The following is a 57671-nucleotide window of genomic DNA, read 5'->3' on the forward strand; positions in this document are numbered from 1 at the left end:
GGCTATCAACTCCAGCCGTTGAGCGGGATACATTACGAAAGTGAATTTGGGACCTACACGAGAGGTACCTTCAGTAGGAAGCTGATTACTGCCTTGAGTTTAATAGGGTTATTTCTTTTGGTGATTGCCTGTATTAATTTTATCAATCTTGCTACCGCCCAATCGGCAACCCGTTCAAAAGAAGTAGGTATCCGGAAGGTATTAGGCAGTAGCAAAAAGCAGCTGGTGATGCAGTTTTTGAGCGAAACTTTTCTCATTACACTTGCTTCGGTTATGCTGGCCATTATTTTTGCATTCCTCGCATTGCCCTTGTTTAATAATCTCCTGCAAACGCCATTGGCAGTAAAGCCCAATTTTCAGCTGATGCTATTCTTATTGGGTATACTCGTTGCCGTTACCCTATTATCCGGTGTTTATCCCGCCATTGTTTTATCAGGGTATAATCCCATTACCGCCCTGAAAAGTAAATTTGCCAGCACTAAGGCTGGCGGACTTTCCGTGAGGCGGGCGCTCGTTGTTTTCCAGTTTGCCACTGCACAAGCCCTGATTATAGGAACATTGGTAGTGGTAAGCCAAATGAACTTTTTCCGGAATGCCCCCCTGGGTTTTGATAAAGATGCCGTCGTAATAGTGCCTATGGCCAACGATACCGCACGCCTGACTAAAACAGATGCATTGAAAATGGAGCTGGAACAGCTGCCCGGAATAAAGAGTGTAAGTCTCAGCGCATTTAGCCCGATCGATAAAGCGGGGTGGGACAGTGATTTTAAATTTGATAACGCCGTCAAAAAATCAGGTTTCAAAACGGAGTTTAAATGGGCAGATGCAGACTACTTTAAAACGTATAACATCCAGTTTGTTGCAGGGACGCCGTATGCCCGGGCCGACACCGTAAATGGGTTTGTAGTAAATGAACTGATGGTGAAAAAATTAGGCTTTAAAAATCCGGAAGATGTTATCGGAAAGAAAATAAGCTTTTTTGATGGGAACATGGTAGCGCCTATTGTGGGAGTGGTAAAAGATTTTAATGGCAGCACCCTGGAAAGGGAAAGAACCCCTATAGCGCTTGCTTCTTACAAAATGGTATGTGGTTCAATGAACATAAAAATAGCACCGCAACGTGCGCAGGAAACGCTGGCAGCCATAGAAAGAATTTGGTCAAAAGCCTATCCTGATTTTATTTTTGAGTACCAGTTCCTCGACGATAAGATTGCCAGCTTTTACAAACGGGAAAGCCAGCTCTCTCAACTATATAAGATATTTGCAGGCATCGCCATATTCATTTCCTGCCTTGGCTTATATGGCTTCGTGTCCTTCATGGCAGTGCGGCGTACCAAAGAAGTTGGCATCAGGAAGGTATTGGGGGCGTCGGTCCTCAACATCGTTTATTTAATTTCAAAAGAATTTACCCTCCTTATTGGTATTGCATTTTTAATTGCCACTCCTTTGGCTTATTATTTTATGCACCGTTGGCTGCAAAACTTTGCCTACAGGATAGACATTGGCGTTGGGATATTTTTATCCACCATTCTTATTGCGGAAGTTATCGCATGGCTTACCGTTGGCTACCAGGCAATAAAAGCAGCAGTAGCTAACCCGGTGAAGAGCCTGAGAGCGGAATGATGATGGGTAGGCATCAATATTTTTATTTATTGCATAACAGTTTTTATTTTCCAGGCGATATACAGTAATTTGCGCCACCAACTACGGACAATGTCATGGCGCTGATAAACATCAACGGAATCAAACTGAATATTGCTGTCAAAGGAACAGGTAGCCCTGTAATCCTCATCCACGGCGTGGGTGGCGAGTACGGACACCTGTCGTCCCTGATCGACCGGCTTTCTCGACAGTTTAAAACGATTGCCTTCGACTGTCGCGGGCATGGACAGTCGGACAAACCAGCCAACTATACCCTGGGAGATCATGTGAAGGATGTTATTGGAATAATGGACTATTTTGAATTGCCGGTTGCTTCTTTACTGGGGGTTTCTATGGGCTCTTATATTGCCCAGGGAGTGGGCATTGCTGCCGGGGAGAGAATTGATAAGCTGATTCTGACGGTGCCTAAATCCAACGGCCATACTTCGTCTGTACACCGGCTGATGGCGGAACATGCCGCTGCACTGCAGGGGTTGAATTTACATGATATCTTTTCCTACCTGTTACCGTATTTTACGTATAATGCGGAAGCGATGAGAGCGCATATGGAGATATTTGACACCCGGTTATCTCCAGAGGAATTTGCGGTTGCCAACAAAGCATTAGCAGGCTTTGATTTTAGAGAAGAGCTGTACAAAGTGGCGGCGAAAACATTGGTGATCAGCGGGAAATATGATGGACTCAATTCGCCGGAAGAGGGGCGAGAATGCGCCAGGCTGATTCCCAGGGCTGATTTTGTCGAAATGCCATATTCCGGTCACGCACCTATGTACGAGGAGCCCGAAGCTTACATGAAAGCAGTGGAAACATTCCTATTGAAGGAGCCCCTGCCTTAATTTCCCTTTCTCGTAAATATTTTTCCCAAATACGAGAACAACCCAGCAGGTACAAAGATAGCTTTACCAGAAATTTCGTACTGACATATGACGCAATTGCTGTTTTGTTTCTTTATGCTGCTATCGGACTGTTTTTAATTAACATGTTTTTCCTTTTTTGCTTAACGCCAATGAATGCATTTATCATTAGTATCCCAGCGAGCGTTACTACCAAACCCGGTAATATAAAAGGAACCAATAGGTAATAAAATGAGAGCGTTGATAAATTTATCCGGGAATTAATGAGGCAATTTTCCCGTACTCTTTGCATAGCGGTAATATTTCCTTTATTGTCTGCGGTAAAAAGTATGCCGTCATTTGACGATTTAAGTAGTGGGAGATTGTTTTCTATGCAGCGAAGTTTACAGATGTTCATATACTGCTGTCGTCCTACCTCGGTATAGCCAAAGAAGCTTTCGCTGGATAACATCAACAGCGCGCTAGCCTCTTTATTGAGATGGCTGGCAACAAAGATACTGTTGACCGCCTCATAGCAGATACAGATAAAATAGGAGCAATTATCTATTTTAAACAAATCGGGGTTATCGGTATCACTGGAGAACCTATACGATTTTACTTTTAAAAAGGAAAGATAAGGCGGTAGAAATTCATCAACGGGAACAAATATCTTCTTTTGTTTTACATTAATAATATCTGAATGATTGATCAGTAACGCCGCGTTATATTGGTTATAAGCCAACGGTAGTCCCATTCTTTCTTCTGTATGTAAACCTCCGGGGCTGGGCATATTTAGTAGCGCCCCAGCAATAATATGCTGTGTATGCCACCTGAAAAGATTTTGCTTAAGCCGGGCATAAAGATTGGTGTTGGTAAATTTGTTCGACCAGATGTCTTCACATATAATGGTTTCCGGTAGTATTGTAATATCAGCATTAAATGATGGTGGATTGCTGAAGAGTGTATCAATTTTTGCTATCTTTTGGATATCATTGAGCGTATCAATCCCAGTGAAGGAGGTGCCAACAACAGTAACATGTTTGGTGGTGGTTTTTGTTGCTGGATCTTTGGTAGCCAGTATCACCCAGGAAATGCCAATAGGTATAATAAGCATCATTAAGCAGCTGGCTATTTGTTGTACGCTTCGAGCTCCCCGGGCCAATGCGTAAATAGTATAATTACATATAAGTATCCATGCCGAACCTCCCAGTACGCCGAGATAAGCATACCACATTACCCAATGAGGGTTTTTACCAAACACATTGCCTATAGTTAGCCAGGTCCAGGAGAAATCCCAGATATGGTGGAGGTATTCGAACAATATCCACCATAATAACAATGATAGCGCTTTCCCCCGTTTGATATGGCCATATCTGACAAAAAGATGCCAGCAGGTAACTGGCAGCAGAAATAAGAAGGAATTGATCAGTAATGTTCCGATGCCTTCAAATATCCTGACCTCGCAAAGCCAGTAACTTACTGTTATGTTCCAGCTCAGGTTTAGCATGTAAAGCTGAAGGTAATATAGAAAGTTTACCTTCGGTTGGAAAACAGTGTGAAAGTACGGAATGAAACAGAAAACCGCGCAGAGCGGATGGATATACCAGGAGGCATAAATTAATAAGGTGAAGAGGAGCCACCGCATTATATAGCCGTGACTCCTCCTGGTTTTATGATATAACCATCTGAAAAAACTTTTACTTGTACCGGATACCCCTGCGAGAATTGCCATACATGCTATTTCGGTTCTATAATGATATAGGAATCATAGTAACGCAATAATATGTCTGCTGACGTACCTGCATAAACGGCATATTTTTCCAGCCCATCGGCGCTGCTCAGCGTTGTATAATTAGCGCGGCCTACTGTTACTATTACCAGTGCAGCCGGGTGTTTAGTGGGCGCAGCCGGAGGAAGTACTTTTTCGACGTCTGACCTGGTTAACCTGTAATAGCCGTTATCCGGTACGCGGATACCTCGATAGTGCTTCCTGTTTTCTGCCGGGGTACCAGGATCAGGAACCAATGTAGTGCTGCGTTGGAGATCATCGTCGTACTCCAGTATTATAACAACTCCTTTGTCGTTGGCCGGATCTGCTGTCCAGTAAATATCGAATCCCATTTGCCCTCCCAGCCCGGGCATCCAGAAGTAATAAGCGTTAGCATCCTGTTTACTGGTCATATTATCTAACTTTAGTCCAATTTGCTTAGGGAAATAGAGAGATCCGCTCACTGTTCTCGAACTATTGACAGTTGCGGATTTGGCCAGGGGTTTATTAGCATATACAGGATCAATAGAAATAGATTGTGTAGTTCCTGCAACACTGCTGTAAAATTTTTTAAGATAGTCCGCGCGACCAGGCTCCACCGCTGTTGCAACACTCATGTCGTAGAAGAAATTGCGTGCGGGATTGGGAGGAAATTTCAGCATGCCAAAAGTAATCTCTCCTCCAGGGATAATGTTATTGTTGGCATCATAAAAAGCACCATCAAACTGGGCATAAGGATCCGTATTTGCCTGACGAGGCAAGTTGTTGTTAATGATTTTAGTCTCTTTAAATCCAAAAACACCATTAACTGGTGACTCAATAAAGTTGTAGAACGCCATAATATCGCTTGGATCAGAGGTGGTCATTACTGCAGCTGATTTCCGCGCATCTATTTTATTGAGTTGATTATTTTTGTCTGCCGGGTTTTTATTGCAGCCCAGGAATAGTAACACGATTGCGCTATATAAATAAATATTTTTTCTCATCGGAAAGTTGATTTGGGTTAAAAGGAAGATGTTTATCTGCAGGCTGCGTTTAACAGGTACTGGAGGTATGCCTCTTTAAATGGTTGTCCTTTCTGTAGTACTGCTGAATAGCGAAAGTAAGGACGGCTGGGATTGGAAGCATTATTGGAGCAAAAGTTACAATCTTCATAAAAATCTATTGTCAGCTTCGAGGAGGTTTCTTTGGGAACTTTGATGTTTAAGAAGCTCGCCTTGCTTTTCCAAACGGTTGTATAGACGCTGGCATCATAGTTTTGGGACGGCGCATTAGGCTCTACTGTTATTTTACAGAAGTATGTAGTAGTCAATGATGTCAATTTATCAGCGCCGTCTTTTATTGTTGGGTCCGCACCGACGTTGGGAAGAGTACAAGTCCTGCCAGGATAGGTAGCAAAGGCAAGCGTCAATTTGCAGTTAACCGGTGTTAACTGGGGAGGTGTGAGCGCTTTACGATTACTTTTATCACTTCCAGGGCGTGGGTTACTGTTGGATAATGAAAACGTCAAGGCAAAAAGCAGCGTGAGGCTGATCATTTTTCTTTTCATAAACAAACGGGTTTGGGTTAAAATAAGTCAATACTATTATTTACGGGTTATTCATCAGACGGTGCTACAACACAGCCGGAGCAGTACAGAAATTTTAACTTTTACTTCTCTTGATAAAACAACTAGAGCACAAAAGTAGGACGGCCTAAGCCATTCGGCATAGTATAAAATCGACAATTTTATGCTTTAATAATGCTATCTAGCTAGATAAGGTTTGTATAGGTATGGATATCTTACTATCTTGATAGTATCCCTTTGCTCACTTCCTGGCCCGCTTTATAAACCACAGCAATTTTGCGTGTATTCCTGATATCCTTTGAAGGATCGGCATCCAGCAACAACAGGTCGGCCACTTTCCCTTTTTCGATAGTGCCGGTATGCTGGCTTATGTTCAGTGCAGTGGCGGCATTCCTGGTAGCAGCGGTGATAGCTTGTAGGGGCGTTAATCCCGCCTGCACCATCAGTTCCATTTCCAGGTGCTCCGAAAACCCTTGTGCGCGCACCGGCTGTGCGCCGGAATCAGTGCCAAGCGCAACAGGGATACCAGCGTCGGCCACCTTTTTCACGTTTTTCATTGCAGTTTCAAAGGCATGCACGTTGCGTTGATAAGAGGGGGAATGTTTAATGTTATCCTGGTACTGATCGGAAGTGATCATCTCATAAACACCCGGCTCCAGGGAGGCTTTAAAAAAAGGATCATTGATCCATTCCGGCTTACGGGCATATATATACGCATATTCATCAAGTGAGAGGGTAGGGATATATATGATGCTGCGGCGTTTCATCTGTTGCAATGTGGATGCGTCTATTTCTTTGTCGCGCACGCTATGTGCCATGATGTCGAGCCCGTTATTAACCAGGCTTTGCGCATCTGACAGATAGTAAAGGTGGGAGGCTACCCGGATATCATGCTGATGGGCAAGTGCAATGATGGTTTTGTAAACGCTGCTATCCATTTTAGGGGTGCTGCCGCCGAAATCGTCGACCCACATTTTGATAACTGTAGGTTGAATGGGCGCCAGGCTGTCAACTTCCATGGCCGCCTGTTCCGCTGTTGCAGGGTGATAGATAAATGGCATCGCAGGTCCGCCTGTGGGCGCTGCAAAGCCATATCCTGCTGAGTAGAGCCGGGCGCCGGGCAACAGGCCGCTGACGGAAGAATCACGAAAGCCTGATTGAAAGAGCATGGGTTGGTCAGAACCCATGACGAGTATGCTGGTAACGCCGTAGTCCATATACTTTTTCAGCTGGGCTAAAATGTTCTTACGGGTATATGGATTTTTTGCCGTGCCGCCAATCATTCCCACATGTACGTGACTGCTGATAATACCTGGCATAACAGTTTTGCCGGTACAATTAACTGCCCTTGCGCCAGGCGCTTCGAGGTGAGCGCCAATGCCGGCAATAATTCCATCCCTGATGAGAATGTCCGCGTGCGCTACGGGTGCACCGCCATTTCCATCAATCAGTGTGAGGTCTTTCAGCAGTAGGGCATCTGGCGAATTAAAACCAGGGACAGGTGTGAACAGTAAAAGAAATAAGAGTACGTTTTTCATAATTTTAATATTATGTGAAAAACAGGTCGCTACCAGCGGGTTACTCCGCAAAGGTACTAATTCCTTATTGCTACTCACCAGGTTGATCCTTGTTGCTTTGAGTAAATATTTTGGAGTGTATAGATGTTTAACCATTGTTCGGTGTCCTATTATTATGAACTGATGAAAATAGTACGCGGTTAAATGCCCGTTGAGTGATGTAGAGTAGTAAGTTTGTTAGAAGTGCCCACTGAATTAATATTGCATGGGATTTTTGTAGAGAGGTGATTTTACTGAGGTTTTCCGGGATGCCGCTCAATATTATGGGAAATTTAATTTTTCCTTTTTTCTTGATAAGACTTTTTGCCGTTTCAAAATTATTCATTTACTTTACTGACGAATACATTTCTATCACGAACTGGAAAGTATTTTCAATAAACAGGAATGCGTTGTTTCCACCACAACTGTATTTACTTTGAACCCTATTAATTGCTTATTTTATCAATCCCATGAACGTTTAAAAACTAATAGGAGATACAAGCATCAGGGTTTGTACGTTTACGTATAAAAGCTGTTGCCAGTAGGCCCTCAAAACCCGTTTAGAAAACCCAGGTTAAGCTGCAAAAGCTTGACTTACAAGCTATGTATGTCGGAAAGAGAGCGTTTCCACAAAGCATTTAAGAAAGAAACTGTGCATCTGGTTTCCCGACCGGTGTAACTATGGTTGCACGGGACTGGCATACATACTATTTATATTTGAGAAGCGGAACCGGAAATCGTGCTGCCATAGCTATCGCTACCCTACAATTGTCACACCAGGGAGTAAAAGTTGCATATATACTATGCTGTAGAAAGCTGTTTACACAAACAGGCTTACTGTAGGCATATAGATGCTTTTTTCATCTGGATTTCCCTTTCATATGAACGAATGACTGTCGCACCTGCAAGGAGATCTTTTCTTCCCAGCAGTGTAGAAGGAATATTGTGTCAGCCAACGTAGAGTATGAACGCAACGAAGCGTAAGATGAATAAAATAATAACGGATAGATGAATGGAAAACAACTATGTAAAAGTATATGGATTTAGCCCGGACCTGTAGACACCAGAAGCATTATAACCCTTTTTTATTAAGAGAAAACACAGATTTTATGTAGCCATGATTTTGTTATCCTGACGTACCATTTTAATAATTCATTCGAAAACCTAAGATGAGATGATGTTATCTTCCCTCCAAAAAATTAGTGCCCTGATCGGCAATACCCCTGTTGTAGAGCTTAATATGCCCGGTGTTTCCCTGTTTACCAAACTGGAATACAGGAACTATTCAGGCAGCATTAAAGACAGGGCTGCTTTTAGTATTCTCTCCAACGCCATCCGCAGCGGCAGAGTAAACAGTGATACACTCATTGTTGAATCGAGCTCCGGTAATTTTGCGATCGCGCTGGCACGCATCTGTAAAGACCTCGGACTACGCTTTATCCCGGTAATCGATCCCAATATTAACCGGGAGAATGAAGCAATGTTACGCTTATTTACAGACCGGGTAGTAAAGGTAGAAAAAGAAGACAACACCGGTGGATACCTCCTCACCCGGATTGAAACCGTAAAGGAATTGTGTGCCCAACATCCTAACAGTTTCTGGACAAACCAGTACGACAACCCCGACAATTTCAAAGGATACTACAATACCCTTGGAAAGGAGATCTGTGATAGGTTTGAGCACCTCGATTATATGTTTATTGCAGTTAGTTCCTGCGGTACCATCAGTGGCATCTCACAGAAAGTAAAGGAGAAATTTCCAGACATCACTATCGTAGCGGTAGATATAGAAGGGTCCGTCATCTTCAATATCCCTCCGCAGAAAAGATATGTTTCCGGCCTCGGTTCCAGCAAAGTGCCTTCTATATTGGAACACGCCATCATCGATGAAATCATGATCGTATCCCACGAAGAACTGGTAGCCGGTTGCCACGAGCTGGTGAGAGACCAGAATATCTTCGCAGGAGCCTCTTCAGGCGCAGTATATGCTGCCATCAAGAACTACTTTGCTTCACATGCCATCCAGGGTACACCGGTGACGCTTTTCTGCTGCGCCGACCGGGGAGATTCCTATATCAATAATGTATACGACAAAAAATGGGTGAATAACATGATGGAAAAGCTATCTACCATAAAAGCATAATAAACATGTACTATTTAAGTAAATCCGATCTGTTGCACTTGGGAGTTAACTGGGAAGAAATGATCGAAAAGATCAAAGAAACCGTTTATACACTCAAAGATGGCGATTTCGCCCAGCCCATCAAGCCCTACCTGAGATACCGGGACGTCACTAACCGTATCATCGCCATGCCGGCATTTGTAGGAGGTAAAGTATCTTTTTCCGGCATAAAATGGATTGCCAGTTTCCCTGATAATATCAGGAAAAATATTCCACGCGCCAATTCTGTTACTATACTGAATGACGCCGATACCGGCGTACCTGCCTGCATTATCAATACCAGCCATGTCAGCGCAGTACGTACTGCCGCAGTAACCGGGCTGGTAGTAAAGGAGTATCTCCAGCGCAACCGCCAGGAAAAATTGAACGTAGGCATTATCGGATTCGGACCTATCGGTCAGCAACACCTGGACATGATCAGCACTTTGCTGGGAAGCAGGTTGCACCAGGTAAATATCTACGACCTTAAGCAACCCGATAGATCGCTGATCCCTGCTGCCTTACAGGAAAAAGTGAATATCGTGCATACCTGGGAAGAAGCATTTGATCAGGCCGATATCCTGATGACCTGTACGGTATCTAAAAAGCCATACATCAATAGAGTTCCTAAGAAAGGTTCCCTGCAATTAAATATTTCCCTGAGAGATTATGTGCCGGAATTTATCAACTACGCAAACCATATCGTAGTGGATGACTGGGAAGAGGTATGCAGGGAAAATACAGATATCGAAGTAATGCATAAAACAAAGGGACTGACAAAATCCGGCACACTGTCACTGGTAGACATTATCTGTGAAGATAAGTTACAAAACGCCGTGGAAGAAGAAGTGGTCATGTTTAATCCTATGGGAATGGCCGTATTCGACATTGCTACCGCTGCCTATTTTTATGAGAAAGCAAAAGCAGCTGGTATCGGTACGGTGCTCGCCGATTAAAATCAATACCAGAACATAGTTCTTTTTGTTAAAGAATCTGGATGCTTACCGGAAGATGCTTTTTGTCGCCGATAGCCACCGGTATGGGTGGAACTTACCTGGCTGCCGAAACAATATTATCTCAGGTAACATTCATGAAACACACGTGTTTCCGCCAGGGGAATGCTGATGCTTATGTCGTGATAAGACCAGTTGTACTCTGGAGGAAACACTTTTATGCCCAACATATTGTTCAAATGAAACTTAGCAGTTATGAGTGGTAATAAATTTTACTTAAAACCTAACGTTGTAATAGAGCCCTTATTTGATAGATGGTATGCCTGGAGCCACCTGATATCACCTGCCACCGCCGCCATGAATGTAGTAGGCAGGCACCTTGATATCATGGATTCCTTTATCGTGGAACCGGCTATTCATGCAGAAGCAGTACTGAACCCAAAAATGAAAGGCGGTCCTTTCATGGATATACCTGTTCACCGCGTGGAAGAAGTAAAAGCATTGTACGATAAAACCGTGCAGCAACAAAGCAAGGCACTGCAATTTTCCAAAGCGGTGAAAGAACTGGACCGTATGCTGGAAGCGGAAGGAAAGGGCATGGGCATGGAAACGCTGTATGAAAAAGTGCCTCCCATTCTTAAAGGATACGTGGAACTGTTTTACGACCGGAACAATCATGCAGACTTCCGCTTTTTTGAAGCGTTGTTATATAAAAGCCAGTTCTATAATAAATCGTCCCAAAGCATTGCCTTATGGGTGACAGAGAACGACCATCGTCCCTTTTGCTTGAGTACGCCAAGGCTGGATGAACCCGGAGTACTGCATCTCGATATACCATTTGATCATACCGGTATTGACGAGCTGGCAAAAATGAAACGAAATCCGCAGGACCTGGAGTATATCAAAACCTTATTGGGTATTTCCCCTGCGCAGGAAGCGCTCTTTAATACCTTTTTCACCACGACGCCACCTCCGGTGTATAAAAAATATACGGGAGATAAAATCCGTATGCGCTACTTCGGGCACGCCTGCATCCTCGTGGAAACCAAAGATGTAAGCATCCTGGTTGATCCGCTGATTAGCTACTATGGCTATGATAGCGACATAGAACATTTTTCTGATGCGGATCTTCCGGATGTGATTGACTACGTGCTGATCACCCACAATCACCAGGATCATATCCTGTTTGAAACATTGCTACCGCTCCGTCATAAAATTAAGCACCTGATTGTACCCCGCACCAATACCGGCCAGCTGGAGAATCCCGATCTGCGCCTGATGTTCAGCAACATAGGGTTCGACCAGGTAGAAGCCATTGAAGAGATGGAGACGATTGAGTTTACCAACACCACGATTACCGGGTTGCCCTTTACCGGGGAGCACAGCGATCTGAATATATTATCGAAGGCCTGCTACCTGGTGCAGATCAGTGGCTTTAAGCTGTTATTCCTGGCGGATTCCAGGATTAGTGAGCCTGCCCTCTACAAACATATTCATAACAGCATTGGTGATGTGGATGTAATGTTCCTGGGCATGGAATGCGATGGAGCGCCATTAACCTGGTTATACGGCCCGCTGATGACGAAAAAGATTACACGTGAGCAGGACAGCAGCCGGAGACTGGCAGGTTCTGATTGTATGAAAGGAATGTCGCTGGTAGAGATCTTTAATCCGAAAGAAGTATACGTGTATGCAATGGGAATGGAGCCCTGGCTGGAGTTTATCAGCAGTATTAAATATACCGATGCGTCCAATCCTATCATCCAGTCCAATAAATTGGTTAAAAACTGCGAAGAGAAAGGAATGATTGCGGAGCGCCTGTTTGGAGAAAAGGAATTACTGTATGAACGGAAATATGCTGCCACAGAATAAGCACTATTAGCCCCTGGCCACTATTGAATATAAGTAGAGAGATGGAATCTCCATCTCTCTACCCGGTAAACTATTGTTATTAGCGAACCAATAACTGCGTAAAAAATGAAAAATGAGCTGTCCCTGAAGACCCTGCCTGAGCTGCTGATCAACCAAAAAGACCAACGTAATGTAGGTGTCAGCTTTATAATAGCAGCCACCAGGACGATTTTTCTATCCTATCATCAATTGTATCATGATGCCTTATCCCTGCTCGGATACTTACAGCATAAAGGCTTGAAACCCGGCGATGAACTGGTGTTACAGATAGAAGATGGCCAGCGTTTTATCCAGTATTTCTGGGCCTGCGTTTTAGGAGGGATTATACCTGTGCCGGTGTCTATTACGCACTATAGCGAGAATGCCCGGAAACTGTATAAAATCAGGGCATACCTGAAAAACCCTTATTTAATTACTACCCCTGCGCATTATGAAAAATTATGCAAGCAGGACTACAGCGATGGCGCTGCCGACAAAACTTTTTACGACCAGGTGTTATTCCTGGATGAAGATAAAGACGGCCTGCCAACCGGCATCATGGCCAACGTTACCCCGGACGATATTGCCTTTCTCCAGTTTTCATCTGGTTCTACTGGTAACCCCAAAGGGGTGGAGATCAGGCACCGCAACCTGATTGCGAATACTTTCCCAACGTTGGATGCGTATCAATGCACCAAAGACGATATATTTTTAAGCTGGATGCCGCTTACACACGATCTCGGGTTAATTGGCTTCCACCTTAATCCACTGGCAGCCGGTGTACAGCAGTATATCATGCCTACAGACCTGTTTATCAGGCATCCGTTGCTATGGCTGCAAAAAGCGTCCGATTACCGTATTACTATTACCTGTTCTCCCAACTTTGGGTATAAATATTATTTAAATCATTTTGAAGAAGAGAAGGGGGAAAAGCTGGACTTGTCTACGGTGCGAATTATATTGAATGGCGCCGAACCTATTTCTGCTAACCTGGCCAGGGTTTTCAACGACCGGATGGCAAAATATAACCTCGATCCAATGGCTATGCGCGCGGTATATGGTCTCGCGGAAGCTACGTTGGAAGTCACTTTCCCCAGGGCGCATGTTCCCTTCAAAAGTGTATTTGTAAAAAGAGCGTCGCTCACCATCGGTAAGAGCATTACCGGCAAATCGCTCCAGGAGAAGGGTGGAGCAGATACCCTGGAAGTTGTGGCGGTAGGCACGCTGATAGATGGTCTTGAGTTACGGATTGTCAATGAAAAAGGCGCCACGCTGAAGCCCGGGCACGCCGGTATTATCTGGGTGAAAGGCGAATGTGTAGCCAGCCGCTACTACAATAACGAAGCTGCCAGCAATAATACCTTCAAAGATGGATGGCTCAATACCGGTGATACCGGCTTTGTGCTCGACGATGTTTTGTATATCATGGGCCGGGTAAAGGACATCATCTTCGTAAACGGCGGAAACGTATATCCACATGATATTGAGCACACCCTGGAAACCCTCGACGAAATCGACACTGGTAAAGTGGTGGCCTGTGGTATCCCCGATGAGGTCAGCGGATCAGAATCTATTGTTGTTTTTGTTGTACATAAAACGTCGGCAGAAAAATTCCTGCCCATAATATCACTGGTGAAGAGAACGGTGGCATCGAGGCTGGGACTGGAAGTGAAGCAGGTAATCCCTGTGAGAAAGATCTTCAAAACAACCAGCGGAAAAGTAAGAAGACATTTATTTGTAGAAGAATATATCAAAGGCGCCTATAATGAAGCGATCGTGGAAGTGGCTGCTGCAGAACTGGCGGCCGCGCCGAATGAAGTGATGGTGGGGCCTGCAACAGCAACTATCACCAATGCACATACGCTATCGCTGCTAAAAGAATGGCTGGAATCCTGGCTGAAACAGCATTTGCATACAACGCCGGCGGAATTGTTGGCCCAAAGAACTTTTGCAGAATACGGACTTACCTCCATATTATCGGTGCAACTGGCAATGGACCTGGAAACTTTCCTGCAAACGCCGGTCGAGAATACAGTGGTATTCAATTATCCAACTGTACAGGGCCTGGCCGCCCATTTTGCAGGAATGACACTGCCATTGCCGGAAAAGGAAAGTACGCCAGCAGCATCAGGTCTGGCCGGTGATCAGCTGGCAGTTATCGGCATGGGCTGCCGTTTTCCGGGTAATGTGAACTCGCCGGAAGCGATGTGGGCATTATTGAAATCGGCCCGGGATGCGGTGAGCGAAGTGCCGGAAAACAGATGGAACACGGCAGCGTATTTCGACCTGCAGGAAGATGCTCCCGGAAAGATGTATACTCGTCATGGTGGTTTCATTGAACAGGTGGATCAATTTGATCCGTTGTTTTTCGGCATTTCCCCCAGGGAGGCCGCAGCGATGGATCCGCAGCAACGGCTGCTGCTGGAAGTTTGCTGGGAAGCGCTGGAGCACGCCGGCATTGCGCCGTTTTCGTTGAGAGGCTCCGACAGCGGCATTTTTGTGGGCATGAGCACAGATGACTACCAGCAGGTAATTCGCGACAACAGCGATGTTACTTACTATGAAGATGTATTTACCGGTTTAGGTATAGAAAGAAGTATTGCCGCCGGCAGGATTGCTTACCTGTTGGATTTTCACGGTCCGGCATTGCAACTGGATACCGCGTGTTCCTCTTCTTTGCTGAGTGTTTACCAGGCCGCTCAGAGCCTGTTGCGCAAAGAGTGCTCCCTGGCGCTGGCCGGTGGCGTGAACCTCATGTTATCGCCAGATACTACCGTTAAGCTATGCCGCATGAAAGCATTGTCGCCCACCGGGCAATGCAAAACTTTTGATGATAGCGCGGATGGATATGTGAGGGGAGAAGGAGCAGGCATGGTGGTTTTAAAGCGGCTGGAGGATGCCCTGGCTGCTGGCGACAATATTCTTGCCGTTATAAGGGGAGGTGCAGTGAATCACGACGGACAAAGTAATGGGCTGACGGCTCCAAATGGTATTGCCCAGCAACAGCTGATAGAAAAGGCATTGAAAAATGCTGCCGTGGAGGCAAATAGTATACACTACGTAGAAACACATGGAACAGGTACCCGCCTCGGCGATCCGGTAGAAGTACTGGCGCTGAATGCTGTTTATGGCCGCTTCCGTAACACGGAACAGCCTTTGCTGCTGGGTGCACTGAAATCAAATATAGGACACCTGGAGGCGGCAGCGGGTATTGCCGGTTTTATTAAAACCGTACTAAGCCTGCAACACCGTCAAATCCCTGCCAGTCTCCATTTTAACACCCCTAATCGGTTCGTTCCCTGGAAAGATATGCCGGTAAGGGTAGCAGATACCCTTACGCCCTGGCCATCTGCCGCATCGCCCAGGAGGGCCGCTGTCAGCGCTTTTGGTTTGAGTGGCACAAACGTGCACCTGGTATTGGAAGAAGCGCCGGCGGTAACGACGCGGGAAGAAATGCAGCTGCCAGCTTATCCTTTGCTGTTGTCGGCCAGAACACCGGCGGCATTGAAAGCAATGGTATCCCGGTATATTTCATTCCTGCCGGAAAGCCCTGCTTCGATCGGTACTATTGCCCGGACCATGGCATTGAGCCGCGACACATATGCCTGCCGGCTCGCCTGGCAGGCGGTTTCCAAAGAGGATGCTGCCCGGCAGTTGCAGGGATATATTGCCGGCAAAGGACAACACAGTATAGTTACCGGGGATACTTTACATGCTCCCGGAAAAATTGCCTGGCTGTTTACCGGTCAGGGCGCCCAATACTGGAATATGGGCAGGGAGCTGTATGATACCAATGAGGTATTCAGGCGGGTGTTAGATGATTGTGATGTTTTCCTGAAAAAGAGCTGGCCATTTTCATTAACGGATCTGCTCTACAGAAAGCATACAGAAGAAGCTGACACCTTATTGCGCCAAACCGTTTTTACGCAACCGGCCTTATTCGCCATAGAATGTGCGCTGGCAGAGGTGTGGCGGTCATGGGGTATTATGCCGGATATCGTGATGGGACACAGCGCTGGTGAATATGCCGCTGCTTATGCCGCCGGGGTATTCAGCCTGTATGATGGCCTGGCGCTGATCACGGCAAGGGCGGCGTTGATGAACGCCGTTAAAGAGGAAGGCAGTATGGCAGTAGTATTTGCGGACGCTGTTAAAGTAGCCGCCGCTATTCAGCCCTATGGCAACGACTTATCGATTGCTGCCATTAACGGACCGGAACTGATAGTCATCTCAGGGAAAAAAGAAGCAGTACAGGCGGTGACAAAATTCCTGAAGCAAGCCGGTGTAGGGAGCCGCGAAATGCAGGTGTCACATGCTTTCCATTCCGCCCTGATGGAGCCGGTATTGAAACCGTTCCATAAAATTGCGGCCGGCGTGCAATATCATTTGCCAGTTGTTCCGCTGGTATCGAACGTCACCGGTGCTATTGCAGGAAAAGAGATTACGGATGCTGCTTACTGGAGTAAGCATATCCTGGCCCCGGTACTGTTTTCTCAAGGTATTGAAACGATAAAAGCCGCGGGCGAATATACCCTGATGGAGCTGGGACCTCAGCCCAGTTTGCTATCTATGGCGCAGCTGACCCTGAAATATGATGAGGATCGTTTGTTGCCGGTGATGAGGGAAGGGCGTTCGTCCTGGACTACCATGCTTAATGCCCTGATAGCACTGCATGTAAAAGGAGTGGCGGTTAACTGGCCCGCATTCCATGCCGCCGGTGCACCTCATAAAGCGATTTTGCCAGCCTATCCCTTCCAACGCCAGCGCTACTGGATAGAAAAAAATACCCGCCGGCAGCAAGAAAATTTGTCTAACGGAAAGGAAGTAAATACCCCGTCTACCCCTAATAACACCCACATGAGTCACAATAACCATTTACTCCCCAATAGTGCCGGGTATATCGCCGGTTACCTGGCAGAAAATCTCAGCAGGCTATTGAAAATGTCTTCTCCGGAAGAACTGAACATCCATACGCCCTTCCTGTCGCAGGGCGCGGATTCGTTGATCATGGCCAGCCTGGTAAGAAAAATAGAGAATGAATACGGGTTGAGTTTTTCTATGCGCCTGATCTTTGAAGAACTTACTTCTATTCAATTGATGGCGGAGTATATTGCTGAACATGCAACGGTATTTGTTACTGCAAACAGCGCGCCGGTAGCTGTACCCCCTGTACCAGCGGCTACAGCGGCAGCTGCCCCGTTGCCTTCCCCATCGCCCTTACCAGCTATCACACCGCAGGCACCGGCGCCGGGCGTTTATCATGTGATCCAGGATACTTTCCAATTGATGCAGCAACAACTCAATGTTATTGCGCAACAATTTCAGTGGATGTCGCAAGGCATACAGCCGGTGATCAGCCATAGCAACGGTCATGCTGCAAACGGGCATCCTGGTGCGCCGTCGCCCGCAGTAAATGCGGGCAGCGCGGCGCCACCCGCGACTGCCACTCCCAAAAAAGGCGTCTCTATTTTCCCGAAAATAGAAACTAAACCAGGACAAAAATATTCGCCGGCGCAACAGGCCTACCTGGATGCTTTTATAGAGAAGTATACCGCCAAAACCAAAACCTCTAAGGCGCTCACAGAGAAATATCGCCCCGTACTGGCGGATAACCGCGTATCGGCGGGCTTCCGCTTTGCCACCAAAGAAATGGTGTATCCTATTGTAGCCGCGTCTTCCCTGGGATCAAAAATGACCGATGTGGATGGCAATGAATACGTGGACCTCACCATGGGTTTTGGGGTTAACTTATTAGGCCATCGTCCCGAAATAGTAACGGCAGCTATTCATAAACAATTGGAGAAAGGCTATCAGCTGGGCCCTCAAACCTATCTTGCCGGAGAGGTAGCCACCCGCATTGCGGCGCTTACCGGTATGGAGAGGGTAAGCTTCCATAACTCCGGTACGGAAGCAGTAATGTCGGCCATGCGGTTGGCCCGTACCACTACCGGCAAAAAGAAGATCGCCATCTTCCTCGGTTCCTATCATGGTTATTTTGATGGCACACTGGCGATGGTGGAAGATATTGAACATGATCATAACGGCATTCCTATTGCGCCGGGCGTTATCCCCAACATGGTTGCCGATGTGCTGGTATTTGATTACCTCAATCCCAATGTAGTAGAACAGATCCGTGCACATGCACACGAGCTGGCTGCCGTACTGGTAGAGCCTATCCAGAGCAGGCGACCAGGCTATCAGCCAAAAGCATTACTACACGAGCTGCGTGCCATGACTGAACAGGAAAAGATCATCCTGATCTTCGATGAAATGATTACCGGTTTCCGTATTCATCCGGGCGGTGTACAGGCACATTTTGGTATCCGTGCCGACATGGCTACCTATGGTAAAATTGCCGGTGGTGGCATGCCGATAGGTATCATTGCCGGTAAAGACTGGTGTATGCAGGCTTTTGACGGCGGACTATGGAACTATAAAGACGATTCTTATCCCAAAGCAGAAACTACTTTCCTGGCCGGTACTTTCTGTAAACATCCGCTAAGCATGGTGGCTTCACTAGCCGTTTTAGGTGAACTGGAAAGACAGGGACCCGCGCTGCAGGAAAAACTGAACGCCCGCACCAGCCGCCTGATCAGCAATATCACCCGGTTGTTCGACGAAAACCAGGTGCCCATCAAAGTGAACAACTTTGGCTCCCTGTTTTATTTCTCTATTTCCGGTAACATGGACTTGTTCTTCTATCACCTGCTGGAAAAAGGAGTATACATATGGGAAGGCAAAACCTGTTTTCTCTCCGCGGCGCATACTGATGAAGATATTGACTTTATTGAAAAATGTTTCAGAGACTGTATCACGGAATTACAACAAGCAGGGTTTTTACCGAAGGTAACCCCGGTAAAGAAAAATGTGGTACCTGTGGCAGATGCGCTCTTAAATGTTTTGCCAACAGTGATTGAAAAACAAGACCGGCCCGCCCGCATCCCCTTATCGTTCAGCCAGGAACGTTTATGGTTCATCGATCAACTGGAAGGCAGTGTACAATATAACCTGCCGGCAATTGTAAGGTTGAAGGGGAGACTGGATAAAAATGCACTCGCCTACGCATTACAAAGCATTGTAGACCGCCATGAAATATTAAGAACTAATATTGACGAGGAGGAAGGGCATGCCTATCAACGGGTGCAGGAGGTAGTAAACTGGCAAATGGTGGAAGTAGAAGATCCGCTGTACCAGCACAATGCCGCGGCCTTACAAACCTATATTGCGGGTTTGGTGAACACGCCATTCAATTTGTCGGACGATCATATGCTAAGGGCTCACCTGATCCGGGTTTCAGACAACGAAAATGTGCTGGTGCTCACCATACATCATATTGTTTTTGATGATTCCTCTGCACATATCTTTTTCCAGGAACTGATTGAAATATATAATGCATATCTGGGCGGCCGCCAGCCTGTGTTGCCCGCATTGAAAATTCAGTATGCGGACTACGCTATATGGCAGCGGCGTTTTTTACAGGGCCCCCTGGTAGCACAGAAATTAGCCTACTGGAAAAAGAAGCTGGACGGCGTTACGTTACTACAGTTGCCCACGGACTTTGAACGCCCGGTTGTTAAGAGTACCCGGGGGGCGGTAATTACCATGCACCTTAGCAAGGAACTATCTGCGCAGGTAAAGCAACTGGGCCGGCAGCAGGGCGTTACGCTGTTTACCACCTTACTCGCCGCCTTAAAAGTATTGATGTACCGTTACAGCGGGCAGGAAGATATTTGCATCGGCTGCGCTACTGCCGGCAGGGCGCAAATGGAGCTGGAACCATTGCTGGGCTTCTTTGTCAATACGCTCGCACTCCGCAGCAATCTCAGTGGAGGCCCTTCTTTTGCCGCTGTGTTGAAAGAAGTACAAAACACCTTGTTTGATGCCCACGATAACCAGGAAGTACCTTTTGAAAAAGTAGTAAAAGAGGTAATGGGAGAGCGGGATATCAGGAAGAATCCTTTATTCCAGGTAATGTTTACCCTGCAGAATATTCCGCTGATGTCGGAACTACGATTGGGTGAAGCAACTATCGCCCCTGAACCGGTGATCCGCAGTACCAGCCTGTTTGATATCTTCTGGACCGTGGAAGAAAGACCTGAAGGCATTGCCCTGGAAGTAGAATATTGCATCGACTTATTCCAGGAAGCTACTATTGAGCGAATGATGCATCATTACATGGCCCTGCTGCAGGCAGCCGTACAAAATCCGGCTACTGCCATTGGCAAATTGAACATGCTGAGTGACGCAGAAACCCATCAGCTGCTGGTTACCTTCAACGACACCGCAGTGCCATACCCCGTCAATAAAACGATTACGGCGCTGTTTGAAGAACAGGTGGTACTATCGCCCGATGCCATTGCATTATCATTCGGCGAACAGCAACTTACTTACCGGGAGCTGGAGGAGCAGTCGAACCGGGTAGCCCATTACTTCCGCAAACAGGGCGTTAAAGAAGGTGTGATGGTACCGCTATGTATGGATCGGTCCATTCACCTGATCGTAAGTATCCTCGGCATCCTGAAAGCAGGAGGGGCTTATGTGCCTGTGGACCCGGCTTACCCCAAAGACCGTATTGCCTATATGCTCCAGGATACCGGCAGCAAACTGGTGGTGACCACTACCGATCAGCAGTCGCTGCTGGCCGTGGAAGCAGAACACGCCACGCTGATCTTTGTCGATAATATCCTCGACGTACTCGCCACTATGCCGGCGCATCCGCTGGCGGTGAAAACCGACCCGGATTCACTGGCTTATGTTATTTATACCTCCGGTTCTACCGGCAGGCCCAAGGGCGCTATGGTCATTCACCGCAATGTAACTAGCCTGGCAAGGGGCGGTAATTTCGTAGAGCTGAGCGCCACAGATACTTTACTGTCTACCGGATCGCCCTCCTTCGACGCTACTACGATTGAGTACTGGGGCATGCTCCTGAATGGTGGCCAGCTGGTATTATGCCCGGAAAAAAAGCTGCTCGACAACCAGCTGCTCAAACAGGAAATCCGGTACCGGCGCGTGACCAAAATGTGGTTTACCGCCAGTTGGTTTAACCAGCTGGTAGATGATGATATCACCATTTTCGAAGGATTGACCGCGGTGATGGCCGGTGGAGAAAAATTATCAGAAGAACATATCCGTAAGTTCCGGGCTGCCTATCCTGCTACGCAGGTTATTAACGGTTACGGCCCTACGGAAAATACTACTTTTTCCCTCACCTGGAATATTGCGGCAGTAGTGCCCGGCAAAAGTATTCCTATCGGCCGCCCATTGGGTAACCGTACAGCCTATGTGCTGGATAGCGCCATGCAATTGCTGCCCGTAGGTACGCCCGGAGAACTGTATGTGGGTGGCGACGGTGTATCCCGTGGGTACCTGAACCAACCCGAGCTGACGGCGGAAAAATTTGTTGCTGATCCGTTTACGGACCTCCGGGGCGCCAGGTTGTATCGTACCGGCGACCGCGCCCGCTGGCTGCCGGATGGAACGGTGGAATACCTGGGCCGTATGGACGACCAGATCAAAGTGCGTGGCTACCGCATAGAACCCGGCGAAATAGAAAGAGCGCTCAACAACCTGGATGAAGTAGCCGCCAGTTGTGTAGTGGTAAAAGAACAAACGGGTGCTGAAAAGCGGCTGGTAAGCTACTATGTGCCCGACCAGCAGGCTGTACTGCAAACAGAACAGGAGCTGTACCTGCAACAGGTAGCCACCTGGAAGGAACTGTATGAAACGGCTTATAGCAAAACAGAGGAAGTAAAAGATTTGGATGAAGAATTTAATATCACCGGCTGGAACGACAGCTTTACCGGCGAAGCCTTGCCTGCCCAGAACATGCGCAGCTGGCTGGAAGATATTACCAGCGTGATACTGGCCACTAACCCGCGTAACGTACTGGAAATAGGCTGTGGCACCGGCTTGATCTATTTTCAGCTGGCTGGTCATATCGAAAAATATATTGGTACCGATTTCTCGCAGGTATCTACCCACCAGCTGCAGCAACATATCAACAAAGGGCTGCGCCGCTACCCGGAAACAACCCTGCAAATATGCGCCGCGCATGAAGTTACCCTGGAAGAAGATACCACGATAGATACCGTAATTTTAAACTCCATTGTACAATACTTCCCCGGCGCACAATATATGTCGGATGTGTTGGCCAATGCCATTTCCCTGCTCAAAGGGAAAGGGCATATCGTGATCGGGGATGTGAGAGACCTCCGTTTACTCCCTTCTTTCAAACGCAGGCTGCAACTGGAGAAGCTGCAAAGCAAAACCAGTTTACGTGAATTTGAGTGGAATGTAGACCAGGAAGTATGGAAAGAAGAAGAACTGTGTTTTTCACCTGCCTGGTTCTTCCAGCTGCAATCCCTTTATCCTGAGATAACCCATGTGGACATACAATGGAAACAAGGTGACTATATCAATGAACTTACGCTCTACCGCTACACGGTGGTGCTGCATATCGACACGGAAAAACCGGTACTGCAACCGCAATGGCAATCATGGGACGAATTGGCAGATAAGAACAGCATTTTATCCCACCTGGCCGCCGGCCATCCCAGAATTGCATTACACCGCGTACCTAACCCAAGGTTATGGAAAGAAAGGTTACTGGAACAGGCACTTACAGTTAGAAACATCAACCAGGTAGGAGACCTGGCAGATTATATTCTCACGCCGGACAACGATACCAAAGTAGTGAACGAAATACTGGCGGCCGCCAAAGCTGCCGGTTATCATAGCCGCTTCCTGCTGAACGAAGATCCGTTTAAAATAAACCTGCTCCTGGAACAAACACCGTTCAATGGCTTTGTAGAACCGGCTTATAGTAAAGCCTCCGGTTATACAGAGGGCGTGAAGACAAACATACCTTTGTTCCCCGATATCTGCGAAGTGCTGGAAAAAGATATCCGCGCGCAGTTACAGCAACGTTTACCAGAATACATGGTGCCATCAGCCTTTGTAGCCTTGCAGTTATTGCCGCTAACCAGCAACGGTAAAGTTGACCGCCGGTTCTTAACAGAATGGGAATTTATACAACGCAAGCGTTTATTGAATTACCAGGCGCCGGTCACTGCTACAGAACAACAACTGGCCGATATCTGGCAACGCCTGTTGGGCGTGGAACGGGTAGGTACCCAGGATAATTTCTTTGAGCTGGGCGGACATTCGCTGCTGGCTACCCGCGCGGTATCTGCCATCCGTAAAGAGATGGAGGCAGAGCTGACGGTAAAAGATTTCTTCCTGCATCCCACTGTTGCCTCACTGGCTGGTTACCTGCAACTGCAACATAAGGGACTGCTGCTACCGGCGCTTTTTGCGGTAGAAAGACCAGCCCAGATCCCACTGTCATTCAGCCAGGAGCGCCTGTGGTTTATTGATCAGCTGGAAGGCAGCGTGTCTTATCATATGCCGGTGGTGTTGCGACTGAAAGGCTTGCTGGACAAGGCGTCGCTTGGCTACGCTATAGGCCAGATCGTACAGCGTCACGAATCGCTGCGCACCATCATCAAACAGGAGCAGGGAAAGCCTTATCAGCAGATACTGGATAGGGACCAGTGGCAGCTGACGGCAATCACTTTCACAGAGGATGCTACTGCTTTACAGGCCTATATTACCAGCCTGGTATATAAACCATTTGATCTTGCCGTTGACTTCATGCTGCGGGCACATCTGCTGCAGGTGTCGGCAGAAGAGCATGTGCTGGTACTGGTGATGCATCATATTGCTTCCGATGGCTGGTCGGTATCGATATTAATCAATGAACTCATTGCCCTGTACCGGGCGCACAGCACCGGCAGCGCTACGCATTTGACTGTTCCGGATATACAATATGCAGATTACGCGATCTGGCAACGCAGGCACCTGGAAGGCGCCGCACTGAAGAAACGCCTGGTATACTGGCAGGAGAAGCTGTCGGGTGTGGAAGTGCTGCATCTGCCCACAGACTATTTGCGTCCGCCGGTACAGAGCACGCGCGGCGCCATCAGCCGCTTCCGGTTGGATAAAGAGCTACGCGATCACTTGCAGGTATTGTCCCAGCAGCAGGGCGTCACCTTGTTTATGACTTTGCTCACGGCGTTCAAAGTATTGCTGTACCGATATAGTGGCCAGGATGATATTTGTGTGGGTACTTCCATTGCCGGCAGAACGCAGCAGGAAGCAGAAGGGCTGATCGGGTTCTTCGTAAATACGCTGGCCCTGCGCAGTGACCTGAGCGGTGATCCGACTTTTATTACGCTGCTGCAACAGGTGAAGGAAACTACCCTGGATGCTTACGACCACCAGGATGCACCTTTTGAAAAGATAGTGGAGCTGGTGGAGAAAGAGCGAGATATGAGCAGAACGGCTTTATTCCAGGTAATGTTTGAACTGTTTAATATGCCGGACGCACCAGACCTGAAACTGGGCGAGCTGCATATTACGCAGGAAGAAATTCCGCATACCGTAACCCTGTTTGATCTCAGCTGCTGCCTACAGGAAGACGCCGATGGATTAAGCGGCTATATTGAGTATTGTGTGGACCTGTTTACGGAAGATAGTATTCAGCGACTGGTGAAACACTATGAGCAGTTGCTGCAATTCATTGTGCAGCTGCCGGCGGCGCATATAGGCTCCCTGCCTATGTTACGGCCGGAAGAGGAACAACAGTTGCTGGTTGATTTTAATAATACCGCGGTGGCATTTCCACAGGACAAAACATTTATCGACCTGTTTGTATTCCAGGCCGCGATTACGCCGGCAGCACCGGCTATTATCGCTGGTGATACGGTGGTGAGTTATAAAGCGTTGGACGAGCGTTCCAACCAACTGGCGCACTACCTGAGAGGAGCGGGCGTCACTGAAAATTCGCTGGTGCCGGTTTGCCTGGAACGGTCTGCAGACATGGTCATCGCCATACTGGGCATCCTGAAAGCCGGAGCAGCTTATGTACCTGTTGACCCGGAATACCCCGTGGCCAGAATTGCTTTTATACTGGAGGATTGCAATGCCCATCTCGTTATAAGCACGCACTACGGAGCGGAAAAATTAAAGGATATCACGGGGCTAAACATCTTCCTCATAGACGGAGATGCTGCTACACTGGATATACAACCGGTTACGCCGCTGTTTACAGCGCCAGGGCCCAATGACCTGGCTTATATCATCTATACTTCCGGATCTACCGGCAGGCCCAAAGGCGTAATGGTAGAACATGCCGGTATGCTGAATCATTTATTTGCCAAGGTGAATGATTTGAAATTGGATGCTACTACCATTATGGCGTATACGGCGTCTTATACTTTTGATATATCTGTATGGCAGATGTTTGCGCCTTTACTGAGTGGTGGACGTATGGTGGTATACACGGAAGCGCAAATACATCGTCCGGCTGCATTGCTGCGCAGCATCAGCAGCGACGGCATTACCGTGCTGGAGCTGGTGCCCTCTTACCTGGCGGCCGTACTGATGGAAGATAGCCAGGCGCCGCTGGAAAGCCTCCAGTACCTGCTGGTAACCGGTGAGCCGGTAAGCCAGGCGTTGTTATCGAAATGGTTCCAGCATCCACTTTACGGCAGCATTCCCGTAGTAAATGCTTACGGACCTACAGAGGCATCTGACGATATTACCCATCATTTCATGTACGCTACGCCGGCCCGCAATAATGTACCGTTAGGTAAGCCTATACAAAACCTCCGCATTTATATACTGGATACCGCCCGGCAATTATGTCCTGTGGGTGTTGCCGGAGAAATATGTGTTTCCGGTATCGGTGTGTCGAGAGGATACCTGAATGATTCAGAGAAAACAGCAGCCAAATTCATTAAAGACCCTTTCCATGCCGATGGCGCCATACGCATGTATTGTACCGGTGACCTGGGACGATGGTTGCCCGATGGTAGCATTGAAATGCTGGGCCGCATAGATGAACAGGTAAAGATCCGCGGATATAGAATTGAGTTGGGAGAAATTGAAAATGCATTGCAACAGTTTCCCGGTGTAAAATCTGCAGTGGTGTTGGCTAAAGGAGAGGATACCACCGGTGCCGGCAACAGGCGCCTGGTTGGCTATATCGTAACCCGCGAGGGTTACAGCCGCGATACGCTGCTAGCTTATCTGAAAGAAAGACTGCCGGAATACATGGTTCCCGAGCAGCTTATTACCCTGGACCAGCTCCCGCTGACTGCCAACGGAAAAGTAGATAGAAAAGCATTGCCGGAAGCCGATAGCCAGGTATCGCTCACTCAATATGAAGCGCCAGGTAATGACATAGAACAGGCGTTGGAAGATATCTGTAAAAAATTACTGGAAACAGACCGGATCGGGATCAACGACAATCTCTTTGCACTCGGATTGCACTCCCTGCTGGTAATGCGTTTGTCGGCCGTCCTCCAGGAAAAATTCGGACTGCATATAGCTGTCAGGACATTCTTCAAACTCACCACCATCAAAGCGCTGGCTGCCTACGTAAAGATCAGCCAGGCAGCAGTACTGGAAACGTCGGAAGGATTACAGGAAATGAGGTTGTAAAACGGCTTTTTTCTCTCATCATTTAACTTATTAAACATATGCCAGGTTTTAATTTGTCGGAGGTAGTACTGATATTGGAACAAGCGCAGGATCTGGGAATAAGCCTCTCCCTTGATGGAGAAGAGCTGTTACTGAAAACGGACCAGCAAAAACAATTTGCACCATCTTTTCTGCAAACCCTGAAGATAAATAAAGCACAGCTGGTGGCTTACTTTAAAGCGTCGGCAGATACCACCGCCGTTACGTTTGTTACGGAAAAAATCCGGGCAGCGGAACGGCGTGCCGGCGCCCGTATACCGCTGTCGTTTAGCCAGGAACGTTTGTGGTTTATTGATGCCATGCAGGGCTCTGTGCAGTACCATGTACCTGCCATATTACGATTAACAGGCACGCTCAATATTGCGGCCCTGGAACATGCGCTGCGCAACATTATACAACGCCATGAAATATTGCGAACCGTCATCAAGGCTGATCAGGACGGCACCTGGCAGGAAGTGGCTTCCGGCGAAAACTGGAAGTTGGAAAGGATAAACGGCGCAGACTACGCAGAAGATGCTGCCGCTTTACGGACCCGTATTGCCACCCTGATCAACAAACCATTTGATCTGGCATGGGATTATATGTTACGGGCCCAGCTGGTTACGCTCACCAAAAAGGAATACATACTGGTGCTGACGATGCACCATATCGCCGCAGATGGATGGTCTTCCGCTATCCTGATCAGTGAGCTGATGGAAGGCTACCGTGCCTTTACAGAAAAGCGCGATCCGCTTTATACCCCGCTGGATATTCAATATGCCGACTACGCGGTATGGCAGCGTAACTACCTGGCCGGAGCCGTAATGGAACAGAAGATCGCTCACTGGAAAAGTAAACTCACGGATGTAGCGGTAGCTGAAATTCCGGCCGACTTTGAACGTCCTGCTACCAGCAGCAATAAGGGCGCCTTTTTAGTATTTAATATAGAAAATACATTGGCTGCTTCGTTGCGGCAACTGGCACAACAGGAAGACGCAACACTGTATATGGTATTGCTGGCGGCGTTTAAAGTATTGCTGCACCGCTACAGCAGACAAGATGATATATGCGTAGGCGGCGCCGTAGCCGGAAGGATGCGTACAGAACTGGAGCCGCTCATCGGCTTTTTTGTCAATACCCTGGCATTGCGCACCGACCTGGGCGGGCATCCTTCTTTTTTATCCCTATTGCAGCGCGTTAAAAATACTTTACTGGATGCCTACGAATATGAAGATGCGCCTTTTGAAAAAGTAGTAGAAGCAGTAGTGAAAGAACGGGATATGAACAGGAATCCATTGTTTCAATCCATATTTGTATTACAAAATGTACCGGCCATACCGGCGTTACGTATAGACGAGGTGGTTATTACCGAAGAACCTATGATCCGTAACGCCAGCCTGTTTGATCTTACCTGGATTGCAGAAGAACGTCCCGGGGGAATCAGTATTTACCTGGAATATAGTACGGACCTGTTTACGGAAAGCACCATCCGGAAAATGTTTTCGCATTATGAAACCTTGCTGGCGGCCATCGTCAAAAATCCTACGGAGGCAATAAGCTCGCTGGACATGCTGAGCAACGGCGAAAAGGAGCAGTTGCTGCTTAGTTTCAATGCTACGGACTTTCCCTATCCGGCAGATAAAACAATCACGGCGTTGTTCGACGAACAGGTGGTATTGACGCCGGATGCCGTAGCACTTGTTTTTTGCGATACGCAACTTACTTACCGGCAGCTGCAGGAGCAGGCAGACAAGCTGGCCTGGTACCTGCGTAGCAAAGGCGTAAAGGAAGATACGATGGTGCCCATCTGTATGGAGCGTTCCGTACAACTGATAGTGGGCATATTGGCGATACTAAAAGCCGGTGGCGCTTATGTGCCTGTTGACCCTGCCTATCCCAGCGATCGTATCCGGTATATGCTGGAAGATACCCGGTCTGCCCTGATATTGACCAACAGCGCCCAGTTGCCAATGCTGCGTCAGGAGGTGCCTGCTATGGAAATGTTGTGCGTAGATGAAATGATGGAACTGCTCGGCGCTACGCCAATACCAACGCTTGTGACGTCCATCAATCCCGGATCGCTTGCCTATATTATTTATACTTCCGGTTCTACCGGACAGCCCAAAGGAGTGATGGTTACCCATCGCAATGTTACCAGCCTGGCCAGGGGGGGCAACTTCCTGGAATTTAGTGCGGCAGATGTATTATTATCTACCGGTTCTCCTTCTTTCGATGCTACTACCATTGAATATTGGGGCATGTTGCTGAACGGCGGACAGCTGGTATTATGCCCCGAACAGCGATTGCTGGACAACCAGTTGCTGAAGCTGGAGATCCGCCAGCAGGGCGTGAATAAAATGTGGTTTACTGCCAGCTGGTTTAACCAGCTGGTAGATGATGATATCGCCCTGTTTGAGGGATTGAATGCGTTGATGGTAGGAGGGGAGAAGTTATCGGAAGAACATATCCAGCGATTCCAGGCAGCATATCCTGCTACGGCTGTTATTAACGGTTACGGCCCTACGGAAAATACTACCTTTTCGCTCACCTGGAATATAAGGGCAGTGGAACCTGGGAAAAGCATTCCCATTGGCCGGCCACTGGGTAACCGTACCGCTTACATCCTCAGCGCCGAAGGACAATTGCTGCCGGCAGGCGTGCCAGGCGAGCTATATGTGGGAGGCGACGGCGTATCCCTCGGATACCTGAATCAGCCAGTATTAACTGCCCAAAAATTTGTACCTGATCCATTCAGTGATAGGCCTGATGCCAGGTTATACCGTACCGGCGACCTGGCGCGATGGCTGCCAGATGGCGCTATGGCCTATCTGGGCCGGATAGACGACCAGGTGAAAATACATGGTCACCGTATTGAACCCGGCGAAATAGAAAGCATATTACTGCAACACCCGAATATAAAACAGGCGGTGGTATTAATGCAGGTGAAAACAACCGGCGATAAATACCTGGTGGCATACCTGGTACCACAAGGCGATTTTGATAAAGCCGCGCTGACCGATTACCTGAAAAACAGGCTGCCCGCATATATGATACCGGCGCAGCTGGTGTCCCTGGAGAAAATGCCACTTACAGCCAATGGAAAAGCAGACCGGAAAGCCCTCCGGGCGCTGGAAGGAGATAGCGGGGAAACGGCGGTATACGTGGCTCCCGCCAATGAAACAGAACAGCAACTATTAAGTATATGGGAAAGATTTTTACAGAGAAAGGAGATCAGCACCCACGCTAATTTCTTTGAACTGGGAGGGCACTCTTTGCTGGCATCGCGGGTGGTGACCGCTATCCGTAGCGCCCTGCAGATAGAATTAAGTGTTACCCGTTTCTTCCAGTATCCTACCATCGCAGGCATGGCGGAATACCTGGCTGGTAAAGAAAAAGCCGCAAGCTTACCCGCGATTACTGCCGGTACGCGGCCGTTCCGGATACCGTTGGCATTTAGCCAGGAGCGTTTATGGTTTATCGACCAGATGAATGGCACTGTGGCCTACCATGTACCATTGGCCATCCGGTTAAAGGGAACACTGGACGAAAGCGGTTTATCTCATGCGCTGCATGCCATAGTGAACCGGCATGAAGCACTGCGTACGGTAATCCGGCAGGAGCATGGCGTGCCTTACCAGGAATTGCTGCCGGCCGATGACTGGCAGCTTACGCTGATCCAGGACGAAAAATACAGCACACAGGAACAACTACAGGCCCATTTGATCGACCTGGTAAATGCCCCATTTGACCTGGCCCGGGATTATATGTTACGGGCTGATTTAATCCGCCTGTCGGCAGATGAACATATACTGCTGATCACCCTGCATCATATTTCTTCCGATGGCTGGTCCGTTACCTTACTGGTAAATGACATGGCTGAATTATACAATGCTTATATAGAAAAGCGGTCTGCCATGTTGGAACCGCTACATCTCCAGTTTGCAGACTATGCCGTTTGGCAACGCAGCATCGCCGATAGTGACCGGCTGCGTAAGCAGTTATCCTACTGGGAGCAGCAACTGCAAGGCGTGGAAGTATTGCAGCTTCCGGCCGATTTCTCCAGGCCGGCCATTCAAAGCACCCGGGGCGCCGTGAAGCAGTTTACCCTGGATCGCGGTTTGTCACAGCAGCTGCAGCAGTTTTCCCTGCAACAGGATGTTACGCTTTTTATGACCCTGCTAGCGACATTTAAAGTATTACTTTACCGCTACAGTGGCCAGGAAGATATTTGCGTGGGTTCTTCTATTGCCGGCAGAACACAGGAAGAAGTTGCCGGCATAATTGGCTTCTTTGTCAACACCCTGGCGCTGCGCAGTGATCTGAGCCAGCATCCTTCTTTCCTTACTTTGTTACAACAGGTAAAGCAAACCACGCTGGCCGCCTATGATCACCAGGAGGTGCCTTTTGAAAAAGTAGTAGAGGCCGTGAACGCGGAGCGCGACTTAAGCAGAACACCGCTATTCCAGGTGTTGTTTGAATTACAGAATACGCCGGCAGTGGAACAACTGCAATTGGGCGCGTTGACGGTTACCCGGGAAGAGGTAAAGTACAACACCGCCCAGTTTGACCTAGTGGTGTCTATGGAAGACGGCCCTGAAGGACTTACCGGCTACGTGGAATATGTGACCGATGTTTTCGCGGAAGCTACCATTACACAGCTGATAACGCATTTCAGGCAGCTGCTTACCACCGTTATCACGCAGCCGGATACACGCATTAATACATTACCATTGCTGACCGAAGCCGAGCGGCATCAACAGCTGGTGACCTTTAATAATACGACTGTAGATTTTCCTCATAATAGCACATTCATTGACCAGTTTGGCCTGCAGGCGCGGCGTACGCCTGCGGCGCCCGCGCTGGTAATGGACCGCCAGGTGCTTACGTATGCTTCCCTGGAGGAGCGCTCCAATCAACTGGCGCATTACCTGCAGGAAGTGGGGGTAGACAATACCTCGCTGGTACCTGTTTGCTTAGACCGCTCACCGGACATGGTCATCGCGATACTGGCTATTATGAAAGCCGGTGGCGCTTATTTGCCCGTAGATCCAGGATACCCGGAAGAGCGGATGACGTATATGCTGAACGATTGTAAAGCCCAATGGGTTATCAGCAGCAGCACCGGCAAACAAACGCTGGAGAAGGCCAGCCGTGTGCGCATTATTTCCCTGGATGAGGAACAGGCAGTCATCAGCGGATACCCGGTTACTACTTTACCCACATTGCCGGCGCCTTCGCAACTGGCCTATGTGATTTATACTTCCGGTTCTACCGGGCTGCCTAAGGGCGCTATGATAGAACATGCCGGTATGCTAAATCACCTGTTGGCCAAAGTAAATGACCTTAAGATGGACGCCGCTTCCATCGTGGCTTTTACCGCTGCCTTCACTTTCGATATTTCCGTATGGCAGATGTTTGCCGCCTTGTTATGCGGTGGCCATACCGTTATTTACCCCACAGATACCATTTTACAACCCACCTCGCTTATGCAGGCCGTAAAAGCGGATAAGATAACGATCCTCGAGGTAGTTCCTTCCTATCTCTCCGCGATATTGGCTACCGTAAAAGGGACATCTCTCCCGCAACTACAATACCTGCTGGTAACCGGCGAAACAGTTCCCAGGCCGCTGCTGGCGGAATGGTTCCAACATAAGGACTATCGCACTATTCCGGTAGTGAATGCCTATGGCCCTACGGAAGCGTCGGATGATATTACGCATCATTTTATGTATGAAACGCCCGGGCATAGCAATGTACCTCTCGGCAAGCCCATACAAAACCTGCATATACATATACTGGACGCCTCCCAACAGCTATGTCCCATCGGCGTTGCGGGGGAGATCTGTGTATCCGGTATAGGTGTAGGGCGCGGTTATCTTAACAGGCCAGAATTAACGGCAGAAAAATTTGTGAAAGATCCGTTTAGTGAAAATAATACCGTACGAATGTACCGTACGGGCGACCTGGGTAAATGGCTGCCAGACGGCACCATCATGCACCTGGGAAGAATCGACAACCAGGTGAAGATTCGTGGCTACCGCATAGAACCAGGTGAAATTGAAAGGGTGATAGAAAAAAGCGGGATGATCAAACAGGTAGTGGTGATGACGAAAGCAGACCAGCACCAACAACTGCAGCTGGTAGCTTATGTAGTAGGACGGGAAAATTTTGATAAAGATGAACTGCTGGGATACCTGAAAACAAAACTCCCGGAATATATGGTACCGGCGCAGTGGGTAGTATTAGCGGAAATGCCGCTTTCCGCCAATGGAAAGATCGACAGGAAAGCGTTGCCGGAATCTACGATAGCTACCGTGTCAGCCGGTTTATATGTAGCTCCCACCAATGAGCTGGAGGGAAAACTGGCAGCTATCTGTGCCAGGCTGCTGGAAATAGAACGGGTAAGCATATACGATAACCTCTTTGAAATTGGCATGCATTCCCTGTTGATCATGCGCCTTGCGGCCACGGTTCACGAGGAATTTGGTATGCAGGTATCGGTGCGGACTTTCTTTCAGCTGACAACGATTGCTGCCTTAGCCAAGTATATCGACATAAATAAAATGGTGGCTGTTACCCCCACTTCTAAACAGAAAAAAATTATTCTATAACCCTATTTTTTAAACTATTCAAGATGTTAGATTTTAATCTGAACGAAATAATTGATCTGTTAAAAGAGGCCAATGATAGCGGAATAAAAATATCCTGTGATAACGATAACTTATTGGTGGAAACGGATGAAGATAAAGAGATTGATGCCTATTTCCTCGATAGATTAAGGGATAATAAGCATTCACTGATAGCATATTTTAAGAAACATACCTCCGGCACACCGGACAAACATTTCTCAGGCAGCATACAGGAGGCCCGGGGCAATGATTACGGACGGGTACCGTTGTCATTCAGCCAGGACCGTTTATGGTTTATTCACCAGCTGGAAGGCAGCGTACAATATCATATACCCGCCGCATTGAGATTGAAGGGGAAACTGGATATAGGCGCGCTGAACTTTGCCTTGCGCACCGTAGTGAATCGCCATGAAGTACTGCGTACGGTGATACAGCTCGAAGACGGGCAGGCCTGGCAGCATGTGTTGGAAAAAGACAAATGGGAGCTGGATGTCATTGACGGCACATCCGGCTATGAAGATCCTGCAGCCCTGCAAACATTTATCGATGAGTTGGTGCAAAGACCATTTGACCTGTTCCAGGATCATATGCTGCGTGCTCACCTCGTAAGATTGGCACCAGCAGAATACCTGCTGGTGCTGGTGATGCATCATATTGCCTCCGATGGCTGGTCTACCGCCATCCTGGTAAATGAGTTAAACGAAGCATACACCGCCGCAGCCACACATCGTGAACCGGTGCTGGACCCCTTGGATATCCAGTTCGCCGACTACGCCGTATGGCAACGTAAATACCTGGCTGGTAATATGCTGGATAAACAGCTTTCGTATTGGAAGAAGCAGCTGGACGGGGCTTCTTTGTTAAATCTCCCTACCGACTATGAACGTCCAGCGGTAAAGAGTACCCGGGGCGCTTTGGTATCTTTTCATATCAATCAGCAGTTGACAGAGCGGTTGCAGGAATTATCGCAGGAGAATGGCGCTACGCTGTACATGACACTGCTGGCCGCTTTCAAGGTGTTACTATATCGCTATAGCGGGCAGGAAGATATCAGCATTGGCGGCGTGGTAGCAGGCAGGATGCGAACAGAAATGGAACGCCTGATCGGTTTTTTTGTAAATACACTGGTATTACGTACCGACTTGGGCGGCAACCCGGCATTTACCACGTTGTTGCAACAGGTGAAAAATACTTTGCTCGATGCATACGAACACCAGGAGGTACCTTTTGAAAAAGTGGTGGAAGCGGTGATGGGAGAGCGGGATATCAGTAAAAATCCTTTATTCCAGGTAGTTTTTGTATTACAGAATGTGCCGCCTACCAAAGAGTTAAAGATGGGAGAAGTGGTGATGCAGGACGAAAAGATTATGCGCACTACCAGCCTGTTTGATCTTTCCTGGTCCATGGAGCAAGGCCCCGATGGTATCGACGTGGAAGTGGAATACTATGTAGATATTTTCAGCGAAGCCACCATTCAGCGGATGGTACAGCATTTCCAGGTACTGCTGCAATCGGCCGTAGATAACCCGGCGCAGCCCATTGGCATGCTGCATATGCTCAGCGAAGCCGAAGTAAATCAATTGCTGGTATCATTCAATGATACAGCTACGCTCTATCCTTCGTCTGAAAGTGTGGTGTCTATTTTTGAGGGACAGGTAGCCCGTTCACCGGAAGCGCCGGCAGTTACGTTCGGCAAACGGCAACTTACCTATATGGAGCTGGACGAACAGGCCAACCAGGTAGCCAACTACCTGGCGGAGCAAGGGATTCGGCCGGGTAATACGATTGCGTTGTTGTCGCGACGCGGCATAGAAATGATCGTCGGCATCTTAGGTATCCTTAAAAGCGGCAATGCCTACGCACCTTTTCATACGGCCTACCCGGCAGATCGCCTGCACGGTATGATGGAAGATGCCGGCATCACCACATTGCTATATACCAGCAGGGAGCTGTTTAACACCTCGGGGATGGATCAGTTTACGCCCGGCCTGGACATCAGCGCCGCGCGTAAAAGCGCTGTAACACCGCCGGGCATACGAACCGGCAGCGATGCCTGTATCAATGTGATGTATACTTCCGGTACCACCGGTACACCCAAAGGGATTGCCATCACTAATAAAAATATTATCAACCTGGCCCTCGACCGCGGCGCCACTGCGGTGCTGCCTGCCGACCGGCTGCTCCAATGCTCCAACTACGCATTTGATGGTACTACGTTCGACATTTACAGCGCACTGCTCAACGGCGCCTGCTTATGTATGGTGGATGACGACGCGGCCATAGATGTGTTTGAGTTATCCAGGATCATCGCTGCCGAGAAAATCACCATCGCGCTTTTCCCTACGGCCTTATTCCACAACTTTATCGATAACCAGGTTTCCGGTCTGAAATCCATGCGGAAAATTCTGTTCGGCGGGGAAAAAGCGTCCCTGCCGCACCTGGAAAAAGCCCTGGCAGTGCTGGGACCAGGGAAACTCGTCAATATGTACGGCCCTACCGAAATAACCGTGGCCGCTACCTGTTACGAAGTAAATGATGTAAGTGGAAAATTATCCGTTCCCATTGGATCGCCTATGGCCAATACCAGCATCCGCATACTGGATGAAAATAAACAGCTGGTGCCGATAGGAGTGAGTGGGGAACTTTATGTAGGTGGCGATGGCGTTTCATTGGGTTATGTAAACAGACCGGATTTAACAGCAGAAAAATATGTAACGCTGGAAAATGCACCCGGCCGTTGGTACCGCACCGGCGATAAAGCACGCTGGCTGCCGGATGGCACCATTGCCTACGCAGGAAGGATCGACGACCAAGTGAAAATCCGTGGTTACCGTATTGAACCCGCAGAAATAGAACGGGCACTAAACAATCTCCCGGAAGTAGGCGACAGCTGCGTAGTGGTAAAACAGCAATCTACCGGTGAAAAAAGGCTGGTAAGCTATTATATCCCCGAACAGGAAGCCGTGCAGCAAAAAGAGTATGAGCTGTCACAGTCCCAGATCGCCAGCTGGAGAGCCTTATACGACACCGCCTATAGTAAAACTGACGAGATAGAAGACCTCGATGAAGAGTTCAATATTACCGGCTGGAACGATAGCTTCACCGGCGGGCCTATTCCTGCTGAAAATATGCAGCAATGGGTAGATGATGTTACCCGCCTCATCATAGCACTGCAACCCAAAAGAGTGCTGGAAATAGGATCGGGCACGGGGTTGATTTATTACCCGATTGCCGATCATATAGACCGTTATATCGGGACCGACTTCTCCCGCGTGTCGGTAGAACAAATCCTGCGCCGCATCAACAAAGGTGAACGCCGTTACCCAGATACAGAAATGAAATTATGTGCGGCACATGAAATTATCCTGGAAGAGAAAGAAGAGATTGACCTGGTGATACTCAACTCTATTGTTCAGTATTTTCCAGGCGCCGCTTATATGACCGATGTACTGGCTAAAGCCATTTCCCTGCTGCGCGGTCAGGGCCGCATTGTGGTAGGCGACGTCCGCGATCTGCGTTTGCTGCCTGCTTTTAAACGCCGCCTGCAACTGGATAAACTGCATGATAAAACCAGCATCCGCGAGCTGGAATGGAGTGTAGAACAAGAGGTGTTAAGGGAAGAAGAATTGTGTTTTTCTCCCGCCTATTTTTATCAGCTGCAAACACGCTTCCCGGAAATCACCCACGTGGAAATTGTATGGAAGCAAGGTGATTATATCAATGAGTTGAGCCTTTACCGTTATACGGTAATCATGCATGTGGGCATTGAAAAGCCCGTATTGCAACCGGACTGGCAGCCATGGGACAGTATCGCCGATAAAAGCCACATCATTGACCAGTTAACAAACCGTATTCCGGTGATCGCCCTACAGGATGTACCAGGACATCGGGTATGGAGAGAGCGTATGCTGGATCATGCGCTGAAAAATAACCTGTTCGGCAATGTAGGCGACTTATCGGCCTATATCAGCGCGCCGGACGAAGTAACACATACCGTTAATGAGATACTGGCGGAAGCAACAGCGGCTGGTTATAGCTACCGCTTCCTGCTGGATGAAGACCCGCTGAAAGTAAACCTGCTGATAGAACGGGATCGCTTTGATGGTTTTGTGGAACAATCCTATAGCAACAGCATCAGTTTTACGGACCTGGTGAAAACAAATATTCCACTGTTTACCGATATCTGCGAATCATTACAGAAAGGTATCAAACAGCAACTGCTGGACCGCCTGCCGGATTACATGGTGCCGGCAGATTTTGTAGCCCTGCAACAGTTGCCGCTAACGGGTAACGGCAAGGTAGACCGTAAGTTCCTGGCGGCATGGGAAGACATACAACGGAAGAGGCTCATTAACTACGTGGCCCCCACCAATGAAACAGAACAGCGGCTCGCCGATATCTGGCAGCACCTGCTGGGAGTGGATCGTGTGGGTATACAGGATAACTTCTTTGAATTAGGTGGTCACTCATTACTTGCTACACGCGTGGTGTCCGCGGTTCGTAAAGAACTGGATGTGGAGTTGACGGTAAAAGACTTCTTCATCTATCCCACCATTGCGTTGCTGGCAGCCTACCTGGAGCAACAGGAAAAAGGTTCGTCTTTGCCGCCGCTGATCGCCGGTCCGCGACCTGCCAATATCCCCCTGTCTTTCAGCCAGGAACGGTTGTGGTTTATCGATCAGCTGCAGGGCACCGTGCCTTACCATATGCCGGTAATACTGCGGTTGCATGGCAACCTCGACGTAGCCGGCCTGGAATATGCACTCCGCAATGTAGTGAACGGACATGAAGTATTACGCACCGTCATCACACCAAAAGATGGCGTCGCCTGGCAGCACGTAATGGATAAGGACCAGTGGCAGCTCACTATCGTACCCGCAACTCCGGAGCTGGCAGATGAAGCCAGCTTAAAACAATTATTAAGCACCCTGGCAGATATGCCTTTTGACCTGTGCCGCCATCATATGCTGAGAGCGCATCTGCTGCCGTTGTCGGCTAATGAGCATTTGCTCTTGCTCACCATCCACCATATTGCCTGCGATGGTTGGTCTATATCCATCCTGGTAAAAGAACTGGTGGAACTATACCGGGCTTACGCAGAAAAACGGGCGCCGATACTGGAAAAACCGGAAATTCAATATGCTGACTATGCCCTATGGCAGCGCAATAGTTTTGACGGAGCCATCCTGGAGGAGAAAATGGCCTACTGGAACCGGCAACTGCGCAACGTACTTCCCTTAGACCTGCCCACAGACTATCCACGGCCCGCCGTGCAACAATTTAATGGCGCCATTAGCTGGTTCCATATCGACCAGGAATTAACCCAGCAGCTCCACCTGTTGTCGAAGGAACAAGGCGTTACCCTGTTTATGACATTGTTAACCGCCTTCCAGGTGTTGCTGCAACGGTATAGCGGCCAGGATGATATTTGCGTGGGCTCCCCGGTATCCGGCAGAACACAGCAGGAAACAGAAGGACTGATCGGCTTCTTCCTGAATACCGTGACATTAAGAACAGATCTCAGCGATAATCCTTCATTCAGCGTGCTGCTGCAACAAGTGAAAAATACAACACTCGATGCATATGAACACCAACAGGTGCCTTTTGAAAAGATAGTAGAACAGCTGGCGAAAGACCGGGATATGAGCCGTAGCCCGCTGTTCCAGGCCATGTTTGTATTGCAGAATACCCCGCCCGTACCGGAATTGTTATTGGGAGATCTGCACCTGGCTTATGAAGAGGTGCCACATAAAACAACGTTGTGCGACATCACCCTCTCTTTGGAAGAACAACAAGATGGTATCCGAGGGTACGCCGAATATTGCACTGATTTGTTTAGCGCCGACAGGATTAAACAAATGATGAAGCATTTTGAGCAGTTACTCCGCTCCATTGTAAGTGCACCGGCTGCACAGATCAATACCCTGCGTATTACTACCCCGGCGGAAGAAGCGCAGCTGCAGGCCGCATTCAACAGCCAGGTAACAGACTACCCAAGGAATAAAACGATTATCGACCTTTTCGACCGGCAGGTATTACTCACGCCAGATGCGGTGGCGGTAGTGTTTGAGTCAACCCAGCTTACTTATCACGAGCTGAATAGCCGGGCCAACCAGCTGGCCCATTATCTAAGAGAACTGGGTGTTCGGGAAGATACACTGGTACCGGTATTCCTGGAGCGCAGCGAACACATGGTCATCGCCATGCTGGGCATTCTGAAGGCTGGTGGTGCTTATGTTCCCATCGATCCGGAATATCCGCAGGAAAGGATCCGGTTTATGCTAACGGATACTGGCGCGCAGTATATCGTGACTAATAGTGAAAGTGCCCATTTACTCGAGGTGGAAGCGTCCGTTGCCGTAGTGTCGCTGGACGGTGATCAGCATATCCTGGAAGAATTTCCGCAGGATAATCCCGAAAGCTTCGTTCATCCGCACCACCTGGCGTATGTGATCTATACCTCCGGTTCTACCGGCCAGCCGAAAGGCGTGTTACTGGAGCATTATAACGTAGTGCGGTTGTTTGAAACCGATACGCCGCTATATGATTTCGACAGCAATGATGTATGGACAATGTTCCATTCCATGTGCTTCGACTTTTCCGTATGGGAAATGTATGGCGCCTTATTCTACGGTGGCCGCCTGGTAATTGTGTCAAAACAGGTGGCCAGAGATGCGGCGTTATTCGGGCAGCTGTTGCTGTCGGAAGGCGTAACGGTGCTCAACCAAACCCCTGCCGCCTTCTACGTATTGCAAGAGTACCTGGTGGCCAATGCACCAACGGTGCCTGTCAGGTACGTGATATTTGGAGGGGAGGCATTGAACCCGGTGATGATAAAGCCGTGGAAAGAATTGTATCCGTCTTGCAAAATGGTGAACATGTATGGTATTACGGAAACCACCGTGCATGTAACTTACCAGGAGATTGGAACGGCACACCTGCAAAGTAGCAGCAGCATTATAGGTAAAGCTATCCCTACACTGGGGCTCTACATCCTCGACGCTAACAGGCACTTATCGCCGGTAGGCGTACCGGGAGAGTTGTATGTATCCGGCGCCGGTTTGGCCCGGGGATACCTGAACCGGGAAGCATTAACCCAAGAACGTTTCCTGCCTAACCCATTCAGCAACGACGCCGATTATAACCGCTTGTATAAAACCGGCGACCAGGCCCGCTGGCTGGCCGACGGCAATATTGAATACCTGGGACGTATAGATCAGCAGGTGAAAATCCGTGGTTACCGTATTGAACTGGGCGAAATTGAAAATGTACTGCTGCAGAGCGGCCTGGTAAAACAGGTAGTGGTAGTAGCTGCCAATGACAGCACCGGCAGTAAGATACTTGCGGCTTATATTGTTTCCGAAGCGCGCTTCGATCGCGAACAGGTGATAGGGGTGTTGAAGCAGCGGTTACCGGATTATATGATACCGGCCTTGTTTATTACGTTAGATAAGATGCCTTTGACATCCAACGGAAAAGTAGACAGGAAGGCATTACCAGATATACACGCAGGTACGCCGGCTACACATGAATATGTAGCCCCACGCAATGAAATGGAACAGTTGCTGGCAGATGTTTGGCAGGAATTGCTGCAGCTGCCACGGGTAGGCATATACGATAATTTCTTTGAACTGGGAGGACACTCGTTGTTGTCGATGCGCATGGTAGCGGTGCTTCGAAAGAAAATTGCCGTGGAACTAACGGTTAGGTCTATATTCCTGTATCCGCACATTCATGAGCTGGCAGCCTTTTTAGCAGGACAAGCCACGCAAACATTCCTGCCTGCCGTGAAAGCCGGCAAAAGGCCCGCACGCATTCCTTTGTCTTTCAGCCAGGAACGTCTATGGTTTATTGATCAGCTGGAAGGAAGTGTACAGTACCACGTGCCCGCAGTACTGCGGCTTCGCGGGGTACTTAATGTCGATGCGCTGGCCACCGCCCTGCGTAGTGTGGTCAACCGCCATGAAATATTAAGGACAGTGATCCGGCAAAATGATGGCCGCGGCTACCAATACATCCTGGATGAAAATAAATGGACATTAAACATCACCGACCTGCCCGCCTATAAAGGAGATCCTACGGCATTGCAAACTTTTATAAAATCAATCATAGATGCACCGTTTGATCTGTCAATAGACCACATGCTGCGTGCTGACCTCGTAGTGCTGGGAGCTGATGACCATATCCTGGTCATCACTACGCACCACATTGCCTCCGATGCCTGGTCCACCGGCATCCTGGTAAAAGAGCTGGTCGCTTTTTATATGGCCGCCTCTACTGGCCAGGAAGTACTGCTGGACAAAATGGAGCTACAATATGCCGATTATGCCATCTGGCAAAGAACTTATATCACCGGCGATGTACTGGATAAACAGCTGGCTTACTGGAAGGAAAACCTGGCAGGCATCACGCCATTAAACCTGCCATTAGATTATCCAAGACCACCGGTGAGAAGTACCAGGGGAGGAGCGATCAGCTTCCAGCTGCCCGCTGAGCTAACTGCACAGCTGCATCAGTTGAGCCGGCAGGAAGGCGTGAGCATGTTCATGACATTGTTCACCGCCTTCAACGTAATGCTGTATCGTTACAGCGGGCAGGAAGATATCTGTGTAGGCAGCCCCATAGCGGGTAGAACACAACAGGAAATAGAAGGCCTCATCGGCTTCTTCATTAATATGCTGGCGTTACGGGTGGATTTGCGCGGTAACCCTTCTTTCCGTGCACTGCTGCAACAGGTAAAACAAACTACGCTGCAGGCCTTTGAACACCAGGAAGTACCTTTTGAAAAAATAGTAGACCAGGTGGTAGTGGACAACGACAGAAGCCACCGGCCTGTGTTCCAGGTCGTTTTCGGTTTGCAGAATAACGTCAACCAGCCGGATCTTCAATTCGGAGACATTGTTTTATCAGAAGAAACGGTAGAACATACATCTGCCAAATTTGACCTGGTATTCAGCATGGACGAAGATGAAGACGGGCTAAATGGAACAGTGGTGTATTGCGCGGACCTGTTTAAAGAAGCTACCGTGGCGCGTATGATCGGGCATTTCCAACAACTGCTGTATGCCGTAGTAGCATCGCCGGCACAGCATATTGCAGTATTACCCATGCTAACTGGTGCAGAAGAACAACAATTACTGTCCGTAAAAGGTACCTACGAACGGGAATATACTCAACAAATCACTTTTGTAGACTTGTTTGAAGCGCAGACCAACCGTTCACCGGAGGCTACAGCCGTGGTATTTGAGGAGGATACGCTGACCTATCGCGAGCTGAATGAACGCGCTAATTGCCTGGCCCATTACTTAAGAAGCAGACGCGTAAAAGCAGGCACCCTGGTGCCGGTTTGTATGGAACGCTCGCTCAATATGATGGTCAGCATCCTGGGCATCCTGAAAGCGGGAGCCGCCTATGTACCCGTAGAACCGGATTTTCCGGAAGATCGCATCCGGTTTATGCTGGAAGATACTGATGCCTCCAATATCATTACGCTCAGTAAGTATGCCGACCGGCTACAGGCAGATCCAGCAGACATTATACTACTGGACGATGACTGGAACGATATTAAAGTCAATGGCAAAGAAAATCTCCCCGGACTTACCCGGGCCGATCACCCCGTATATGTGATTTATACCTCCGGTAGTACCGGTCAGCCGAAAGGGGTAGTAGTCACGCACAGTAACCTGGCGGACTATATTGCCGGTCTCACCAACACCTTGCCTGTAAAAGAATGCGGCTCCTTTGGACTCATGTCCAGCATGGCCACTGATTTGGGCAATACCGTGATCTTTGGCGCGCTGGCCAATGGTGGGGCATTACATATCTTCTCCAAAGAGATGGTACAGGATACCACTATTTTATATAACTACCTCGACAAGCACCCGGTTGACTGTATCAAAATAGTGCCGTCGCACTGGAAGGCATTATGTTTACCAGATAGATTACTGTTGCCCGAAAAGTTGTTAATCTTTGGGGGAGAAACGTTGGAAGCATCTGTAACAGCTTCGATTTACGCAACGGGAACAGCTTGTACCGTAGTGAATCACTATGGGCCTACAGAAACCACAATTGGTAAATTACTGCATGTCGTTGACAGCAACGCCGCTTATGGCGAGAGCATTCCGGTAGGTAAGCCCTTCTCCGCTACGCAGGTCTATGTACTCAGCAATGAACTACAGCTATGCCCGGTAGGTGTTCCCGGAGCGCTGTATATCGGTGGTGAAGGGGTAGCCCGGGGATACCTGAACAATGAAGCACTGACAGCTACTAAGTTCATCGCAGATCCTTTTAGCAATGGCCGGTTATACAGCACCGGCGATATGGTAAAATATCTCCCCGATGGTAATATACTCTTCATGGGCCGTGTGGATGACCAGGTAAAAATACGTGGTTACCGTATTGAGCTGGGAGAAATAGAACGAGCGCTGAACAATTGCGCTACTGTAAAACAGGCGGTAGTAGTTGTTAAAAATGATCATCTTGGTAATAAACGACTGGTAGCCTATGTGGTAGCGGAGGAAGATGTTGACAAAGATGAAATACTGGAACAGCTGACCGCGCAGCTACCAGATTATATGGTGCCTTCGCTGTTGATGGTACTGGATTATTTCCCACTGCTGGCAAACGGTAAGATCGACAAAAAATCCTTGCCAGATCCGGATGTACAAACCCTGCAAACAGATAATTATGTAGCGCCCCGCAATGAGCTGGAACGTACCCTGGCAGATATATGGGAAGCAGTGCTGGGTGTGGAAAGGGTAGGGATCAATGATAACTTCTTTGCGTTGGGTGGCGATTCTATTATCACTATACAGGTAGTGAGCCGGGTGAGAAGAAGCGGTTACGAATTACAGGTAGGCGATTTATTCGACTACCAAACTATTGCCATGTTATACGCGGTAATGTCGGCCCGTAAGAATGCCGCCACGTCGCTGCTAGCCGACCAGGAAATACAAAGCGGCAGCTGTGGCTTGTTGCCGGTGCAGCAATGGTATTTTGAAAAAGAAGGGACTACGCCCTCTCATTTCAACCAGAGCATGTTACTGACCATCGACAAGCGTATTCCTTCTTCTACCTTGTCTGCCGCCATTATGCAGCTGGTGCAGTACCACGATAGCCTGCGTTTCAAATATACTTACGGTTCCGGCGGATGGGAACAGGTGTACAGTACTTCCGAGGGGATGCTGAATGTAGTAAACCTGCAAACGGAATCGCTGGACGAGTTACCCGCCATGCTGGAAACTTATGGTAATAGTTACCAACGCAGCATTGATGTCACAAAAGGTAATTGTGTCAGTGCCGTATTGTTCTTAACGCCTGCCGGCGATACCCACAACCGCTTGCTGCTGGCCATTCATCACCTGGTAGTAGATGGCGTATCATGGCGTATTTTACTGGAAGACCTGGAACGTTTAATAGATGGCCTGTATCGTAATGAGCCGGTATCGCTGGGTAATAAAAGCAGTTCTTACAGGCAATGGCATGAGGCACTGGTGAAATATGGGCAAACAAATCGCTTGTTGAAGCAGGCAGACTATTGGTCTGACATCATACAGCAGCACAGGCCTTTGCCGGTAGATAATACCTACGAAGGAGTGTTGCGGGTAAAAGATATGGCGCATTACCAGGTGAAACTGGGTCCCTTCTTTACACAAAAATTATTGCAGGAAGTACCGGCTGCCTATCGTACAGAAATAAACGATGTATTACTGAATGCCCTGGCACTCGCCCTCAATAGCTGGGTAGGTGGCGATGTGGTGATTGGATTGGAAGGCCATGGCCGGGAAGATATCGATAAAGGAACCGATGTAGGCAACACGGTAGGTTGGTTTACCAGCCTGTACCCGGTACTGTTACCAGGAAATAGGGTGGGAGACAGCGGCACATTATTGCGTAACCTGAAAGAACAGCTCCGCGGGATCCCCGACAAAGGAATTGGCTTCGGCGTACTGAAATATATCAACAGGCTGGCAGCATTGCAGGGCAACGATCCATGGGATATCACTTTCAACTATCTCGGGCAGTTTGATACCGTAACGAGTGGAGGCAAGTGGTTTGCCGTTACCGACGAACCCGCCGGCGCAGAAGCCGGCGATGACTACACTGTGCGCCGTAAAATAGCCGTAAACGGTATGGTCACCGGCGGCGAATTGGTATTGGACTGGAGTTATAGCAACAAACATTACAACGACAGTACCATCATAACACTGGCGCAAAAGTATATCGATGAACTGGAAACGATTATCCTGCATAGCGTAGGGCAGGCAGCTAAACAGCCGCTGCTGACACCATCCGACTATGGGCTTGGCGGTGTAGTGAGCAATACGGAACTGGACCAGTTCCTGGATACGCCGATGCCCGGTGATACCACCCGCCGCCAGGAGATTACCGCTATGTACCGGCTGAGCGGACTACAGGAAGGTATGTTGTTCCATGGTTTGTACGATAACACGGTAGATGCCTATACAGAACAGTTTACCTACCTGTTGCATCAAACCGATATCAACGCGTTTATACAAAGCTGGCAGCACCTGTTGCAGCAACACACCATTCTGCGCAGCGCGTTTTATCATGACGCCTTCCATGTACCGGTGCAATGTGTGTACCGTAACGTACAATTGCCGGTAACACTACTGGACTATCGTTACCTCGATGCAGCCGCCCAGGAAGCCGCCTGGATCGAGCATGAATCGCAAGTACTGCAACAAGGCATTGATTTTATGGCGCCGCCATTAATGAAGATGAGCCTCCTGCAGTTGACCGACGATACCTGGCGCATGGTATGGACCTATCATCACCTCCTGGTAGATGGCTGGTCAATGCCGGTGTTGCTGGAGGAGTTGCTGCGTACCTACGAAGCCCTGGCATCCGGAAAGCAACCGGAGGTAATCGCCACCGATCATTATGAAGAATACATCCGATACCTGGACCGCAGGGATAAAGAGGAAGAAGGCGATTATTGGCGCGGATACCTGGCCGGTATCAGCAACAGCACGCTGCTTCCGTTTATCAGCAGCGCAGACCGCACAAAAGCCCAGGGACGCTATAAAACGACACCGGTGGTATTGGATGCGGCCAAAACACGCCTCATTACCGCCTATGCACAGCAACAACGACTAACTGTCAATACCCTGATGCAGGGCGTGTGGGCGTACCTGTTATACCGGTATACCGGCAATAAGCACATAGCCTACGGCGCTATCGTATCTGGTCGCCCGGACGATATGCCGGGTATAGAAAGAAAAGTGGGAATGTATATCAATACCCTGCCGGTACACATTGCTATAACACCCGAACAGTCTGTTACCGACTGGTTACGCGACATACAGGCGGCCCAGGTGCAGAGCCGTAAGTACCAATATACGCCGTTGCGTGACAGCCAGCGCTATACCGGTATTAACGGCGACCTGTTCGATACCCTCATGGTATATGAGAACTACCCGGTTGATGAAGCCACATTGGCTTATCCATGGAAATTACAGATAGAGCAGCTGCATGTGGAGGAACATACGAACTATCCACTGAGCATCACCATAGGGGTGGGACAGGAAATTACGATCCTGTTACAGCATAATACCACCTTGTTGTCGCCTGACTATATCAGGCAGATCAGTGAACATTTCTTACAGGTGCTGGAGTATATCGTGCAGCATCCCGTGGCAAAGACCGGAGACCTCGTACTGCTCACGGAAGAAGAACGCGAACGTATAGCCGTTGCGTTTAATACCGCAGCATTGCCACAACCAACCGTGGGTAAATCTGCTATAGACCTGTTTAAGGAACGGGTAGCCCTGGCGCCTCATCAAATCGCCCTGGTATTTGACGCGCAGGAACTCACCTACGGGCAACTGGATCAACGTTCAGATCAGCTGGCACTATACCTTATCAGCAAAGGCGTGCAGAAAGAAACGCTGGTGCCCGTTTGCCTGGAACGTTCGTTAGATATGATAGTGGCCATATTAGCGGTGCTCAAGGCAGGAGGAGGTTATCTTCCGATCGATCCTTCTTACCCGGCTGCACGTATCAGCTACCTGTTGGAAGACAGTCGCGCTACGATGATGATCAGCAGCCAGGAGGTGGCTGTCGCGCTGGATATACCCCCTCATATTCATCTCATTAAAATAAATGACGTCTGGCAGGGGATTACCCAACAGCCTGGCATAAGTCTCAGCACTACGCCCGCACCGGATGATTTAGCTTATGTGATCTATACTTCCGGCAGTACCGGCCATCCGAAGGGAGTAATGATCGAGCATAAAGGATTGGTAAACCTGGCCCTGAACATGGAAGCCGTGTTGCCATTAACGCCTGGCATACGGGTACTGCAATTCTCCGCTTTCGGTTTCGATGCTTCCTGCTTCGAAATCTTCAGTACCCTGCTCAGTGGCGGTTGCCTGGTGATTCCGCATAAAGAAGACCTGTTGTCGGCAGATAAGTTTGGAGAAATGGTACGGCAACACCAGGTGGAATTGCTGTTGCTGCCGCCTTCTTATCAACATACGATCCGGGAGGAACTGGGGACCATCAAAACAATTATTTCCGGCGGCGAGGCGCTGAACCGGGAAGATACCAAATACTTCCAGTCAAAAGGCATCCGCGTATTTAACGCTTACGGCCCTACGGAAAACAGTGTTATCACCACTATGACGGATAGCCCAATGCAGGGCGATACCGTGGTGATTGGCAAGCCGTTGGCGAACGTGCAGGTATATATCCTGGACCAGCAAAACGAACTATGCCCGGTAGGCGTAGCGGGCGAAATTTGCGCCGGCGGCGCCGGGGTTGCGCGTGGTTATCTGTATCGCCCAACCCTCACGGCAGAGAAATTCATACCGGATCATTTCAGCAACCAGCCAGGCGCCCGCCTGTACCGCACCGGCGATCTGGGTCGCTGGCTGCCGGATGGCAGCATCGAATACCTAGGACGAATAGATGATCAGGTGAAAATCCGTGGCTACCGTATTGAGCCCGGAGAAATTGAAAATGCCCTGCTGCAAACGGGATTCGTCACCCAGGCAGTAGTGCTCGTAAAGGCGGATGATAACGGACATAAACGTTTAGTCGCTTACGTAGTACCGCAAGGCGCTTTCGAAAAAGAGCAGATCCTGTCGTCGTTGAAAGATAAATTGCCGCCATATATGGTGCCAGCTACGCTGGTGCCGCTGGAGAAAATGCCAGTCACCGCCAACGGAAAGATAGATAAGTCCGCATTACCGGAGCCTTATGCGGCAACATCCAGCACCCGCGCTATCTTAAATGGCGAAGTGGAACAAACGCTGGCCGGTATTTGGCAGGAATTGCTGGGCATTCAACAGATCGACAGAAACGACAACTTCTTTGAACTGGGTGGCGATTCCATTATCACGATCCAGGTAGTAGGCCGGGCCAAACGCTTTGGATATGACCTGAAGCCTAAAGACCTGTTTGTGCACCAGACCATCGCAGGGCTGGCAGCATCGCTGGCCACCCGGAAAGAAAAAGTCATCGGGAGCGAACAGGGGATACTCACCGGCAACAGTGGATTAACGCCTATCCAGCAGTGGTACCTGGAAGAAGAAACCATTGCTAAGCATTTTATTCAACAGTTATTCATCGGCATTGATAAAAAAATCAACGCAGGCATATTAACCACAGCGGTACAACAGCTAATGTTCCGTCATGATAGCCTTAGATTTGCGTATACCCGTGATGGTAATAGCTGGCAACAGCACTATGGCAACTATGCCGGTAACCTCGAAGTAGTGGATCTGCGCGATATTAACCAGGCAGATTATGCTGCTGCACTGGCTACTTACTGTGATCAGTACCAGGCAAGTTTGCAGCCGGAAGCAGGCATACTGCTCCGCGCGGTGCTGTTTTTAACTCCTGCTTATGAAACGGCCAACCGCCTGCTCATCATCGTTCATCACCTGGCGGTAGACGGCGTATCATGGCAGATTGTGCAGGACGACCTGGAACTTATGCTGGATCAACTATCCGGAGATATACCGCTAACGCCGGTGCATAAAACCAGTTCTTACCGGGAATGGCAACAGGCGTTGGTGGCGTATGGCCGGAGTAACCGGCTGCTGCAACAGCGTGAGTACTGGCAGCATATCGTACAGCAATACCAGCCGCTGAAAGTGGATAAACTTTACGCCGGCAAGCTGACCGGCAATGATATGGACACGCATACCATACACCTGGATGCCACCTTCACCCAGCTCTTATTGCAGGAAGTGCCGAAAGCCTATCATACAGAAATCAATGACGTGTTGCTCGCTGCATTGTCGGCCGCGCTTTATGCCTGGAATGGGGCCGGGGTTGTGGTGGGCCTGGAAGGGCATGGCCGTGAAGACATTGCCGCGAATATCGATATCAGTAATACCATTGGTTGGTTTACCAGTCTCTATCCCGTATGGCTGAATAACAACAGCAATACAGCGCCAGGCGCTCTATTAAAGGAAATTAAAGAGCAACTGAGACAGCTACCCGATAAAGGGATCGGCTATGGCGTATTAAAATATATCAATGACGAGGCAGCGCTGCAGGGCAAAGATCCATGGGATATTACCTTCAACTACCTGGGGCAGGTAGATGCCGCCAGGAGAAACAGTAAATGGTTTAGCACGGCGCCGGAAGCTGCGGGTACAGGTACTACCTCAGATGTCAGCATTCGCCATAAAATGTCTGTCAACGGCGGAATAGAAAATGGTGAGCTGGTATTATACTGGAGTTTCAGCATCCATCATTATAACGGAAATACCATACAGGCGCTGGCGGAAGATTACCGGGACCGGTTACAACAACTGATCACCCATGCGGTATCGCAGGCAAACCTACAGCCCGTGTTTACACCATCGGACTACGGTTTGGGAAGCATCGTTACCAATGCGGAGCTGGACCAGTTCCTGGATGCGCCGCTTGCAGGTGGAGGCACCCGGAGAAATCAGATCACCGGCTTGTACCGGCTGAGCAGCTTGCAGGAAGGTATGCTGTTCCATGGATTGTATAATGGCAACAATGGCGTTTATATCCAACAGCTCTGCTGTACACTCGATGCGCCCGATATCCCGGTATTAAAGGAAAGCTGGCAACATTTGCTGCAACATCATAGCGTATTGCGCAGCAGTTTCTTCGCCAATGTATTCCGGATTCCGGTACAGTGCGTGCATGAGCAGGTGGCCATACCGTTCGATGAGCTGGATTACCGGCAAATGAGTGCACCCGCCCGGGAAGCAGCATGGACGGCTTACGAAACCGCCGACCTGGTGAAAGGATTTGATTTCAATACGCCTCCGCTGATGCGCATTGCATTCATACGGTTAACCGATGAGCGCTATCGCATGGTATGGACGTTCCACCATCTTTTGCTGGATGGCTGGTCCGGCTCTGTAGCCATCGAAGAATTGCTGCAAACATACGATGGGTTGATAGCCGGTAAGAAGCCTGCAGCGCAGGAAGAAGAGAAATTTGAAGATTATATCCGTTACCTGGAGCGCCGGGATGAGGAAGAAGAGATGTTGTACTGGAAAGAGTACCTCGCCTCGGCAGATAGCGGCACGCTGTTACCATTTATCAGCGCTACCGCAGAACGTACCAAGGGTGCGGGTGTTTACGAAGTACAGGAAATGCAACTTGCAGGAGCAGGAGCGAAGCAATTGTTGTCATATGCACAACAACACCGGATCACCGTCAATACCGTGATACAGGCCGTATGGGCGTACCTGTTATACCGCTATACCAATCAGCAGCAGGTTACTTACGGCGTAACGGTTTCCGGTCGCCCTGATGATTTATCCGGCGTAGAAAAAAGGGTAGGTATGTACATCAATACCTTGCCTTTTCATACCGCCATCGACCGGGAACAGAGTATTGGGGCCTGGTTACAGCAAATACAACAGCAACAGGTGCTGAGCCGGGAGCATCAATATACTTCGCTCAATGATATCCAGCGCTGGGTGGAAATACCGGGCGACCTGTTTGACAACTTCCTGGTATTTGAAAATTACCCGGTAAGCGATCTGCTGAATACCCACCAGTGGCAGCTGCAAATGGATAATATTGAGATGCGCGATCATGCCAACTATCCTTTGGGGATTGCGGCCGTAGTCGGTGAATCAGTAGCCGTTCGGTTTAAGTACAACACCGCGTTATTGGACCGCGCGTACGTGACCGCACTGCGTGGCCATTTCCAGCAGGTACTGGAATTTATGGTGAGCCATCCGGCAGCTAAAATCAGCGACATTATTTTGCTGGATAAACAGGAACAGGCGCATATTGCGATCGACTTTAATGCCACACCGGTGCCATATAATGCCGCAGGTAAATCCATCACCGACCTGTTCAAAGAAAGGGTAGCAGCGGCGCCGGAAAGCATTGCGTTGTTATTTGAAGAAAAGATGCTTACCTACCAGGAGCTGGACATCCGCGCCAATCAGCTGGCCCATTACCTGGTGAGCAGAGGAGTACAACAGGAAACGCTGGTTCCCATTTGCCTGGAACGTTCCCCGGAAATGATCATAGCTATATTAGGTATCCTGAAAGCAGGAGGCGCCTATCTTCCTATTGATCCGTCTTACCCGGCGGCAAGGATTGCCTACCTGCTGGAAGACAGCCGCGCTACGATGCTGATCAGCAGTCATGCGCTGGTAGCGGAACTGGATATTCCTGAACACATTAATATTACGAGGATAGATGCAGAACGGGGCCTGATTGGCAAGCAGCCTACCCATGCGCCGGCGCTCGCACCTGAGCCGCACCACCTCGCATACGTTATCTATACATCCGGCAGTACAGGCAACCCCAAGGGCGTAATGATTGAACACAAAAGTGTAGTAAACCTGGCATTGAGCCAGGCAGCATCCCTGAGATTAATACCTGGTATGAGAACATTGCAGTTTGCAGCTTTCGGCTTTGATGCATCCTGTTACGAAATTTTCAATACCCTGTTAAGTGGCGGTAGCCTGGTACTCCCCCGGAAAGAAGACCTGCTGGCTGCCGACAAGTTCGGCGACCTGGTACGGAAGCAGCAGGTAGACCTGGTAGTATTGCCACCCTCTTACCAGCACACTATCCGCGAAGAGCTGGGCACCATCAAAATCATTGTGTCTGCCGGGGAACCGCTGAACCGGGAAGATGCGAAATACTTCCAGTCAAAAGGTATCCGCCTGATTAACGCTTACGGCCCTACGGAAAATACCGTTTGTACCAGTCTCACCGACGACCCGCTACACGGCGACAAGATTGTGATCGGCAACCCTATTGCGAATGTGCAGGTATACATCCTGGACCCCCACATGGAACTGTGCCCGGCAGGGGTAACCGGCGAAATCTGCGTTGGCGGCGAAGGCGTGGCCCGCGGCTACCTGTATCGCCGGGAGCTGACAGCAGAGAAATTCATCCCCGACCATTTCTCCGGGAAACCGGAAGCGCGCCTGTACCGTACCGGAGACCTTGGACGCTGGCTACCCGATGGCAATATCGAATTCCAGGGAAGAATAGACGACCAGGTGAAAATACGCGGCTACCGGATAGAGCTGGGCGAAATTGAAAACGCGCTGGAACAGCTGGAAGGCGTTAGCCAGGCAGTAGTAGTGGCAAAAGGTACCACTGATAATAAGTCGCTGGTAGCCTACATCTTACCGGATGGCGCCTTCGACCGGCAGGCCATCAGCGCACAGCTGGAAGGCAAGCTCCCGGATTATATGGTACCATCGGTGTATGTGAAAATTGATAAGATACCGGTAACGCCTAATGGCAAAGTAGACCGGAAGGCGTTGCCCGATCCAGATGCAGGCACATTGTCTCAAAATGCCTATGCAGCGCCCCGTAATGAAACAGAAGCGGTACTGTCGGAGATCTGGCAGCAATTGCTGGAGGTAGACCAGGTAGGAATTCACGACGATTTCTTTGCACTCGGTGGCCATTCGCTCTTGTCGATCCGTCTGATCGCCGCCATCCGCAGGAAACTGGGCAAAGAAATAGCGCTGAACAATGTTTTCGATGCACCTACAATTGCCGGACTCGCCGCCACGCTGGATGCACCGGATGCCAGTGAAGAAACAACGTTAGCTGCCGGAGAGAACCATCTCATACCGTTAAATAAAAGCAATAGCCGTACCACGGTATTTATTGTACCCGGCCAGGATGGCCTGAGCGATGGCTATGACGAACTGGCCAAAGGACTTACCGCTGCCGCCATGGTATATGGGATACAAATGCCCGGCGTATTTGAAGGAGAGCGGCCGCTCTACACCGTTGCCGCTATCGCCGCACAAAATATCCGCTGGATAAAAGCACTACAACCGCATGGTCCGTACCGTTTCATTGCCCATTCCTTTGGCGGATATGTGCTGTATGAAATGATCCGGCAGCTGGAGGCCGCAGGAGAAACCGTTGCCTTCGCCGCCATACTGGATGCAGATGCCCACCCGGGACATATTGATGTGCTCAATGGTGGTACACGTAGCTATCAGGATATCTTCTTTGAGTCGGTAGTGGAAGTGCTGGAAGAAAATAATATCATCACCACCGCGCTACCTGCATGGATTGCGGAGTTAAAACAGCTGGTACAGCCATTGGAGATGAAGGCAGTAGTACCGTTTATTTCTAACTACCTGAAAGAGAAGATTAAGGGAGATAAGCTGGTGCATGTTGACTTTATTATGCGGTTAACGGATATCAAAGTGAGTAACATAGAAGTGCTGAACAGCTACCAGGTAGAGGGACAAACCAATGCGGCCCTGCACATTGTGAAAGCTGCCGGCGCCGAATGGAAGAAGCTGCCAGACAGTCTCGGATGGGATACCCATGCAAAAACAGTAAAGGTATTTACCGCCCCGGGCGATCACTTTTCCATGTTAAAACAGGAAAATGCTGCGGCCCTGGCCAAATACCTTAGCGAACAATTATCAGCATAGTAGGCGGAAGAAGCTGCTCCGCGCCCTGGCGCGGGCAGCATTCCCCTTTTATTATTTTATTATTTAATTCATTTTTAGAACCCGGGATTGTATGAGATTAATAAGCTTGCTTCAGAAAAAATCGAAGTTGTTTTATATTCTTTTGTTATTGCTCGGCCTTATCAACAGCATATGGTCAATGGGACTGCTGTTGCTGATCAACAACAGGATTGCAGGCACGTCGCTGCCATTTGTACAGGGATACGACTGGCAGATATATGTTGTACTGATCCTGGTATCTTTTTTCACTGCCAGGGCTTTTCAATCCTATACCATCCGGCTCACCTATGAACTGGGAAATGATCTGGGACTATCCGTGTTTGAAAAACTGCGGTTTGCGGATTATGAAGAATATATTAAACTGGGAGAAGAAAAAGTACGTACGGCCACTGCCGATGTAACTACCCTGCAACGTTTTCCCAATGTTTTTATAGAAACGTTTAATGCCTTGGTAATGGTAACGATAGGACTGGGCTATTTGTTTTACACCAATTTCTTCGGCGCATTAGTGATCCTGGGCGTGCTTTCTACACTGGCAGTAGTGTACTACATCCGTAATCTGTCTATCAGCAGGGACCTGAATACGGTACGCGACCTGGCAAACGTTTACCAGCAAAATGTCAATGATTTCCTGCGGGGATTTAAAGATGTGAAAATGAGCATCACCCGGAGCGATAATATTTTTATCAGGTATATCTCCCAAAATCGCCACCGGGTAAAGGAACTGACCATAAAAACATTGATCAAGTTTATGGGAAATGAGCTCATGGGTAACTATCTATGGTACCTGCTGATCGGCATTATCATCTTCCTGTTGCCCGTTATCCTGCATATGACAAACGTAGTGAATAACCAATTTGTAGTAACGCTATTGTACCTCATGGGACCTGTAGGCATTGTAGTGGCACGCATTAGCGAATTTACCCAGATGCAGATCGCGGTAGACAGGCTGGAGCAATTTCATGACAAGATCAATGCATCCCAGGCCATCGCTATCGGGCATGGCGACCTGGCGGCCACCAGTGGTAAGTTCGAGAGTATACGTTTTAAAGACGTGACGTTTGAGTACTACGACGAAAGAAGGGCGGAAACTTTCCGGTTAAAACCGCTCACCCTGGATATTAAAAAAGGAGAAAGTATTTTCATCACCGGGGGAAATGGCAGTGGTAAAAGTACTTTCGTGAACCTGCTGACAGGATTGTACATGCCACATAGCGGCACCATCGCCTTCAACGGGCGGGTGATCAATGAAAGTACCTATCCGGGCTATCGCAACCGCATTGCGGCCATCTTTACTGACAGCATCCTTTTTAATGAAAACTACGATGGCCTTGACCTGGCGCCGGACAATGAACGGTTGATGTTCTGGCTCCGCAAGATGGAGCTGGAAAACATCGTCACATTTGATAACGAAAAGAAGTCAATTAAAGCAGATCTGTCGAAAGGGCAACAGAAACGGTTAGCCCTCATCTATATTATGCTGGAAGATAAAGATGTGATTGTACTGGATGAGTGGGCCGCTGAGCAGGACCCGGTATTCAGGGCCTATTTCTATAAAAAGATTGTTCCTGAGCTGAAGCAAATGGGTAAAACCGTTATCGTGGTAACACACGACGATACCTACTTTCATTGCGGGGAGCGATTGATAAAATTCGACTACGGCAATATTGTCAGCGATACGTCTATCAATGCAGCAAGCGATCTGCATTACGCTTTATAAGGAAACCTTGTCAAAAATGTATTTGAGATGTTACAAAAAATTAAGCTGATATGTATCCCATATGCAGGGGGAAACAGTTACTCTTTTCGCGACCTGAAACCCTTTTTAGACAGGCATATAGAGATGATTACCCTGGAGTTGCCCGGCCGCGGGAAACGGATAGCAGAGCCATTGTTGTCAGATATGCAGGTGATGGCAGATGATCTTTACGGCCAGCTGCTTCCGCATATAAAATCTCCGTATATCATCTACAGTCATTCTATGGGCGCGGTACTGGGTAACTTGCTGATACACCGGCTGAAGCAGGAATGGAAACTACTCCCGTTACATTTCTTTGTTACCGGTTGTGCGGCCCCCGTGTTCAATGACCAGCGCCGGCAGCTGCATCTTTTGCGGGATGTGCAGTTAATAGCCGAATTAAAACGGATGGGCGGAATGCCCGATGCCCTGCTGGCAGACCCGGACCTAATGGAGTTTTTTTTACCGGTAATCCGGGAAGATATGAAAGCACTGGAATGCTATCAGTACCAGCCGTTGGGAAGTTATAGCACAGGTATTACAGCCATCACCGGGGCAGCGGAAGAAATCACCGCCAGCCAGGTAGCCGGATGGGCCCGGGAAACAGAAAAGGAGCTTCGTATGCTCCGCTACCCGGGAAATCATTTCTTCATCCTCCATCAATTTCAAAAAATAGCGATGCTTATTCATGACCTGGCGTTAACCCCACAGCATAGCTGAAAACAACTCTGTTCCTAATGTACACCCTCATGAAAAATATAATGATGACACTCCGCTCCCAGATGTGCCTGGTAAAACAATGGATGCTGCTGGCTTTGCTGATCTTACCGGTAGCCGCGGGCGCGCAAACTGGTAAAGTAACCGGGCAGGTACGTGATGAAGCGCAACAACCGGTTGTTGCCGCTACGATATTACTCAAAAAGGCGACAGATTCTTCCCTGGTGAAAGTAGCCCTGTCGGATACTACCGGCGCCTGGCTACTGGAGGACATTCCTTTCAACCGCTATTTTATTACCATTACCTATATGGGATATAAAGAATGGAATGGCCCCGTTTTTAATATAGACCAATCTCAGATGGCCCTCGAAAACGCGATTCTGCAAACTGGCGCCAATAACCTGAAAGGAGTGACTGTAGCCGCTAAAAAGCCTTTTATAGAGCAACAGCTGGACCGTACCGTTGTAAATGTGGAATCATCTATTATGGCCGCAGGGGGCAGCGCCATGGAAGTTATGGAGAAACTGCCCGGGGTGTTGGTAGATAAAAACGGTAACATCTCCATAAAAGGTAAACAGGGGGTAAAGGTAATGATAGATGACAGACCGGCCTATCTTTCCGGTGGTGAGCTGACCGCCTTCCTCCGTAATATGCCTGCTTCACAGCTGGACCAGATTGAGATTATGTCTAACCCGCCGGCAAAATATGATGCCGCGGGCAATGGGGTCATTA

The 57671-nt window shown here is 48.8% G+C and carries 15 protein-coding genes (2 of these 15 running past the window's edge); 11 read left to right on the top strand and 4 right to left on the bottom strand.

The window, feature by feature from the left end; genetic code table 11:
- Together HGH90_RS26070 and HGH90_RS26075 are read left to right on the top strand one after the other, a co-directional pair.
- Window positions 1-1623 carry the 3' portion of an ABC transporter permease gene (locus HGH90_RS26070; RefSeq protein ID WP_168762686.1) on the top strand. Its footprint begins 777 nt before the window's first position, so 1623 of the gene's 2400 nt are visible here — the last part of the coding sequence; its start codon lies off the left edge, out of view; its stop codon occupies window positions 1621-1623.
- A 95-nt stretch (window positions 1624-1718) separates the two neighbouring features.
- Complete coding sequence (locus HGH90_RS26075; protein ID WP_169192225.1) at window positions 1719-2498, top strand: alpha/beta fold hydrolase; 780 nt, start codon at window positions 1719-1721, stop codon at window positions 2496-2498.
- A gap of 112 nt (window positions 2499-2610) precedes the next feature.
- Here the strand turns inward: HGH90_RS26075 and HGH90_RS26080 are convergent, their stop codons facing one another.
- From HGH90_RS26080 to HGH90_RS26095, 4 genes are all read right to left on the bottom strand, one after another.
- Window positions 2611-4227: a hypothetical protein gene (locus tag HGH90_RS26080; RefSeq protein ID WP_317166179.1), complete on the bottom strand. Its 1617-nt coding sequence runs from the start codon at window positions 4225-4227 to the stop codon at window positions 2611-2613.
- A gap of 5 nt (window positions 4228-4232) precedes the next feature.
- Window positions 4233-5249, bottom strand: a complete 1017-nt coding sequence (locus HGH90_RS26085; protein ID WP_168762689.1) for a hypothetical protein — start codon at window positions 5247-5249, stop codon at window positions 4233-4235.
- Window positions 5250-5281: 32 nt separating this feature from the next.
- A complete protein-coding gene (locus tag HGH90_RS26090) occupies window positions 5282-5812 on the bottom strand; it encodes a hypothetical protein (protein WP_168762690.1) in 531 nt (176 codons plus the stop codon).
- Window positions 5813-6048: 236 nt separating this feature from the next.
- Window positions 6049-7368, bottom strand: a complete 1320-nt coding sequence (locus HGH90_RS26095; protein ID WP_169192227.1) for an amidohydrolase family protein — start codon at window positions 7366-7368, stop codon at window positions 6049-6051.
- Between the two features lie 1192 nt (window positions 7369-8560).
- Between HGH90_RS26095 and sbnA the strand changes: the two genes are divergently transcribed.
- From sbnA to HGH90_RS26140, 9 genes are all read left to right on the top strand, one after another.
- Window positions 8561-9529 carry a 2,3-diaminopropionate biosynthesis protein SbnA gene (sbnA, locus tag HGH90_RS26100; protein WP_211092889.1) on the top strand — a complete coding sequence of 323 codons (969 nt, stop codon included), beginning with the start codon at window positions 8561-8563 and terminating at the stop codon, window positions 9527-9529.
- A 5-nt stretch (window positions 9530-9534) separates the two neighbouring features.
- Entirely contained in the window at window positions 9535-10503 is a 969-nt protein-coding gene (sbnB, locus tag HGH90_RS26105; RefSeq protein ID WP_168762692.1) for a 2,3-diaminopropionate biosynthesis protein SbnB, read from the top strand.
- A gap of 252 nt (window positions 10504-10755) precedes the next feature.
- Window positions 10756-12372 carry an MBL fold metallo-hydrolase gene (locus tag HGH90_RS26110; protein ID WP_169192228.1) on the top strand — a complete coding sequence of 539 codons (1617 nt, stop codon included), beginning with the start codon at window positions 10756-10758 and terminating at the stop codon, window positions 12370-12372.
- Window positions 12373-12477: 105 nt separating this feature from the next.
- Entirely contained in the window at window positions 12478-26898 is a 14421-nt protein-coding gene (locus tag HGH90_RS26115) for a non-ribosomal peptide synthetase/type I polyketide synthase (protein WP_169192229.1), read from the top strand.
- Window positions 26899-26936: 38 nt separating this feature from the next.
- Window positions 26937-33527: a non-ribosomal peptide synthetase gene (locus tag HGH90_RS26120; protein ID WP_169192230.1), complete on the top strand. Its 6591-nt coding sequence runs from the start codon at window positions 26937-26939 to the stop codon at window positions 33525-33527.
- 23 nt (window positions 33528-33550) lie between these two features.
- Complete coding sequence (locus tag HGH90_RS26125; protein ID WP_169192231.1) at window positions 33551-54445, top strand: non-ribosomal peptide synthase/polyketide synthase; 20895 nt, start codon at window positions 33551-33553, stop codon at window positions 54443-54445.
- Window positions 54446-54536: 91 nt separating this feature from the next.
- Entirely contained in the window at window positions 54537-56204 is a 1668-nt protein-coding gene (locus HGH90_RS26130) for a cyclic peptide export ABC transporter (protein ID WP_168762697.1), read from the top strand.
- A 27-nt stretch (window positions 56205-56231) separates the two neighbouring features.
- Window positions 56232-56942 (top strand): thioesterase II family protein, encoded by a 711-nt coding sequence (locus HGH90_RS26135; protein WP_168762698.1) that lies wholly within the window; start codon window positions 56232-56234, stop codon window positions 56940-56942.
- A 29-nt stretch (window positions 56943-56971) separates the two neighbouring features.
- Window positions 56972-57671, top strand: partial view of an outer membrane beta-barrel family protein gene (locus HGH90_RS26140; RefSeq protein WP_169192232.1) — the 5' portion only. It continues 1775 nt past the right edge of the window; the window shows 700 of its 2475 coding nt (coding positions 1-700); it begins with the start codon at window positions 56972-56974; its stop codon lies off the right edge, out of view.

Source organism: Chitinophaga sp. Ak27, from assembly GCF_012726295.1.
Lineage (GTDB): Bacteria > Bacteroidota > Bacteroidia > Chitinophagales > Chitinophagaceae > Chitinophaga.

Bases quoted from the DNA above. Each gene is read 5' to 3' on its own strand.
- HGH90_RS26135 (WP_168762698.1), top strand. From the start codon at position 56,232: ATGTTACAAAAAATTAAGCTGATATGTATCCCATATGCAGGGGGAAAC.
- HGH90_RS26125 (WP_169192231.1), top strand. From the start codon at position 33,551: ATGTTAGATTTTAATCTGAACGAAATAATTGATCTGTTAAAAGAGGCC.
- HGH90_RS26085 (WP_168762689.1), bottom strand. From the start codon at position 5,249: ATGAGAAAAAATATTTATTTATATAGCGCAATCGTGTTACTATTCCTG.
- sbnB (WP_168762692.1), top strand. From the start codon at position 9,535: ATGTACTATTTAAGTAAATCCGATCTGTTGCACTTGGGAGTTAACTGG.
- HGH90_RS26075 (WP_169192225.1), top strand. From the start codon at position 1,719: ATGGCGCTGATAAACATCAACGGAATCAAACTGAATATTGCTGTCAAA.
- sbnA (WP_211092889.1), top strand. From the start codon at position 8,561: ATGATGTTATCTTCCCTCCAAAAAATTAGTGCCCTGATCGGCAATACC.
- HGH90_RS26115 (WP_169192229.1), top strand. From the start codon at position 12,478: ATGAAAAATGAGCTGTCCCTGAAGACCCTGCCTGAGCTGCTGATCAAC.
- HGH90_RS26110 (WP_169192228.1), top strand. From the start codon at position 10,756: ATGAGTGGTAATAAATTTTACTTAAAACCTAACGTTGTAATAGAGCCC.
- HGH90_RS26120 (WP_169192230.1), top strand. From the start codon at position 26,937: ATGCCAGGTTTTAATTTGTCGGAGGTAGTACTGATATTGGAACAAGCG.
- HGH90_RS26080 (WP_317166179.1), bottom strand. From the start codon at position 4,227: ATGGCAATTCTCGCAGGGGTATCCGGTACAAGTAAAAGTTTTTTCAGA.
- HGH90_RS26130 (WP_168762697.1), top strand. From the start codon at position 54,537: ATGAGATTAATAAGCTTGCTTCAGAAAAAATCGAAGTTGTTTTATATT.
- HGH90_RS26095 (WP_169192227.1), bottom strand. From the start codon at position 7,368: ATGAAAAACGTACTCTTATTTCTTTTACTGTTCACACCTGTCCCTGGT.
- HGH90_RS26090 (WP_168762690.1), bottom strand. From the start codon at position 5,812: ATGAAAAGAAAAATGATCAGCCTCACGCTGCTTTTTGCCTTGACGTTT.